The organism is Kineococcus gynurae, from assembly GCF_042433995.1.
Taxonomy (GTDB): Bacteria; Actinomycetota; Actinomycetes; order Actinomycetales; family Kineococcaceae; genus Kineococcus; species Kineococcus gynurae.
The window spans coordinates 1,059,707-1,116,599 of sequence record NZ_JBHLUI010000008.1 but is presented as its reverse complement, the minus strand read 5'-3'; the positions used below and the strand labels follow the sequence as shown (position 1 = coordinate 1,116,599).

54 protein-coding genes (2 of these 54 cut by a window edge) are annotated in these 56,893 nt (G+C 75.1%); 26 read left to right on the top strand and 28 right to left on the bottom strand.

Annotated features, from left to right (window positions below):
* The 3 genes from ACFFKU_RS11575 to ACFFKU_RS11565 all read right to left on the bottom strand — a co-directional run.
* Positions 1-1,727, bottom strand: the beginning of a protein-coding gene (locus ACFFKU_RS11575; protein ID WP_380138093.1) for a DNA polymerase III subunit alpha. Its footprint begins 2,278 nt before the window's first position; the window shows 1,727 of its 4,005 coding nt (coding positions 1-1,727); its start codon is at positions 1,725-1,727; its stop codon lies beyond the left edge, outside the window.
* Between the two features lie 358 nt (positions 1,728-2,085).
* On the bottom strand, positions 2,086-2,508 hold the full coding sequence (locus ACFFKU_RS11570; protein WP_380138012.1) for an SAV_6107 family HEPN domain-containing protein: 423 nt from the start codon (positions 2,506-2,508) through the stop codon (positions 2,086-2,088).
* Positions 2,509-2,600: 92 nt separating this feature from the next.
* Positions 2,601-3,113, bottom strand: a complete 513-nt coding sequence (locus ACFFKU_RS11565) for a DUF6504 family protein (RefSeq protein WP_380138010.1) — start codon at positions 3,111-3,113, stop codon at positions 2,601-2,603.
* Positions 3,114-3,499: 386 nt separating this feature from the next.
* On the opposite strand from ACFFKU_RS11565, the gene ACFFKU_RS11560 reads away from it, so the two are divergent.
* The 6 genes from ACFFKU_RS11560 to ACFFKU_RS11535 all read left to right on the top strand — a co-directional run bounded on the left by ACFFKU_RS11560 (position 3,500) and on the right by ACFFKU_RS11535 (position 9,322).
* Positions 3,500-3,976: a hypothetical protein gene (locus ACFFKU_RS11560; protein ID WP_380138009.1), complete on the top strand. Its 477-nt coding sequence runs from the start codon at positions 3,500-3,502 to the stop codon at positions 3,974-3,976.
* A gap of 42 nt (positions 3,977-4,018) precedes the next feature.
* The gene (locus tag ACFFKU_RS11555) at positions 4,019-5,014 is read left to right on the top strand and encodes an alpha/beta fold hydrolase (protein ID WP_380138008.1); all 996 of its coding nucleotides are present in this window, start codon (positions 4,019-4,021) and stop codon (positions 5,012-5,014) included.
* Positions 5,015-5,025: 11 nt separating this feature from the next.
* Positions 5,026-5,805 carry a monooxygenase gene (locus ACFFKU_RS11550; protein WP_380138007.1) on the top strand — a complete coding sequence of 260 codons (780 nt, stop codon included), beginning with the start codon at positions 5,026-5,028 and terminating at the stop codon, positions 5,803-5,805.
* A 69-nt stretch (positions 5,806-5,874) separates the two neighbouring features.
* Positions 5,875-6,693 carry a carotenoid biosynthesis protein gene (locus ACFFKU_RS11545; RefSeq protein ID WP_380138005.1) on the top strand — a complete coding sequence of 273 codons (819 nt, stop codon included), beginning with the start codon at positions 5,875-5,877 and terminating at the stop codon, positions 6,691-6,693.
* 71 nt (positions 6,694-6,764) lie between these two features.
* Positions 6,765-7,847 (top strand): glycosyltransferase family 2 protein, encoded by a 1,083-nt coding sequence (locus ACFFKU_RS11540; RefSeq protein ID WP_490054849.1) that lies wholly within the window; start codon positions 6,765-6,767, stop codon positions 7,845-7,847.
* On the top strand, positions 7,844-9,322 hold the full coding sequence (locus tag ACFFKU_RS11535; RefSeq protein ID WP_380138003.1) for a phytoene desaturase family protein: 1,479 nt from the start codon (positions 7,844-7,846) through the stop codon (positions 9,320-9,322). The genes ACFFKU_RS11540 and ACFFKU_RS11535 overlap by 4 nt, the downstream gene beginning before the upstream one ends.
* A gap of 125 nt (positions 9,323-9,447) precedes the next feature.
* On the opposite strand, the gene ACFFKU_RS11530 is transcribed toward ACFFKU_RS11535, so the two are convergent.
* The gene (locus tag ACFFKU_RS11530; protein ID WP_380138001.1) at positions 9,448-10,176 is read right to left on the bottom strand and encodes a CDP-alcohol phosphatidyltransferase family protein; all 729 of its coding nucleotides are present in this window, start codon (positions 10,174-10,176) and stop codon (positions 9,448-9,450) included.
* Between the two features lie 243 nt (positions 10,177-10,419).
* Here ACFFKU_RS11530 and ACFFKU_RS11525 point away from each other — a divergent pair, with 243 nt between their 5' ends.
* Positions 10,420-11,553 (top strand): polyprenyl synthetase family protein, encoded by a 1,134-nt coding sequence (locus ACFFKU_RS11525; protein ID WP_380138000.1) that lies wholly within the window; start codon positions 10,420-10,422, stop codon positions 11,551-11,553.
* Positions 11,550-13,112 carry a phytoene desaturase family protein gene (gene crtI, locus ACFFKU_RS11520; protein WP_380137998.1) on the top strand — a complete coding sequence of 521 codons (1,563 nt, stop codon included), beginning with the start codon at positions 11,550-11,552 and terminating at the stop codon, positions 13,110-13,112. The genes ACFFKU_RS11525 and crtI overlap by 4 nt, the downstream gene beginning before the upstream one ends.
* A gap of 67 nt (positions 13,113-13,179) precedes the next feature.
* Here crtI and ACFFKU_RS11515 read toward each other — a convergent pair whose 3' ends face one another.
* Genes ACFFKU_RS11515 through ACFFKU_RS11500 form a run of 4 tightly spaced genes read right to left on the bottom strand, consistent with a single transcriptional unit; the run spans position 13,180 to position 17,532 of the window.
* Entirely contained in the window at positions 13,180-14,334 is a 1,155-nt protein-coding gene (locus ACFFKU_RS11515) for a bifunctional 2-methylcitrate synthase/citrate synthase (RefSeq protein ID WP_380137997.1), read from the bottom strand.
* Positions 14,335-14,388: 54 nt separating this feature from the next.
* Positions 14,389-15,300 carry a methylisocitrate lyase gene (gene prpB / locus ACFFKU_RS11510; protein WP_380137995.1) on the bottom strand — a complete coding sequence of 304 codons (912 nt, stop codon included), beginning with the start codon at positions 15,298-15,300 and terminating at the stop codon, positions 14,389-14,391.
* 1 nt (position 15,301) lies between these two features.
* Positions 15,302-16,831: an MmgE/PrpD family protein gene (locus tag ACFFKU_RS11505; protein WP_380137994.1), complete on the bottom strand. Its 1,530-nt coding sequence runs from the start codon at positions 16,829-16,831 to the stop codon at positions 15,302-15,304.
* Positions 16,828-17,532 carry a GntR family transcriptional regulator gene (locus ACFFKU_RS11500; RefSeq protein ID WP_380137992.1) on the bottom strand — a complete coding sequence of 235 codons (705 nt, stop codon included), beginning with the start codon at positions 17,530-17,532 and terminating at the stop codon, positions 16,828-16,830. Before ACFFKU_RS11500 ends, ACFFKU_RS11505 begins: the two co-directional genes overlap by 4 nt.
* A 165-nt stretch (positions 17,533-17,697) precedes the next feature.
* Here ACFFKU_RS11500 and ACFFKU_RS11495 point away from each other — a divergent pair, with 165 nt between their 5' ends.
* Complete coding sequence (locus tag ACFFKU_RS11495) at positions 17,698-18,669, top strand: phytoene/squalene synthase family protein (protein ID WP_380137990.1); 972 nt, start codon at positions 17,698-17,700, stop codon at positions 18,667-18,669.
* Here ACFFKU_RS11495 and ACFFKU_RS11490 read toward each other — a convergent pair.
* The 4 genes from ACFFKU_RS11490 to ACFFKU_RS11475 form a co-directional block, all read right to left on the bottom strand.
* Positions 18,644-19,423 carry a DUF429 domain-containing protein gene (locus ACFFKU_RS11490; RefSeq protein ID WP_380138092.1) on the bottom strand — a complete coding sequence of 260 codons (780 nt, stop codon included), beginning with the start codon at positions 19,421-19,423 and terminating at the stop codon, positions 18,644-18,646. The two genes, ACFFKU_RS11495 and ACFFKU_RS11490, sit on opposite strands and share 26 nt — an antisense overlap.
* Positions 19,420-19,809: an Rv2175c family DNA-binding protein gene (locus ACFFKU_RS11485; RefSeq protein ID WP_380137988.1), complete on the bottom strand. Its 390-nt coding sequence runs from the start codon at positions 19,807-19,809 to the stop codon at positions 19,420-19,422. The genes ACFFKU_RS11490 and ACFFKU_RS11485 overlap by 4 nt, the downstream gene beginning before the upstream one ends.
* Before the next feature lie 41 nt (positions 19,810-19,850).
* Positions 19,851-20,288, bottom strand: coding sequence for a RidA family protein (locus ACFFKU_RS11480; protein WP_380137986.1), 438 nt, complete (start codon positions 20,286-20,288; stop codon positions 19,851-19,853).
* A 99-nt stretch (positions 20,289-20,387) separates the two neighbouring features.
* Positions 20,388-20,966, bottom strand: coding sequence for a TetR/AcrR family transcriptional regulator (locus tag ACFFKU_RS11475; RefSeq protein ID WP_380137985.1), 579 nt, complete (start codon positions 20,964-20,966; stop codon positions 20,388-20,390).
* A 199-nt stretch (positions 20,967-21,165) separates the two neighbouring features.
* On the opposite strand from ACFFKU_RS11475, the gene ACFFKU_RS11470 reads away from it, so the two are divergent.
* Positions 21,166-22,377, top strand: a complete 1,212-nt coding sequence (locus tag ACFFKU_RS11470; protein WP_380137984.1) for a LysM peptidoglycan-binding domain-containing protein — start codon at positions 21,166-21,168, stop codon at positions 22,375-22,377.
* Positions 22,378-22,438: 61 nt separating this feature from the next.
* A complete protein-coding gene (gene pknB, locus ACFFKU_RS11465; protein WP_380137983.1) occupies positions 22,439-24,442 on the top strand; it encodes a Stk1 family PASTA domain-containing Ser/Thr kinase in 2,004 nt (667 codons plus the stop codon).
* A 76-nt stretch (positions 24,443-24,518) separates the two neighbouring features.
* Here pknB and ACFFKU_RS11460 read toward each other — a convergent pair whose 3' ends face one another.
* The 3 genes from ACFFKU_RS11460 to ACFFKU_RS11450 all read right to left on the bottom strand — a co-directional run bounded on the left by ACFFKU_RS11460 (position 24,519) and on the right by ACFFKU_RS11450 (position 27,835).
* Complete coding sequence (locus ACFFKU_RS11460; RefSeq protein ID WP_380137982.1) at positions 24,519-25,958, bottom strand: class II 3-deoxy-7-phosphoheptulonate synthase; 1,440 nt, start codon at positions 25,956-25,958, stop codon at positions 24,519-24,521.
* 37 nt (positions 25,959-25,995) lie between these two features.
* The gene (locus tag ACFFKU_RS11455) at positions 25,996-27,027 is read right to left on the bottom strand and encodes a 6-phosphofructokinase (RefSeq protein ID WP_380137980.1); all 1,032 of its coding nucleotides are present in this window, start codon (positions 27,025-27,027) and stop codon (positions 25,996-25,998) included.
* 94 nt (positions 27,028-27,121) lie between these two features.
* Entirely contained in the window at positions 27,122-27,835 is a 714-nt protein-coding gene (locus ACFFKU_RS11450) for a lysophospholipid acyltransferase family protein (protein WP_380137979.1), read from the bottom strand.
* A 349-nt stretch (positions 27,836-28,184) separates the two neighbouring features.
* On the opposite strand from ACFFKU_RS11450, the gene ACFFKU_RS11445 reads away from it, so the two are divergent.
* Positions 28,185-28,946 carry a hypothetical protein gene (locus ACFFKU_RS11445; RefSeq protein WP_380137978.1) on the top strand — a complete coding sequence of 254 codons (762 nt, stop codon included), beginning with the start codon at positions 28,185-28,187 and terminating at the stop codon, positions 28,944-28,946.
* 28 nt (positions 28,947-28,974) lie between these two features.
* Here the strand turns inward: ACFFKU_RS11445 and ACFFKU_RS11440 are convergent, their stop codons facing one another.
* From ACFFKU_RS11440 to ACFFKU_RS11425, 4 genes are all read right to left on the bottom strand, one after another.
* Positions 28,975-29,730, bottom strand: a complete 756-nt coding sequence (locus ACFFKU_RS11440; RefSeq protein ID WP_380137977.1) for an endonuclease/exonuclease/phosphatase family protein — start codon at positions 29,728-29,730, stop codon at positions 28,975-28,977.
* An 8-nt stretch (positions 29,731-29,738) separates the two neighbouring features.
* Entirely contained in the window at positions 29,739-30,863 is a 1,125-nt protein-coding gene (locus ACFFKU_RS11435) for an ROK family glucokinase (protein WP_380137976.1), read from the bottom strand.
* A gap of 10 nt (positions 30,864-30,873) precedes the next feature.
* Complete coding sequence (locus ACFFKU_RS11430) at positions 30,874-31,926, bottom strand: ROK family glucokinase (protein ID WP_380137975.1); 1,053 nt, start codon at positions 31,924-31,926, stop codon at positions 30,874-30,876.
* Between the two features lie 345 nt (positions 31,927-32,271).
* Positions 32,272-32,445 (bottom strand): hypothetical protein, encoded by a 174-nt coding sequence (locus ACFFKU_RS11425; protein WP_380137974.1) that lies wholly within the window; start codon positions 32,443-32,445, stop codon positions 32,272-32,274.
* Positions 32,446-33,101: 656 nt separating this feature from the next.
* Here ACFFKU_RS11425 and ACFFKU_RS11420 point away from each other — a divergent pair.
* Both ACFFKU_RS11420 and ACFFKU_RS11415 read left to right on the top strand, forming a co-directional pair.
* Positions 33,102-34,898 (top strand): AMP-dependent synthetase/ligase, encoded by a 1,797-nt coding sequence (locus tag ACFFKU_RS11420; RefSeq protein WP_380137972.1) that lies wholly within the window; start codon positions 33,102-33,104, stop codon positions 34,896-34,898.
* Entirely contained in the window at positions 34,895-36,337 is a 1,443-nt protein-coding gene (locus ACFFKU_RS11415; protein WP_380137971.1) for a hypothetical protein, read from the top strand. The genes ACFFKU_RS11420 and ACFFKU_RS11415 overlap by 4 nt, the downstream gene beginning before the upstream one ends.
* Here the strand turns inward: ACFFKU_RS11415 and ACFFKU_RS11410 are convergent.
* The 4 genes from ACFFKU_RS11410 to ACFFKU_RS11395 all read right to left on the bottom strand — a co-directional run bounded on the left by ACFFKU_RS11410 (position 36,249) and on the right by ACFFKU_RS11395 (position 40,118).
* Positions 36,249-37,427 (bottom strand): glycosyltransferase family 4 protein, encoded by a 1,179-nt coding sequence (locus tag ACFFKU_RS11410; protein WP_380137969.1) that lies wholly within the window; start codon positions 37,425-37,427, stop codon positions 36,249-36,251. The genes ACFFKU_RS11415 and ACFFKU_RS11410 overlap by 89 nt on opposite strands.
* A 112-nt stretch (positions 37,428-37,539) precedes the next feature.
* A complete protein-coding gene (locus ACFFKU_RS11405; protein WP_380137968.1) occupies positions 37,540-38,982 on the bottom strand; it encodes a hypothetical protein in 1,443 nt (480 codons plus the stop codon).
* 55 nt (positions 38,983-39,037) lie between these two features.
* Entirely contained in the window at positions 39,038-39,265 is a 228-nt protein-coding gene (locus tag ACFFKU_RS11400) for a hypothetical protein (protein WP_380137966.1), read from the bottom strand.
* Between the two features lie 229 nt (positions 39,266-39,494).
* Positions 39,495-40,118 (bottom strand): TetR/AcrR family transcriptional regulator, encoded by a 624-nt coding sequence (locus ACFFKU_RS11395; RefSeq protein ID WP_380137965.1) that lies wholly within the window; start codon positions 40,116-40,118, stop codon positions 39,495-39,497.
* A gap of 269 nt (positions 40,119-40,387) precedes the next feature.
* Here ACFFKU_RS11395 and ACFFKU_RS11390 point away from each other — a divergent pair, with 269 nt between their 5' ends.
* The 6 genes from ACFFKU_RS11390 (at position 40,388) to ACFFKU_RS11365 (ending at position 45,172) form a co-directional block, all read left to right on the top strand.
* A complete protein-coding gene (locus tag ACFFKU_RS11390) occupies positions 40,388-41,629 on the top strand; it encodes an MFS transporter (RefSeq protein ID WP_380137964.1) in 1,242 nt (413 codons plus the stop codon).
* Between the two features lie 151 nt (positions 41,630-41,780).
* On the top strand, positions 41,781-42,278 hold the full coding sequence (locus ACFFKU_RS11385; RefSeq protein ID WP_380137963.1) for a DUF4259 domain-containing protein: 498 nt from the start codon (positions 41,781-41,783) through the stop codon (positions 42,276-42,278).
* A complete protein-coding gene (locus ACFFKU_RS11380; RefSeq protein WP_380137962.1) occupies positions 42,275-43,153 on the top strand; it encodes a DUF3626 domain-containing protein in 879 nt (292 codons plus the stop codon). The genes ACFFKU_RS11385 and ACFFKU_RS11380 overlap by 4 nt, the downstream gene beginning before the upstream one ends.
* A 73-nt stretch (positions 43,154-43,226) precedes the next feature.
* A complete protein-coding gene (locus ACFFKU_RS11375; RefSeq protein WP_380137961.1) occupies positions 43,227-43,742 on the top strand; it encodes a hypothetical protein in 516 nt (171 codons plus the stop codon).
* Between the two features lie 181 nt (positions 43,743-43,923).
* Positions 43,924-44,403 carry a VOC family protein gene (locus ACFFKU_RS11370; RefSeq protein ID WP_380137960.1) on the top strand — a complete coding sequence of 160 codons (480 nt, stop codon included), beginning with the start codon at positions 43,924-43,926 and terminating at the stop codon, positions 44,401-44,403.
* A 181-nt stretch (positions 44,404-44,584) separates the two neighbouring features.
* Entirely contained in the window at positions 44,585-45,172 is a 588-nt protein-coding gene (locus ACFFKU_RS11365) for a PAS domain-containing protein (protein WP_380137958.1), read from the top strand.
* 14 nt (positions 45,173-45,186) lie between these two features.
* Here the strand turns inward: ACFFKU_RS11365 and ACFFKU_RS11360 are convergent, their stop codons facing one another.
* Entirely contained in the window at positions 45,187-46,362 is a 1,176-nt protein-coding gene (locus ACFFKU_RS11360; protein WP_380137957.1) for a hypothetical protein, read from the bottom strand.
* A gap of 120 nt (positions 46,363-46,482) precedes the next feature.
* Here ACFFKU_RS11360 and ACFFKU_RS11355 point away from each other — a divergent pair, with 120 nt between their 5' ends.
* Together ACFFKU_RS11355 and ACFFKU_RS11350 are read left to right on the top strand one after the other, a co-directional pair.
* On the top strand, positions 46,483-48,231 hold the full coding sequence (locus tag ACFFKU_RS11355) for a DEDD exonuclease domain-containing protein (protein WP_380137956.1): 1,749 nt from the start codon (positions 46,483-46,485) through the stop codon (positions 48,229-48,231).
* Between the two features lie 9 nt (positions 48,232-48,240).
* Positions 48,241-48,522 (top strand): Lrp/AsnC family transcriptional regulator, encoded by a 282-nt coding sequence (locus tag ACFFKU_RS11350; RefSeq protein WP_380137955.1) that lies wholly within the window; start codon positions 48,241-48,243, stop codon positions 48,520-48,522.
* 6 nt (positions 48,523-48,528) lie between these two features.
* Here ACFFKU_RS11350 and trpD read toward each other — a convergent pair whose 3' ends face one another.
* A complete protein-coding gene (gene trpD / locus ACFFKU_RS11345) occupies positions 48,529-49,623 on the bottom strand; it encodes an anthranilate phosphoribosyltransferase (RefSeq protein ID WP_380137953.1) in 1,095 nt (364 codons plus the stop codon).
* A gap of 495 nt (positions 49,624-50,118) precedes the next feature.
* Between trpD and ctaE the strand changes: the two genes are divergently transcribed.
* From ctaE to qcrB, 4 genes are all read left to right on the top strand, one after another.
* The gene (ctaE, locus tag ACFFKU_RS11340; protein WP_432499588.1) at positions 50,119-50,766 is read left to right on the top strand and encodes an aa3-type cytochrome oxidase subunit III; all 648 of its coding nucleotides are present in this window, start codon (positions 50,119-50,121) and stop codon (positions 50,764-50,766) included.
* Between the two features lie 99 nt (positions 50,767-50,865).
* A complete protein-coding gene (gene qcrC / locus ACFFKU_RS11335) occupies positions 50,866-51,696 on the top strand; it encodes a cytochrome bc1 complex diheme cytochrome c subunit (RefSeq protein ID WP_380137950.1) in 831 nt (276 codons plus the stop codon).
* A gap of 79 nt (positions 51,697-51,775) precedes the next feature.
* Complete coding sequence (gene qcrA, locus ACFFKU_RS11330; protein ID WP_380137949.1) at positions 51,776-52,828, top strand: cytochrome bc1 complex Rieske iron-sulfur subunit; 1,053 nt, start codon at positions 51,776-51,778, stop codon at positions 52,826-52,828.
* The gene (gene qcrB / locus ACFFKU_RS11325) at positions 52,825-54,504 is read left to right on the top strand and encodes a cytochrome bc1 complex cytochrome b subunit (protein ID WP_380137946.1); all 1,680 of its coding nucleotides are present in this window, start codon (positions 52,825-52,827) and stop codon (positions 54,502-54,504) included. The genes qcrA and qcrB overlap by 4 nt, the downstream gene beginning before the upstream one ends.
* Positions 54,505-54,664: 160 nt before the next feature.
* On the opposite strand, the gene ACFFKU_RS11320 is transcribed toward qcrB, so the two are convergent.
* The 3 genes from ACFFKU_RS11320 to ACFFKU_RS11310 all read right to left on the bottom strand — a co-directional run.
* Positions 54,665-54,832: a hypothetical protein gene (locus tag ACFFKU_RS11320; protein WP_380137945.1), complete on the bottom strand. Its 168-nt coding sequence runs from the start codon at positions 54,830-54,832 to the stop codon at positions 54,665-54,667.
* A 410-nt stretch (positions 54,833-55,242) separates the two neighbouring features.
* Positions 55,243-56,568: an Nramp family divalent metal transporter gene (locus ACFFKU_RS11315; protein ID WP_380137943.1), complete on the bottom strand. Its 1,326-nt coding sequence runs from the start codon at positions 56,566-56,568 to the stop codon at positions 55,243-55,245.
* A 121-nt stretch (positions 56,569-56,689) separates the two neighbouring features.
* Positions 56,690-56,893, bottom strand: partial view of a TAXI family TRAP transporter solute-binding subunit gene (locus ACFFKU_RS11310; RefSeq protein ID WP_380137941.1) — the 3' portion only. 693 nt of this gene lie beyond the right edge of the window; 204 of the gene's 897 nt are visible here — the last part of the coding sequence; its start codon lies beyond the right edge, outside the window; its stop codon occupies positions 56,690-56,692.

Here is a 56,893-nt window from a genome sequence, read left to right as displayed (position 1 = left end):
CGGTGCAGCAGGTCGGGGTTGGACAGCACGACCCCGCAGGGGTGCAGGGCGATGTGGCGGGGCAGGCCGTCGAGCCGTTCCACGAGGTCGAACAGCACGCCCAGGCGGGCCTCGCCCAACCCGCTGCGCCGCAGCTCAGGCAGTTCCTGCACCGCCGAGCGCGCGTCGCGGGCCCGCAGGTGCGGGAAGGCCTTGGCGATCGCGTCGATCTCGACGGGGGGCAGGCCCAGGGCGGCACCGACGTCGCGCACGGCGTGGCGGACCCGGTAGGTGTCCATCATCGAGACGCAGGTGACCCGTTCCCCGCCGAAACGCCCGAGGATCGCCTCGTAGACCTCCTCACGGCGGGCGGCCTCGACGTCGAGGTCGATGTCGGGCAGCTGACCGCGTCGGGGGTTGAGGAACCGTTCCATGAGCAGGCCGTGCTCGAGGGGTTCCACCCCGGAGATCCCGAGCAGGTGGTTGACGACGCTGCCGGCCCCCGAACCCCGGGCCGCGACCCGGACCCCGAGGTCGTCCCGGACGAGGTCGCAGACGTCGGCGACGGTGAGGAAGTAGGTCGCGAAACCCACGGTCGCGATGATGTCGAGCTCGGCGTCGAGACGCCGGAGGACCTTGGCCCGCAACCGTTCCCCGGCCCCGGAGTAGCACCGTCCCACCCCGGCCGCGGCCCGGGCGCGCAGCACCGCGTCGGCGTCCTGCCCCGGGGTCAGCCCCAGCACCGCGGGGTCGGGCAGGTGGTGGGCCCCCATGCCCAGGTCGGCGACCGGGTCGAGGCGGGCCCGCTCGGCCAGGGTCGTGGTGGCCCCGAGCAGGTCCGCGGCCAGGCCGGCGGCGCCGGCCGGGTCGGCGGCCGCGGCGACCTCGAGGGCGGTCGCGGCCAGCTCGGTCCCGGGCAGCAGGTACCCGCGGCCGGTGACCCGGTCGAGGTGACGAGAGTCCAGCGGCACCAGGCGCCGGATCGCGTCGAGCAGGTCGCTGGTGGGGGCGTCACCCGGTCCGGCCCCGCGCACCGCCTCGGTGAGCACCGCGGGGACACCGCACTCGCGGGCCAGCAGGAGCATCCGGGCGGCCTGGTCGAGGCTCCCCGGACGCTGCCGCGGGGAGTGGTGGCAGACGATCTCGACGTGCAGGGACCCCGGGGGCAGGACGTCGTACCAGTGCCGGAGGACCCGGCGGGCCAGGTCGTCGCGGCGGGCCAGCACCGCCCGTCCGACCTCGGAGTCCGGCCCGAGCAGCACTGCGAGGGCCGCCCCGCCCCCGGGGGCGGACGCGTGCCGGGCGATCAGCGACGACCGGGTGAGCGGGGTTCCGCGTTCCCCGGCGAGGTGGGTCGCGCTGACCAGTCCGCACAGCGCCGCCCAGCCGGCCCCGGCCCCGGGCCGGGCCGGACCGGCGTCACCGAGGGCGAGCAGGAGGGTCCGGGGATGACGGGGTTCGGTGGCGGCCCCCCCGCGGACCGGGCCGCGGCGGGGCGCGGGGACGACGCCGGGGTCGGCCCACCCGGGCAGCCCGGCCGCCAGCCCGCTGGGGGCGGTGGCGAGGTCGACCCCGAGCACCGGGGCGATCCCGGCGTCGGTGCAGGCCCGGACGAACTTCACCGCGCCGTAGAGACCGTCGCGATCGGTGAGGGCGAGGGTGTCCATCCCCAGGTCCACGGCCCGGGCCACCAGAGCGGCCGGGGTGGAGGTGCCGTACCGCATCGAGTAACCGGAGGCGACGTGCAGGTGCGGGACCTGCGGGGACCGTGGTCGGCGCGTGGACGGGGCGGGCGGAGACGGGACGGCCGGAGATGGGACGGCTGGGAGCGGGACGGGCGGGGTGGACATGGCGGGGTCCTGTCGTCGGACGCGTCCGCGGGGAAGGACGGCGCGACGGTGGATCTGGCTGCTGGGATCTGGCTGCTGGGATCTGGCTGCTGCGGTCTGGCTGCTGCGGTCTGGCTGCTGCGGTCTGGCTGCTGCGGTCTGGCTGCTGCGGTCTGGCTGCTGCGGTCTGACTGCTGCGGTCTGGCTGCTGCGCATCTGGCGAGGGGCCGGGCAGCCGGGCCGGACGACGCCCGGGGCGTCGGGACGGGACGGCGGGTCAGCTCGCCAGGGGGATGCGCCGGGTGAGGCCGAGGGCGGCCTCGACGGCGTGGTGGAACCGGCGGGCGTGCCCGAGGAGTTCGGTGGCACCCTGCTCGTCCACCACCGCCCGGCCGGCCTCGAGAGCGGCGCGGCGCGCGGCGGTGGCGGCGAAGACGGGGGCCCAGCCACCCAGCTCGGGATGGACGAGGGGCAGCATCTCCCAGACGCTGCGCGGGCCCGCCCGGCGACGACCGGCGGGACGGCCGTGCACGGCGACGACCGCGGCCGCGGCCCGGAGCGCGGCGAGGTGGGCGTGGACGTACCGCCCGGCCGCGTCCTCGGCCGTGACGGCGGCGCGCAGCTCGGCCTCGGACCGTTCCAGCAGGTCCAGGGCGGTCGGGGTCAACGAGGGGCGGGGCGGACTCTCCAGGGTCGGCACGACGGCTCCGTTCTCGATGGTCGTTCGTCGGTGTTCGTCGACGTCCTCGGACGTCGACGGTGCGGCCGATGTCCTCGGTGCCCCCGACGTCGTCAGTCGCTGACGCGCAGCAGCTGCCACGCGTTCTCCGTAGAGGTACCAGTCGCCTCCGACACGAACCCGGCGCCGGCCGGGGCGTCGGCGGGGGCACCGGCGGCGGCACCGGCGGGACCGGTCCGGGCGAGGACCGGGCGCGGGGCCGGGACCGGCCGGGCGAGGTCGTAGACGCCGACGTCGGCGTGCCGACCGGCCCGGGCCTCCACCCGCCAGACCTCGCGCTCGAGGTCGCCGATCTCGAGCACGGAACGGGGCGCGGGCGGGGCCAGGGTGGCGATGTCGCGGGGTCCGTCCCGCCGGGGGCCCCCGCGCGAACCCCCGCGCGAGGGACCGTCGCCGTGCACGGCCGCGACCGCCGCGTGCTCCCACCAGGCGCTGCGTTCGCGCCAGTGCTCCAGCACGGCCTGCACGACGTAGAGCCGACGCCGCCAGATGAACTGCACCGGGGCGGGACCGCCACGGTCCCCACCCTCCCAGCGCACGTGGACCGGTTCCGAGAACCGCCGCATCGTTCCGTCCCCCTTCGTTCCTCGACGAACGCTCACCGACCATGTCCCGGCCGCCGATCGGGCCGGTGCGGTGGACCGGGGGAAGACGGTCCGGACGGCACGTCCGCACCCGGGCGGGGGGAGCTTCCCCTCTCCCTCCGACCGGGCGGCGGACGGCCTCTGCGTTCGAACAGAAGTTCGAACACACATCGAAGGTACACCACCTCGCCCGATCGCGGTCAACGATGCGAGGCCCCCTGTGGACGGCGCCGACGACCCGTCCCACCCCGCGTCCAGCCCCCGCATCGCTCCCCGGACCGGCCCCCGACCGAGCTCTTCCCGCCCGGCCCCGACCCGTCCGGGGGAACAGCAGGACGGGGCCGCGCACCGGGATCTACGCTCGGTCGATGGAGCCTCTCCCCGTCCCGGCCGGGCCCGGCTCCCCCGCCGCCGCCGTCACGCCCGCCGGGGCGAGCACCGAACTGCTCGTGGTGTCCCCGGACCTGTCGGGACCGGCCTGCGGAGCCGGGGAGGACCTGCGGGCCGGGGACGTGGTCGCGGTGGTCACCTCCGCCCGCCACCCGTTGCTGCCGAGCGTGCTGGCCGCGGTCCTCGGCGTGAACGAGCTGCTGCCCGCCGGCCCCGAGGTGCACCGCCTCCTGGCCGACCTGGCCGATCGGGCCGCGGAGACCGGTGAGACCGTCCCGCTGGGGCTGCCACCGGGCATCGCGACGTTCGTCGACGTCGCCCTGGCCCCCGTCGGCACCGTGCGGGTGCGCGGTCTCGTCGCCCCCGGCGGGGACCCGGCCGACGCCGTGGCGCTGGACACCCGCTACGACGAGCTGCTCCGCCTGACCGGAGGTCATCCCGTCGAGCTCGGGTGAACGACGGGTGACCGCGAGGTGGACCGCCCGTATCGTGGAGGGATGCCCGTCGCCTCCTCCGCGCTGCACGACGCCCCGACCCGGGCCGTCCCTCCGGCACGGCCATCCGCGGACGACGCGACGCACCCCGGCCCGGACCGGCCCGAGGTGGAGCTCCGGCACGGTTTCGCCTGCCGCCACGTCGGGACCGCCGGGCCCGCCGCGCCGCTGCTGGTGCTGGTGCACGGTCTGGGCGGGGCCTCGCACGCGTGGGCCCCGGTGCTCGAGGAGCTGGCCGCCGGGCACCGCCTGCTGCTGGTCGACCTGCCCGGCCACGGCCGTTCCCCGGCCGCCGCGGGTGCCGCGGAGATGGCCCCCGCCCGGTTGGGGGCACGGTTGGCGCAGCTGTGCCGCGACCTCGGCGAGGACGTCCACCTGGTCGGGCACTCCCTCGGCGGCTGGGTGGTGCTGGAGGCCGCCGCGGCCGACGGGACGGACGGGTCGGACGGGGACGAGGGCGTGGTGCGCAGCGTCACCGCGCTGACCCCGGCCGGGCTCTGGTACCGGCCCCGCCCCCGCCCGCCGCTGCTGCCCACCGGCCAGCGCCTGGCCCGGGCCTCCGCGCGGTTGCCGGACTGGGTCACCGCCTCCGCCCCGGTCCGGCTGCTGGGGTTCGCGACCACGAGCGCCGCCCCGCTGGCGCTGCCGTTGCCGCTGCTGCGCGACGCGGTCGAGGCCATCGCCACCGCGACGGGGTACGCCGACGCCAACACCGCCATCGCGACCGGGTCCTTCACCCGGGCCGCCGACGTGACCTGCCCGGTCACGCTGGTGAGCGCCGACCGCGACGTCGTCATCCCCCGCGCCTACCTGCGCCCCGAGCTGGCCCCGCGCCAGACCCGCTTCGAACGGCTGCGCCGGTGCGGGCACGTCCCGGCCTGGGACCGCCCGGCGGACTGCCTGCGCATCATCACCGCGACCGTCCGCAGCGCCCGCCTGCGCGACGCCCGCCGGCGCGACGCCCGCCTCCGCGCGGCGGTCCGACCGCAGGCCTCGTAGGGTCGCGGGCGATGACCCGCCCCCACGGACCCCGGTCCGGCGAACGCCACGTCCCCGGACGTCCGGACCCCCGACGTCCGGCCACCGAGCGCCCCGGCCCCGAACGGCCCGCCTGCGTCAGCGTGCACGTCTGGACCGTCCCGACCCGCGCGGTCGGCGCGGCCCTGGGACGGATGGCGCTGGACCGGGTCCGGCTGACCCGCACCCCCGGGGCCCGCTTCGCCAAGCTCCTCGGCACCGGCGACGGCCGCACCTTCACGGTGCGCGACGCCGATCTGCGCCGCTGGGCGCTGCTGGTCGCCTGGAGCTCGACGGAGGCCGCGGACGCCTTCGCCGGTTCGGCCGTGCTGCGCGACTGGGACCGTTCCGCCGAGCACCGCACGGTGCTGCGCCTGGCCCCGCTGACCAGCCGGGGGCGCTGGTCAGGACGGGAGCCGTTCGGCCCGAGCGACCCGGCCGCCGCCCGCGCCCACACCGGTCCGGTCGCCTCGATCACCCGCGCCCGCCTGCGCATGCACCGCGCCCCCTCGTTCTGGCGGGCGGTCCCCCCCGTCTCCAGCGACCTGAACACCGTCCCGGGTCTGCGCTACGCCACCGGCATCGGGGAGGCTCCGGTCGGTCTGCAGGGAACCCTGTCGGTGTGGGACTCGACCCAGGCGCTGACCGGCTTCGCCCACCGTCGCCGACCCCATCTCGACGTGATGAACCGCACGCCCGAGGAGAACTGGTACGTCGAGGAGCTGTTCGCCCGCTTCGCGGTGCTCTCCGCCGAGGGTCTCGACCCCGCCTGACCCGCCCGATCCCCGGGGTCGCGACACCCTCGACGGGCCGTGTCGGAGGCGGTCCCTAGGGTTGGCACCGTGCTCCCCCGTCCCTCGCGCGGTCCCGCGCGACCGCCGGCGCGCCGGTTCCCGCGCAGCCTCCCGGGCCTGCTCACCGGCGCCGCCGTACTGGGTCAGATCGCCCACCCGTTGCTGCGCGGGGAGAACCTGCGCCGGGCCACGATCGGTTCGGTCGGGGTCTTCTGCGCCGCCGCCCTGGCCGACACCGCCCGCCGCCACGGTCCGGGCGCGGCGGCCCGCACGCTGGTCGTCGCGGGCGGGGTCGGGCTGCTGGCCGAGGTCGTCGGGACCCGCACCGGTCGTCCCTTCGGCCGCTACCGCTACGCCGGGACCCTGGGCCCGCAGGTCCTCGACGTCCCGGTCGTCGTCCCCCTGGCCTGGACGATGATGGCCGCTCCCGCGCTGCAGCTCGGCCGCACGCTGGCCCCGACCGGTCGCTGGCACTCCCCGGTCGCGGTGGGCGCGGCCGCCTGGACGCTGGCCACCTGGGACCTGTTCCTGGACCCGCAGATGACGGCCGCCGGGCACTGGGCCTTCGCCGAGCCCGACCCGCACCTGCCCGGGGTCCCGGGCATCCCGCTCAGCAACTACGCGGGGTGGGTGCTGACCTCCCTCCTGCTGTGCGCCGGTCTGCACCGGGCGGTGCCCGCCGCCCAGCCCGCCGGCTCCCGACCGGCGGCGCAGGCGGTGCCGGGCTGGCTGCTCGGGTGGACGTGGCTGGGTTCCACGCTCGCCAACGCGGCCTTCTTCGGCCGTCCCCGGGTGGCCGGCTACGGCGGGGTCGCGATGGGGCTCACGGTCGGCCCCTACCTGGCCCGGATCCGGCGGTCCGCGTGAGGGGCGTGAGGGGGACGAGGGGGACCGCGCGACGGGTCGTCGCGGGACGGTCCCCGGGCCGCCCGGCCCCGTTGGTCTGGGTCGGGTCGACGGCCGCCGTGGCCCTGACCACCCACTCCCTGCTCAACCTGCGCGCGCTGGCCCGTCCGGCGCTGGAACCGCCCCCTGTGCGGGAGAAGGTGAGCGTGCTCGTCCCGGCCCGCGACGAGGCGGCCCGGCTCACCGAGTGCCTCGAGAGCCTGCTCGACCAGGTCGACGTGGCCGACTACGAGGTGCTCGTCCTCGACGACGCCTCGACCGACGCGACGGCCGCCATCGCCCGGGGGGTCGCCGCCCGCGACGGGCGCGTCCGGGTGCTCGGCGGTGACGGTCCCCCGCCCGGCTGGCTGGGCAAGCCGCACGCCTGCGCGCAGCTGGCCGACGCGGCGGACGGGGCGGTCTACGTCTTCGTCGACGCCGACGTCCGCCTCGCCCCGCACGCGCTGGCCGCGGGGATCGACCTGCTGCGCCGGCAGGGGCTGGACCTGGTCAGTCCCTACCCCCGCCAGCTCAGCCGCACCTGGGCCGAGCGGCTGGTGCAGCCGCTGCTGCAGTGGTCCTGGGTCACGACGCTTCCGCTGCGCCGGGCGGCGACCTCGTCGCGGCCCTCGCTCTCGGCGGCCAACGGGCAGTTCCTGATCGTGGACGCCGCCGCCTACGACCGGGCCGGGGGGCACGCCGCCGTCCGGACCGAGGTCCTGGAGGACCTGGCCCTCCTGCGGGCGGTCAAGCGCAGCGGGGGCAGCGGCGGTGTGGCCGACGGCACCGAGCTCGCCACCTGCCGCATGTACGAGAACTTCGCCGAGCTGCGGGCCGGGTACGCCAAGTCGCTGCACACCGCGTTCGGGCCGGCTCCCGCCGCGGTCGCGGTGGCCGCCGGGCTGGCCGTCACCTACGTCGTGCCGGCCGTCGCCGCCCTCGGGGGGTCCCGGGTCGGTCTGCTCGGGTACGCGGCCGGGGTCGTCGGGCGTTACGCCGTCGCCGAACGGACCCAGGCCCGCTCCCTGCCGGACTCCTTGGCCCATCCGCTCTCCATCGCGCTGCTCCTGGCGTTGCTGGCCGACTCCTGGCGCGGGCGAGGACGGCACCGGTGGAAGGGACGGGCGCTCACGTGAGCCGGGTCGTGGTCGTCGGGGCGGGGCTCGGCGGGTTGTCGGCCGCCGTCCGGCTGCGCGCCGGCGGGCACGAGGTCGTCCTGCTGGAGCAGGCCGCCGAGGTCGGCGGCAAGCTGGGCTGGTTCTCCCGCGACGGGTTCTCCTTCGACACCGGCCCCTCCCTGCTGACCCTGCCCGCGGTGCAGCGCGACCTCTTCCTGAAGAGCGGTGCCCCGCTGGAGTCGGTGCTCGACGTGGTGAAGCTGGACCCGCTGGCGCACTACCGCTTCCCCGACGGGGTCGAGCTGGACCTGCCCGGTGACGGACTGCCCGCGGTCGCGGCCGCGCTCGACGACGCGCTCGGCCCCGGCCGGGGTGAGCAGTGGACCACGTTCCTGCGCCGCGCCTCGGCGATCTGGGACGTCTCGCGCGGACCGTTCCTGGAGTCGGCGCTGGAGGGCCGGCGGACCCTGCTCGCCCTGGCCCGGGACACCTCGGCCATCCGGACCGTCGCCCCGTGGGCGAGCCTGCGCACCCTGGGGCGGCGCTACCTCACCGACCCGCGCCTGCGGATGATGCTGGACCGCTACGCCACCTACTCGGGCTCGCACCCGGGGCGCGCCCCCGCGGCGCTGGCCACCGTCCCGTTCGTGGAGCAGGCCTTCGGCGGGTGGTACGTCCGCGGTGGGCTGCGGCAGCTGGCGCTGGCCGTCGCCGACCGGGCCCGCGAGCTCGGGGTCACGGTGCGCACCGGGGCCGACGTCGTCGCGATCGAGACCGAGGGGGCGCGCGTCGACGGGGTGCGACTGGCCGACGGGGAACGGCTGCGGGCCGACGTCGTGGTCTCCGGGGTCGACGCCGCCCACCTCTACCGCCGGCTGCTCCCCCGACCCCGGTTGGCCCCGACCGCCCGGCGCCGCTCGTCCTCGGGGTTCGTGCTGCTGCTCGCCCTGTCCGGGCGCACCCCGGGGCTGCGCCACCACACGGTCTGCTTCCCCGACGACTACGACGCCGAGTTCGACGACCTGTCCGCGGGGCGTCCCGTGGCCGACCCCACGATCTACGTGTCGGCCCCGGACGATCCGGCGTTGCGTCCGGACGAGGACAGCGAGGCCTGGTTCGTCCTGGTGAACGCACCCGTGCACGACCCGGGGGGTCGCCCCCCGGGCGGGACGGACTGGCGGGCACCGGGTCTGGCCGAGGACTACGCCCGACGGGTGCTGGACGTCATGGCCGCCCGCGGGCTGGACGTCCGGGACCGGTTGCGCTGGTACGAGATCCGCACCCCGGCCGACCTCGCCGAGCAGACCCGCAGCGACGGCGGGGCCATCTACGGCAGCTCCAGCGACGGGGCCCGCTCGGCCTTCCTGCGCCCGGCCAACCGGTCCCCGGTCCCCGGGTTGTTCCTGGTGGGGGGCAGCGCGCACCCGGGCGGCGGACTGCCGCTGGTCGGGCTCTCGGCCTCGATCGTGGCGGACCTGATCGGACCCGCCTGAGCCGACCCGCCCGAGCCGACCCGCCTGATCCGACCCGGCGGAGCCGACCCGGCGGAGCCTGACCCTGCCGGTTCCGGGCGACGGCGCCGCAGGGGCCGACAGGAGGTCCCCCGGCGCGGGAGGCGTCAGGCCCGCGCCGAGGCCCGGTCGGCGGCGTCCTCCGCGCGCAGCCGCCGACCGAGCGTCAGGCCCAGCTGGAGCACGGCGACCGCACCGAGCCCGGCCCAGATCCCCGCCCCGAGCAGCCCCCAGGGCAGGTCCGGGCCGATCACGACGGCGATCGGGAACGCGGCCGCGATCGCGAGCCGGACGGGGCGTTCGGCGACCGTGACCACGCCGACCTCGGCCAGGCCCAGGCCGCCGGCCCGGGCCCGGGCGTACTCTTGGAGCTGGGCGAGCCCGACCGCGACCAGGACCACCCAGGCCGGGGCGCCGACCCCCCAGAGCACCGCCGCGCAGGCGAGGTCGCCGATCCGGTCGCCCACGGCGTCGAGCAGGGCGCCGGAGCGGCTCACGCGGTCGCGCAGGACCGCGACCGCCCCGTCGAGGTTGTCCAGGACACCCCCCACGGCGACGAGCACCCCGGCCAGGGCCGGCCGCGACGGGGCCAGCAGCGCGGCCGCGACGAGCAGGGCGACCCCGGCCAGCGTGACCAGGGCCGGGGGCGTCCCGACCCGGACCAGGGGGCGGGCCAGGGCGTGGACCCCACCCAGCCAGCCCCGCACCAGCCCGCGCGGTTCGGGAGCCCCGTGCAGGGCGGCCCACCGGCGCAGGTACTCGGCACGGTCGGGAACCCCAGCGCGTGGTCCGGGCGGGCCGGGGCGTCCGGGCCGCCGGGCGGGGGTGGGGGTCACCCGCGCAGGCTACGGCGAGACACCGCGCCGACCCCGGCGCGGGGCGGGCCCGTCCGCCACCGTCGCCGGCCAGCCACCGCCGCGGCGCGGCACGGCGGCACGGCGGCACGGGCAGCGCGGCACGGGTCCGTGACGGGCCGGTGACGCGCCGGTGAGCAGGACGTGAGCATCCCCACACGGGTCGGACCCGGATCGCCCGGCGGAGCGGTGGCTCGACGATCGGGGCCCACCTAGAGTGCGGCTGTGCCAGCCTTCCCCCCGTCCGCCCCCACCGCCGAGGACGGTCTCGCCGTCTTCACCGGTGCCGGCGACCTCACCGCCCGACTGCGGCAGGACGTCCAGTCGGAACTGACCCGCTTCCTCGCCCGCCAGCGCGCCGTGCTGGCCGAGGTGAGCCCGGAGACGGGACCGATGCTCGACGCGGTCGAGTCGTTGCTCTCGGGCGGCAAACGGCTGCGCCCGGCGTTCTGCTTCTGGGGCTTCCTCGGCGCCGGGGGCCTGCCCGGGCCGGAGATCACGACGGCCGCCGCCGCGCTGGAGCTGTTCCAGGCCGCGGCGCTGCTGCACGACGACGTGATGGACGACTCCGACACCCGTCGCGGTCTGCCGGCGGCGCACCGTCGGTTCGCGGCCCTACACGCCGAGCTGAGGTGGAGCGGGTCGGCGGAGCGGTTCGGGCTGGCCGGCGCGATCCTGGCCGGCGACCTGTGCCTGTCCTGGAGCGACGAGATGTTCGTGGCGAGCGGCTTCGACGAGCCCGCCCTGGCCCGCGGTCGGGCGGTGTTCTCGACCATGCGGACCCAGCTCATGGGAGGGCAGTACCTCGACATGCTCGAGCAGGCCTCGTCCGCGCTGCGCGGTCGCGAGGGCGCGGTCGAACGCGCCCGCCGGGTCGTGCGGTTCAAGTCGGCGAAGTACTCGGTGGAGCACCCGTTGCTGCTGGGCGCCGCCCTGGCCGGGGCTCCCGCCGCCCTGCAGGAGACCTACACGCGGTTCGGGCTGGCCCTGGGTGAGGCCTTCCAGCTGCGCGACGACGTCCTGGGCGTCTTCGGTGACCCGGGCCAGACCGGCAAGCCCGCCGGGGACGACCTGCGCGAGGGCAAGCGCACGGTGCTCGTGGCCCTCGCGCTGGCCGCGGCCGACCCGGCCCAGGTCGAGCTGGTCGAGTCCCGCCTCGGCGACCCGCAGCTCGACGCCGAGGGCGTCGTGGCCCTGCAGACCGTGCTCACCGACACCGGCGCCGTGGCGGGGGTGGAACGCCTCATCGACGACCTGGTCGAGGAGGCGTGCACCGCCCTGGAGAAGTCCAGCCTCGACGAGACCGCGCGGACCGCGCTGAACACGCTCGTCGTCGCGGCCACGGCGCGGCTGTCGTGAGCCGGTTCGGGCGGGCCCTGGACCTGCTGCCGGGACGGGTGCGGCACGTCGAGGGACCGAGCGACGAGGTCGTCGTCGTCGGCGCCGGCCTGGCCGGGCTCTCGGCGGCCATGCGGTTGGCCGGGGCGGGGCGCAGCGTCACCGTGCTGGAGCGCGAACCCCTCCCGGGCGGGCGCGCCGGACTGATCGTGTCCGGGGCCGAGGGCGGGGGCGAGTACCGCTTCGACACCGGTCCCACCGTCCTGACCATGCCGGACCTCATCGCCGACTGCTTCGACGCGGTCGGGGAGGACATGCACGACTGGCTGGACCTCGAACCGGTCGACCCGCTCTACCGGGGCCGCTTCGCCGACGGGTCCTCGCTGGACATCAGCGCCGACGTCGACGTGACCGCCGAGAACATCGCCGCGCTGGCCGGGTCCGGCGAGGCGGAGGGGTACCGCCGGTTCGTCGAGCACGTCGGTCGGCTCTACCGCTACGAGATCCGCGACTTCATCGACTCCAACATCGACACCCCGTTGGACCTGGTCCGGCCGAACCTCGCCCGGCTCGTGGCCGCGGGCGGGTTCGGCAAGCTCGCGCCGCACGTCTCGCGGTACCTCCGAGACGAGCGGGTCCAGAAGATGTTCTCGTTCCAGTCGCTCTACGCGGGGCTCTCGCCCTACGACGCGCTGGCCCTGTACGCGGTCATCGCCTACATGGACTCCGTCGCCGGGGTGTTCTTCCCGCGCGGGGGCATGCACGCGCTGCCGACGGCGATGGCGGCGGCGGCCGAGAAGCACGGGGTGCGCTTCGAGTACGGCGCCGAGGTCGAGCGGGTGGAACGCACCGGCTCGCGTGCGACGGCCGTGGTCACCACCGACGGGCGCCGGTTCCCCGCCGACGCCGTGGTGCTGAATCCCGACCTCCCGGTGGCCCACCGCGACCTGCTGGGCCGCGACCCGTGGACCGTCCGGCGCCTCACCTACTCCCCCAGCTGCTACCTGATGCTGGCCGGATCGTCCTACGACGCACCGGATCCCGTGCACCACACCATCTCCTTCGGTAAGGCGTGGAAGGAGGTGTTCGCCGAACTCCTGGACGGGCGGGTGATGAGCGACCCCTCGGTCCTCATCTCACGCCCCACGGTGTCCGACCCCTCGCTCGCCCCGGACGGCAAGCACATCTACTACGTGCTGTTCCCGACCCCGGCGCTGTCGGCCGGGAACCGCCGGATCGACTGGGACCGGCTCGCCCCGCGCTACCGCGAGCACGTCCTCGAGGTGCTCGCCGAGCGGGGTTTCCCCGGCTTCGGCGACGCCATCGAGGTCGAGCACGTGACCACCCCGGCCGACTGGGAACGTCGTGGGATGGCCGACGGGGCGCCGTTCGCGTCGTCGCACTCGTTCCGCCAGACCGGACCGTTCCGGCCCGGGAACCTCTGGGGCGAGAACGTCGTGTTCACCGGCTCGGGCACGCAGCCGGGCGTCGGGGTCCCCATGGTCCTCATCTCCGGACGACTGGCCGCCGAACGGGTCACGGGCAAGGACCGGGCCTACACCTCCCGCGCCTGGCGCTGACCGCCGCACCGACCCCGCCCGGCCCCCGCCCGGACCGCGCCGGGGTCGGCCGGGGCCGGGCGGCTGGTCAGCGGTCCAGGTGCCGCTCGGCGGGCCCCGAGTACGCCGACAACGGGCGGATCAGGGAGTTCGCCGCCCGCTGCTCGCGGACGTGCGCGGTCCACCCGACCACCCGGGCCGCGACGAAGATCGGCGTGAACAGCGCCGTGTCGAACCCCATGAGGTGGTAGGCCGGGCCGGAGGGGTAGTCCAGGTTGGGCAGCACCGACGTGCGCCCGGCCACCGCCGCCTGCAGCTCGTCGTAGAGGGTGACGACGTCCTCGCGACCCGTGTCGGCGGCGAGACGCCGCAGGGCCGCCTCCATGCTCGGCACCCGGGAGTCGCCGGAGCGGTAGACCCGGTGGCCGAAACCCATGATCTTGTGGTGGGCGGCGAACTCGCGGTCCACCCAGGCCCGCGCCCGCTCCCCCGAACCCGGGCCGGGGCCGATCTCGGCGAACACGTCCCACACCTTCTCGTTCGCCCCGCCGTGCAGCGGCCCGGCCAGGGCGCCCACCGCCGCGGTGACCGCGGCGTGCAGGTCGGACAGGGTCGAGGTGACGACCCGGGCGGTGAAGGTCGAGGCGTTGAAGGAGTGCTCCGCGTAGAGGATCAGCGAGATCCGGAAGGCGTCGGCCACCGCCGCCGACGGGGTCTCGCCGAACGTCTGGTGCAGGAAGTCGGCCGCGTGGTCCAGGGCCGGGTCCGGGTCGACCGGGTCCTCCCCGCGGCGGCGGCGCTGGGTGAAGGCCACCACCGCGGGCAGCTGCGCGAACAGCCGTTCCGCCTTGCGCAGCTCGGCGGCGGGCGAGTCGTCGCCGGCGTCGGGGTCGAGGGTGCCGAGGACGCTGACCGCCGTCCGGACGACGGCCATCGGGTGGGCCGCGAGCGGGAGTTCCTCGACCACCCGACGGACCCGGTCGTCGAGGCGGCGGGCCGCGGCGGTGCGCTCGCGCAACCCGTCCAGCTCACCGGGGCCCGGGAGTTCTCCGTGCCACAGCAGCCAGGCGACCTCCTCGAAGGAGCAGTGCTCGGCCAGTTCCTGCACGGGGTAGCCGCGGTACAGCAACGAGTTCGTCGCGGGGTTCACCTTGGACACGGCGGTGGTGTCGGCCACCACCCCGGCGAGACCCCGATGCACCTCGGGTTCCTGGGGTTCGACGTTTCCTGCGGGGCTGGCCATCGGGACGCTCCTTCGCGGTCGGCGGCGGTTTTCGGGCTCTTCCTCGGCGGGCGCTCAGCCCGGCCGGTTCCCCTCCAGGGAGAACGTCCAGACGCCGGCGTCGAAGTCGCCGTAGGCCTCGTAGTCGAGCAGGTCGTAGAGCTCGGCGCGGGTCTGCATCCGCGGGACCTCCCCGGCCAGGGTTCCCTGCGCGGCCAACGCGTCCAGGGCCCGGTCGGCGGCCCCCATGGCCAGGCGCAGCAGGGACACCGGGTGGATCACGATGCGGACCCCGACGTCGCGCAGCTGCTCGTGGGTGAACAGGTCGCTGCGGCCGAACTCGGTCATGTTGGCCAGCACGGGGACGTCGACCGCCGCGACGACGCGGGCGAACTCGTCGAGATCGCTCATCGCCTCGGGGAACAGCGCGTCGGCCCCGGCGTCGACGAGCGCCTGCGACCGGCGCAGCGCGGCGTCGAACCCCTCGACCCCGCGGATGTCGGTGCGGGCGATCACGAGCAGGTTCGGGTCGTGCCGGGCGCGCACGGCCGCGGAGATCCGCTGCACCGCCGTGGCCTCGTCGACGACGCTCTTGCCCTCCAGGTGCCCGCACCGCTTCGGGTTCACCTGGTCCTCGACGTGCAGACCGGCGACACCGGCGTGCTCGAGCGTCTGCACCGTCCGCGCCAGGTTCAGCGGCTCGCCGAACCCGGTGTCGGCGTCGACGACCACCGGCAGGTCGGTCTGGGCGACGACGGCGGCGGTGCGGGCGGCGACCTCGGTGGCGGTGGTGAGGCCGATGTCGGGCAGGCCGAGATCGGCCGACAGGACCGCCCCGGACACGTAGACGCCCTCGAAGCCCTTGCGCTGGATCAGCTTCGCCGAGAGCGGGTTGAAGGCGCCGGGGAAGCGGAGCAGGTCCGTCCCGGCCAGCGCCGCCCGCAGGCGGACCCGTCGTTCGGCGGGCGTGACGGCGGAGGTCAGCATCTCAGAACAACCCCTCGGGTGCGGCGACGGAGGCGAGCAGGGCCTCGGGGGCGACGATCTGCAACCGGCGGACCGCGTCCGCGTCCAGGTCGGGCAGCCGGTGGGCGAGGTCGGTGAACCGGGCGACCTCCTCGGCCGCGAGGACGTCCTCGGCCAGGACCGCGAGTTTCCGGTCGTAGTCGGGTCGCGCGAAGGGTCGCGCCCCCTGCGGGTGCGCGTCGGCGACGGCGATCTCGGCCACGACCCGGCCGCCGTCGGTCAGCTCGATCTCGACCCGGCCCCCGAAGGCCCGGGCGGTCGGGTCCGGGTCGTGGTAGCGCCGCGTCCATCCCTCGTCCTCGGCCGTGGACACGGTGCGCCACAGCGCGACCGTGTCGGGACGGGCCGCCCGGTCGGGGGCGTAGGAGTTCACGTGGTGCCAGGTCCCGTCCTGCAGGGCGACGGTGAAGATGTAGGGCACCGAGTGGTCGAGGGTCTCCCGGCTGGCCCGCGGGTCGTACTTCTGCGGGTCGTTGGCGCCGGAGCCGATCACGTGGTGGGTGTGGTGGGACGTGTGCAGGACGACCGAGCGGATCGCCCCGGGTTCCCGCAGTTCCGGGTGCTCGACGTGCAACCGGCGGGCGAGGTCGATGATCGCCTGAGCCTGGTACTCCGCGGAGTGCTCCTTGGTGTAGGTGTCCAGGATCGCGCGGCGGGGTTCGCCGGGTTCGGGCAGCGGCACCGCGTAGCGCGCGCCGGGCCCGTCGAGCAGCCAGGCGATCACCCCGTCCTCGCCCTCCCAGATCGGCGCGGGCGACGTCTGCCCGCGCATCGCCCGGTCGACGGCCTCGATGGCGACCTTGCCCGCGAACGCCGGGGCGAACGCCTTCCACGTCGAGATGGCCCCCTTGCGGGACTGCCGGGTCGCGGTGGTGGTGTGCAGGGCCTGCCCGATCGCCTGGTGGACGGTCTCGCGGTCGAGGCCGAGCATCGCCCCGAGCCCGGCGGCGACGGCCGGGCCGAGGTGGGCCACGTGGTCGATCTTGTGCCGGTGCAGGCTGATCGCGCGGACGAGGTCGACCTGGACCTCGTAGGCGGTGACGATCCCGCGCAGCAGGGCGGCCCCGTCGCAGCCGCGGTGCTGGGCCACCGCGAGCAGGGCCGGGATCGAGTCGCCGGGGTGGGAGTAGTCGGCGGCCAGGAAGGTGTCGTGGAAGTCGAGCTCGCGCACCGCCACCCCCCCGGCCCAGGCCGCCCACTCCGGGGAGACCGGGGTGGCGGTGCCGACGACCGGGGCGCCGGCCCCGCCCCGCGAGGGCGGGTGGGCCAGCGCCTGGGCCCGGGCCGCGACGACCGGGGCCCGCAGCAGCGAGGCCGCGGCGACGGCGGCGTTGTCGACGACCCGGTTGCCGACCATCTCGGCCACCGCGGGTTCGACGAGCTGCTCCAGCGGGGCCGGGTCGGTGGCCAGCCCGGCCAGCGCCCAGGCCAGCTCCCCCTCCCGGGGAAGGTCCTCGTCGCTGCGGTGCACCCGCACCTCGTGGGTCTTCACGGTCTCCTCCTGGCGGTCTCGTGACGGTCCTCGGGCCGGCCCGGCAGCACGGCGAGGAAGTGCCGACGGCTGCGGTGCAGGTGGACGTGGGTGGCGTGGACGGCGAGCAGCTCGTCGCCGGCGGCGACCGCCTCGGCGATGAGCTGGTGCTCCCCGGCGGCCGCGACGAGACGGGCCGGGTCGTGGCGGGCCAGCCGGCGGATCCGGGCCAGGTGGGTCCGCACCCCGCCCAACGCGGCCACCAGGTGCGGGCTGCCGACCGCGGCGTCGACGGCGGCGTCGAAGTCGGCGACCAGGCGGTAGTAGCGGTCCAGCCGTTCCTCGGCGTCCTCGGGTGCCCCGTCGGGCCCCGTCGCCGCGAGCCGCGCGGGGGCGGCCGCGAACCCCTCGGCCAGGGCCGCGAAGACCCGGGGGTCACCGCGCCGTGCCGCCAACCGGGCGGCCTGCTCCTCCAGGGCCTCGCGCAGCTCGTAGAGCGCGGTCACGTCGGCCGGGCTGAGCGGGGCGACCACGAGGCCGCGACCGCCGACGGGGGCGGCCAGCCCCTCGCTGCTGAGCCGCAGGAACGCCTCCCGGACCGGGGTCCGCGAGACCCCCAGGCGCGCGGCCTGCTCCACCTCGGCCAGGACGGCCCCGGGGGGCAGGACGCCGTCGAGGACGTCGGTGCGCAACCGCTCGTAGGCCCGCTCGCTCGCGCGCACCCGACCTCCCCGTTGGACCGTCGTCGCGACCCGGCTGGGCCGTGAGCGCCCTACTGTATGCACAGCTTCCGCCAGGAGGCCAGGGAGGAGGTCGTGACGCCGGTTCTGCATGCACGGGGCCCCGGCTGTCGGTGATCAGTCGGGCGCGGCAGGATGACGCCCACGATGAGCACCCGTGACCTCGACGCCGCCGCCCGTACCGACGCCGCCCTCGCCGACCCGGCCCTGCGCGCCGCCTTCGAGGAGTGCCGACGGCTGCACGCCGCCCACGGCAAGACCTACTACCTGGCGACCCTGCTGCTGCCCGCGGAGAAGCGGCCCTACGTGTGGGCCCTCTACGGGTTCGCCCGCTACGCCGACGAGTTCGTGGACTCCCTCACCGACCCGGACCCGGCCGAGCTGGTCCGCTGGGGCGACACCTTCCTCGACGGGCTGCGTTCCGCCGACGGTCTCGACCCCCGCACCGACCCGGTCGGGGCGGCGATGGTCGCGACGATGCGGCGCTGGGACATCCCGATCGCGCACGTCGAGGCGTTCCTCGCCTCGATGCGGATGGACATCACCGAGACCGACTACGCCACCTACGCCGACCTGGAGCGCTACGTCTACGGCTCGGCCGCGGTCATCGGGTTGGAGATGTTGCCCATCCTGGAACCGGTCTCCCCCGCCGCCGTCCGCCCGGCCCAGGCGCTGGGCGAGGCCTTCCAGCTGTCCAACTTCATCCGCGACGTCGGCGAGGACCTCGACCGGGGCCGGGTCTACCTGCCGCTGGAGGACCTCGACCGCTTCGGCGTCACCAAGGACGACCTGCTCGCCGCCCGGCGCGGCGAGGGGATCCCCGAGAAGGTGAAGGACCTGCTGCGCTTCGAGATCGAGCGCACCCGCGTCCTCTACGACGAGGCCGTGCCCGGGCTGACGATGGTCCACCCCACCAGCCGGGACTGCCTGCGCACCGCCTACGAGCTGTACGGCGGGATCCTCGGCGCGGTCGAACGGGCCGACTACGACGTCTTCACGCAGCGGGTCACGGTCTCGATGCCGCGACGGCTGGCGGTCGCGCTGCCGGGACTGGCCCGGGCGCGGGCCGCCCGCACCGGGGAGCGGCGCTGGATCAGGGCGTCGGCGCCAACCCGCTGAGCGGCGTCGACGGCAGCCGCACCCAGCCCTCGCGACCGGCCCGCGCCCGGTGCTCCGGCGGGCAGGCGTGGGCCCGGCCGAGCGCGACCGCCCGGGCGGCGAGCGCGGCGAGGATCGCGTCGAAGGCGTTGTCGTCGGCCCGGGCCAGCGCGGCGGCCGCGGGCGGCAACCGCAGCCAGGGGGCGGCGGCGAGCAGCGCGGGCAGCAGGTCGGCGCGGACCAGCGACCCGGCCGACCCCTTGTACCCGCGGTGCGGCAGACCCCAAAGCTTGAGGCAGGCGGCCGGGTAGACCTCGACCACCCGTCCCTCGCCGCCGCGGTCGACGGATTCCCCCGCGGCGGCGAGGCCGGCCAGCAGCCCGGCGGCCCGGACGGCCGTGAGCCCGATCCGGTCGGTGGACACGCTCAACGGGGTGAGCCCCGTGCGGGCGTGGACGTCGCGGTCGGTCTCGCGCAGCGCGAGACGGCGGCGCAGCGCCCGGGACTCGGCCTCGGTCCCGGGGGCGGCGACCGCCCCGGTCGCGTGCGCGGTGACGAAGGCCAGGAACTCCTCGGGCCAGCCGATCGGGGAGTCCAGACCGAGCCGGTCCACGCGGCGGGCGACGTCGAGGATCGCCATGTCGCCGACCCCGAGGAGCAGCTCCTCGACCACGACCGTCCGCCCGCGCTCGACCAGGACGGCGAGCGCCGTGCGGACCGGCTCGGTAGCGAGGTCGACGCCCGCGACGACGGGGCGGGTCGGGCCCGCGCTCAGAAGGAGAGCGCCTGGGCCCGGCGTCGGACCTCGGTCTTGCGGTTCGCGGCGAGCGCCGCGATCGGCGTGCCGGGCAGCGTGTCGTCGGGGGTGAAGAGCCAGGCGATGGCCTCGGCGTCGGTGAAGCGGGAGTCGGCCAGGACGGAGAGGGTGCCGCGCAGGTGGTTCAGCGGACCCTCCGGCGTGCAGAACGCCGCCGGGATGCTGACGACCTTGCGCTCCCCGCGCCGGACGGCGACGAGCTGCCGCTCCTGCAGGAGCTGACGCACCGCGCGCAGCGGCAGGTTCATCAGTTCCGCGGCGTCGGGGACGGTCAACCACTCCCCGACCTGCTCGAGGTCGTCCCCCGCCTCGCCGGCGATCTCTGCTCTCAACGGTGCCACCACGCCTCCAGGGTAGGCGTTCCCGGGCCGGGCAGGGTCCGCGGTCAGGCGGCGGCGACCGCCTCGATCTCGACGAGCAGCCCGGGGGCGGCGAGGGCGGCGACGACCAGCAGGGTCGTGGCGGGCGGGTCCGCGGGCAGCGCCGCCGCGGCGGCCTCGGCGAACGGGCCGACGTGGGCGGGGTCGGTCAGGTAGACGCGGTACTGCACGACGTCGGCGACGCCCATCCCGCCGGCCTCCAGGACCGCCCGCACGCCGGCGGTGGCGAGCTGCGTCTGGGCGGTGATGCCGTCGCCGGGGACGCCGTGGGCGTCGACGCCGACCTGACCGGAGACGTGCAGCCACCGGGTGGCGCCGGTGACGGCCACGCCCTGCGCGTAGAACGGCGACGCATTCGTCGGGTCGGGCTCGACCCGGGCCCGGGCGAAGGGGGTCGGGCCGGCGGCGCCGGTCGGGTCGACGGGGTCGGTGGAGGTGCTCATGGCGGTGCCTTTCCTGGGCTGTGTCGGGGGCGGGGGCGGGGGCAGAACGGCACAGGGGGACCTTGTGCCCGTTCTCGGGCGCAGGGACCCCCCGTGCCGTCAGGGGGACGGGCGCAGCGTGCGGAGCCGGGTGAAGGTGGCGCGCACCGCGTCACGGTGGGCGTCGGTGAGCAGACCGGCCCGGGAGAGCACGAGCAGGCCCTGGTAGAGGAGGCCGAGCGCGGCCACCTCGGTCTCGACGTCGGCGCGGGCGGTGGTCGCGAGCTCGCGGACCAGGACCTCGCGGACGTGCCGGGCGACCAGGTCCATGCCGACCCGGGCCCCGCGGCCGGGCCCCTCGGCCCGCAGCTCGGTGGCGGTGTTGGTGACGAGGCAGCCGTGGCCGTCGGCCAGCGGCAGCTCGAACAGGGACAGGAGCAGCTGCTCCAGGTCCTCCAGCGCGGCGCCCGGACCGGCGTGCCGGTCCAGGCGCGGGGACACGAACGCGGTGACGTAGCGCTCGAGGGCGGCCGCGAAGAGCCCGGCCTTGTCCTCGAAGGCCCGGTAGAGGCTGCTCGGCCGCAGGCCGGTCGCCGCTTCGAGATCGGCGACCGAGGTCGCCGTGTACCCCTGACGTCGGAAGAGGTCCCAGGCCGCGTCGAGCACCTGGTCCTCGTCGAATGCGCGGGGTCGGGCCACGCCTCGATTGTGGAGCGATCGTTCCCGAATAGCAAGGGGCGATTCCCCGGCCCCGCCTCCCACACGAACGCCCGGTGATGTCACAGGCTGAGCCCAGCCGGTCGCGTCCGGCGATCACGACCGCGACCACGACCTCACGACGACACCCACGACGACACCCACGACGACGACGATGACCACGACGGAGGACCGAGCCGCCATGGCCGACGACACCACCCCTGCCACCGGTCGCGACGACGCCGACCCCGCCGTGGCCTCCGGCGACGGGTCGCGCTCCGCGCGCGGGTCCGACCCGACCACCCCGGTGAACCCGGCGGTCTCCGCCCGGGCCTCGCGGCTGCTGGCGGCCGCCCTCGTCGGCGCCGCGGCCCCCGCGGCGGTCGTCGGCGCCGCGGGCCCGGCCGCCGCGGCCCCGGGCACCAGCGTCACGGTCCGTGCCGGGGACACCGTCGGCGGGATCGCCGCCCGGACCGGCAGCTCGGTCGGCGCCATCGTCGAGGCCAACGGCCTCGGCCGCGACGCCCGGATCACCGCCGGGCAGACCCTGCAGGTCCCCGGCGACGCGCCGGCCCCCGCGCCGACCACGACGTACACCGTGCGTCCCGGGGACACGCTCTCCCACATCGCGGTGGCGACCGGCAGCACCGTCGGCGCCCTGCGCGACGCGAACGGGCTGCCCGCGAACGGGTTCATCCGGGCCGGCCAGGAGTTGACGGTCCCCGGCGGGGCCGGGGCGGGCACCCCGTCCGCCGCGACCCCCGACCGCGGTGCGACGTACACCGTCCGCGCCGGCGACACCCTCTCGGCCATCGCCGCGGCCCAGGGCACGACGGTCGCCGACCTGGTCCGGGCCAACGGGCTCGACGCCAGCTCGTTCATCGTCATCGGCCAGGAGCTCTCGCTGGGTCCCGGCGCCCGACCGCGCTCGGCGGCGCCCGCGCGGGGTCCGGCGACCGAGCAGGCCTCCTCGCTGCCCGCCGCGGTCGAGGCCAACCGCGAACGCCTGTCCCGCGGGTCGGTCCCCTCCCGCGCGCAGATGCAGGAGATCATCCGGCGCGAGGCCGTCCGCCTCGGCGTGGACCCCTCGCTCGCCCTGGCCATCGGCTACCAGGAGTCGGGCTTCAACATGCGGGTCGTCTCGCACGCCAACGCGATCGGGGCGATGCAGGTCATCCCCACCTCCGGCGAGTGGGCCTCGGACCTGCTGAACGAACCCGTCGACCTGTTCGACCCGCACGACAACGCCCGGGCCGGGGTCGCGATCCTGCGCACGCTGGTGGCCAACAACGCCCCCGACGTCGCGATCGCGTCCTACTACCAGGGGCAGGCCTCGGTCCGCTCGCGCGGCATGTACGACGACACCCGTCGCTACGTCGCCAACGTGCAGACCCTGCAGAACCGGTTCCGGTGATCGTCGGCCCCCCGGCGCGGGACGACCGCCCCCGCCCGAGCGCGACCTAGACTCTCCCAGCGTGAGCCCCTCCCCGTCGGACCCGCTCCTCGGGCGACGATTCGACGACCGCTACCGGGTGCTGTCCCGGATCGGCCGCGGTGGCATGGGGGTCGTCTACCGCGCCGAGGACGAGCGCCTCGACCGCGAGGTCGCCCTCAAGGTGCTGCGCGCCGACCTCGCCCACGAGCCCGAGGCCCGGCAGCGCTTCGTCCGCGAGGCCAAGTCCGCGGCCCGCCTCGCCCACCCCGGCATCGTCAGCGTCCTCGACCAGGGCAGCGACGAGCAGACCGAGACCGCCTACCTGGTCATGGAGCTGGTCGGGGGCCAGACGCTCAAGGACGTCATCGCCGAGCACGGCGCGCTCACCCCGCGCGAGACCCTCGACGTCGGCGAGGCGGTCTGCGACGCGCTGGCCGAGGCCCACCGCAAGGGCGTCCTGCACCGCGACGTGAAACCGGCCAACGTGCTGGTCGGTGACGACGGACGGGTCAAGGTCGCCGACTTCGGGCTGGCCCGCGCGGCGACCGCCGCCGGCAGCACCGCGGCGAGCGCCCACGAGCTCATGGGCACGGTCGAGTACCTGGCCCCGGAACGGGTCGCCCGCGGGGTGGCCGACGCGCGCAGCGACGTCTACGGCGTCGGCGTGCTGCTGTTCGAGATGCTGACCGGTGAGCCGCCCTTCCACGGCGACGACCCGGTGCGCCTGGCCTATCGCCACGTCTACGACGAGGCGCCCGCGCCCAGCTCGCTGGTCCCGGAGCTGCCGCCGCTGCTCGACAGCGTCGTCGCCGAGGCCCTGGCCAAGGACCCCGACGACCGCCCGGCCGACGCCGGCGCCCTGCTGCTGCGGCTGCGGGCGGTCCGCGCAGCGCTCACCCCGACCGAGCTGGACACCCGTCCCGCGCGGGCCGCGACCCTGGCCGGTGCCCCCGCGGTGGGTGCGACCGTCCGGATCGACCTGGACCGCCCGGTCCGGGTCGGGGCGAGGCCGCTCGGGCTGACCGACGACCACGACGAGCCCGACCACGACGAGCCCGACCCCCTGGACGAAGCCGGCGCCGAGCGGCCCACCGGTGGCGGCGACCGCGGCGACGCGGGGGTGGTCCCCGGCTCCGGGGAGCCCGCGGGGTCCGGACGTCGCCGTGGGCGGGGGGGCCGCGCGGCGGTCGTCGTGCTGCTCGTGCTGGCCCTCGCGGGTGGTCTGTCCTGGTTCTTCCTGGCCGGGCCCGGGGCCTTCACGACGGTCCCCACGCTGGGCACCACCGACCCGGCCCAGGCGCAGACCCGGCTGGCGGCGGCCGGTTTCCAGGTGGATCGCGAGCAGGAGTTCAGCGACACCGTCGCGCAGGGACAGCTCATCGGCACCGATCCCGCGGTCGGGGACCGGGTGAAGAAGGAGGGCCAGGTCACCGTCCTGGTCAGCCGGGGCAAGCAGCGGTTCACGGTCCCCCCGGTCACCGGCCAGACGTTCCCCGAGGCGCGGGACGCGTTGCGCGAGATCGGGTTGGAGGTCGAACGGGCGCCCGACGAGTTCAGCCAGGACGTCGCCGACGGTGACGTCATCCGCACCGACCCGGTGGCCGGGCAGCTGCAGGACCACGACGCCCCCGTCACCGTGGTGGTGTCCAAGGGTCGCGAACCGGCCGAGCTGCCCCAGGTGAGCGGCGGGTCGCTGGCCGACGCCGAGCAGGCCCTGCGCGACGCCCGGCTCGAGGTCGTCGTGAAGCGAGAGTTCAACGAGGACGTGGCCAAGGACGACGTGATCTCGCAGACCCCGGACTCCGGCGACGTCTTCGTCGGCGACACCGTCACCCTGGTCGTCTCCGACGGCCCGCCGCTCGTCCCGGTGCCCACCGTGCAGGGTCAGCAGGTCGGCCCGGCCACCGAGCAGCTGCGCGCCCTCGGGTTCCAGGTCCGGGTGAACCGGGTCCTCGGCGGCATCTTCGGCACCGTGCGGGACAGCTCCCCCGCGGCCGGGACGAACGCCCCCAAGGGCTCGACGATCACCCTCACCGTCGTCTGAGCGCACCGGAGCGACGTCCGCCGGACGCGAGACGGGCCCCGACCGGTCGGTCGGGGCCCGTCCTCGTCGGTGCGGGTCAGCGCTGCTGCAGCATCTCCGCGGCCAGGAAGGCGAGCTCCAGGCTCTGCTGGTGGTTGAGCCGCGGGTCGCAGAGCGACTCGTAGCGGGTGGCCAGGCCGGCGTCGTCGATGTCGAAGGCGCCGCCGAGGCACTCGGTGACGTCGTCACCGGTCAGCTCGACGTGCAGACCGCCGGGGACCGTCCCGAGCGTGGCGTGCACCTCGAAGAAGCCGCGGACCTCCTCGACCACGTCGTCGAACCGCCGCGTCTTGTAGCCCGACTGCGACGTGATCGTGTTGCCGTGCATGGGGTCGCAGACCCAGGTGACGACCCGGCCGGAGTCGCGGACCCCGGCGACGAGGGCCGGCAGCGCCTCCCGGATCACCCCGGCCCCCATGCGGGAGATGAAGGTCAGCCGGCCCGGCTCGTTGAACGGGTCGATCCGGTCGGCCAGCGCCAGGGCGTCCGCCACCGACGTCTTCGGGCCGAGCTTGACCCCGATGGGGTTGCGCACCCGGGCGGCGAAGTCGACGTGGGCGCCGTCGAGCTGACGGGTGCGCTCCCCGATCCAGATCATGTGGGCCGAGGTGTCGTAGGGGCCGCCCTGCCGCACGTCGGCGGAGGTCGGACCGCTCAGCGGCGGTTCCTCGTCCAGGGTCCGGGTCAGCGGCCGCTCGTAGTCGAGCAGCAGCGCCTCGTGGCTGGCGAAGAACTGCACCGTGCGCAGCGCGTCGAAGTCGGCGCCGCAGGCGGCCATGAACCGCATGGCCTTGTCGACGTCCTTGGCCAGGGCGTCGTAGCGGGCGTTGGCGGTGGTGGCGGCGAACCCGCGGTTCCACTCGTGGACCTTGCGCAGGTCCGCGTAGCCACCGGTGGTGAAGGCCCGGATGAGGTTCAGCGTCGCCGAGGCCGTGTGGTAGGCCCGCAGCAGCCGCTGCGGGTCCGGGGTGCGGCCCTCGGCGGTGAAGGAGAAGTCGTTGACGGCGTCGCCGCGGTAGGCGGGCAGCGTCACGTCGCCGCGGGTCTCCAGGTTGGAGCTGCGCGGCTTGGAGAACTGCCCGGCCATCCGGCCGACCTTGATGACCGGCAGGCCGCCGCCGTAGGTGAGGACCGCCGACATCTGCAGCATGGTCTTGACCCGACGACGGATGCCGTCGGCGGTGGCCCCGGCGAAGGTCTCGGCGCAGTCCCCGCCCTGCAGCAGGAACGCCTCACCGCGCGCGGCCTGGGCCAGCTGGGCGCGGAGCTGGTCGGCCTCGCCCGCGAACACCAGGGGCGGGTAGGAGGCGAGCTCGGCGTGCACCTGGGCCAGCGCGGCGGCGTCGGGCCACTCCGGCTGCTGGGCGGCGGGCAGGTCCGGCCACGCGGTCGCGGCGGGACCGGTCACGGGGACGGTCGTCGTCGTGGGAGAACTCACCCGGGCAGTCTCCCACCTGCGCCGCCCGCTCCGGACCATCCCCGATCACCCGGGCGGGACAGGTCACCGGGGTGGCCTACCAGCGCAGGTCGGCGGTCTCGGCGATCCGTTCGGCGGGCACCGTCCGCAGGACGTCGGTGCCCTCCGCCAGCGGCACCTGCACGACCGCGCTGCCCCGCAGCGCCGCCATGGTCCCGAACTCCCCTCGGGCGATCGCCTCGATCGCCGAGAGCCCGAAGCGGGTGGCCAGGATGCGGTCGGCGGCCGTGGGGCTGCCCCCGCGCACGAGGTGGCCGAGCACGGTGACCCGGGTGGAGACCTTGGGCAGGCGGGTGGCGAGCTCACGTTCCAGCTGCTCCCCCGCCCCGCCGAGCTGCACGTGCCCGAACGCGTCCAGCGGGGCGTCGCGGACGGCGTCGGCCCCGGCGACCGCGGCCCCCTCGGAGACCACCAGCAGCGGGGCGCGGCCCTCGGCGAGGACGCGCTCGACGGTCGCGGCGACGGCGTCGAGGTCGACGGGGACCTCCGGCAGCAGGGTGACGTGGGCGCCCGCCGCGAGCCCGGTGTGCAGCGCGATCCACCCCGCGTGGCGGCCCATCACCTCGACGATCATGGCCCGGTGGTGGGAGGCCCCGGTGGTGACCAGCCGGTCGCAGCACTCGACCGCGGTCTGCACGGCGGTGTCGAACCCGAACGTGGAGTCGGTCCCCGACAGGTCGTTGTCGATCGTCTTGGGGGCCCCGACGACGGCCACCCCCGCCGCGGTCAGCCGCGTCGCGACCCCGAGGGTGTCCTCCCCGCCGATGGCGAGCAGCGCGTCGACCCCGACGTCGGCGAGCGCCGAGCGGACCTCGGCGACCCCGTGCTCGACGGAGTCCTTGAACGGGTTGGTCCGGCTGGAGCCGAGCAGGGTGCCCCCGACGTCCAGCAGGGACCGCACACCCGCCTCGTCGAGGTCGACCACGTCGCGGTCCAGGACCCCCCGCCAGCCGTCGCGGAAGCCGAGGAACTCCATGCCGTGACGCTGCGTCCCGGCCACGACCGCGGCCCGGATGACGGCGTTGAGGCCGGGGCAGTCCCCGCCCCCGGTCAGGATCCCGACGCGCACGTGCGACCTCCCTGTCGTGGGCGCCGCGGGATGATCCGCGGCGATCGCGGCAGACTCTGCCACGCCGGAGGGACGGGACGGTCGAGGACCCCGGTCAACGCTCCGGCGCGTCGCGACCCCTCCGGCGGGCCAGCTGCTGGTTGACCCCGGCGCGGGCCGCGTACTCGTCCACGTACTCCTGCCCGGACAGCGACCGGATGGCGGCCATGACCTCCTCGGTCACCGCGCGCACGACGGTCTCGTCGTCGGCCTGCGCGCTGCGGTCGGAGAAGTCCAGCGGGGCCCCGACGACGACGCCGACCCGGCGGATGCGGGGCAGCACGCGGTGCTTCGGGATGACCTTCTCGGTGCCGACCATGGCGACCGGCAGCACCGGCACCCCCGAGCGCAGCGCGATCCGGGCGACCCCGGTCCGCCCCCGGTAGAGCCGGCCGTCCGGGGAGCGCGTGCCCTCGGGGTAGATGCCGAACAGCTCGCCGTCCTCGAGCACCGCGAGGGCCCCGGCGAGCGCCGCCTCGGCCGCCCGGCCCCCCGTGCGGTCGACCGGCAGCTGCCCGATCCCCCGGAAGAACATCGCCGAGAACCGCCCCTTCACGCCCCGGCCGGTGAAGAACTCGGCCTTGGCGATGAAGGTGATGCGCCGCGGCACGACCACGGGCAGCACGACGGCGTCGATGATCGAGAGGTGGTTGCTGGCGAGGATCGCCGGACCCCGCGCCGGGACGTGGTCCAGGCCCCGGACCCAGGGCCGCAGGACGAGCTTGAGGGCCGGGTCGGCCACGAGCAGCTTGATGAGCCAGTAGAGCACCGGAGGGCCTTTCCGTGCGGTCCGGCCGAGGGGTCCCGGGGCGCTCCGGCGACCGGGCCGGTTCCCGCCCGGAGCCTAGCCGGGGCGGGTCGCGGCGGCTCCGTCGCGGGAACCCTCCCGGCGGGTCCCGCCCCGGTGGGTACCCGTCCCGGAGGGTGCCCGCGTGGATGCCCGCGTGGATGCCGGCGGGGATGGTCGCGGGTGACGCCGGGGATCTCCTGCCGGCGCACAGCACCGGGTCGGGCGGGCGCGGACCGGGTGCGGACCGGGTGCGGACCGGGTGCGGACGGCGTGCACGAGACGGCCCGGACCGCCTCGACCGGGGCGCATCCCCGTGACACGATGGGGTGTGCCTGCTGACCCGGACGACGGTTCCGGACCCCTCGACGTCGACGCGGCCTTCGCCGAGATCGTCGCCCGCTGGCACGACCCGCAGCCTTCCGCCGGCCCCGTCCGGCCCGTCCATCCCCTCGCCCCCGCCCCGACCGACGACGGCGGAGCCCCGGACGCCCGGCCCGAGCGACGCCCCGGCGGCGCGGACGAGCCCCGGTCCGACCCGGACGGCGCGGACCCGGGTGACGCGTCCGCCAGGAGGCCGACCCCACCGCAGGCCGACCCGACCGGGACCGACGCTCCCGCCGCCGCCCAGCGTCCCGAGGTGGGCCGGCCGGACCAGCCGCGTCCCGACCAGCTGCGTCCCGACCAGCTGCGTCCCGACTCGGCCTGCACGATCCGCCCGGCCCGGCCGCTCCCCCCCGCCCCGCGCGAGGACGCCCTGCCCGGTCGCCACGTGCGTCCCGAGGGCCCGCCCGCCCACGCCACGCATCGTGAGGACCGGGAGCCGCGGACCGACCGAGACGAGTTCGACTGGCTGGACGAGGGGTTCACCCCCGCCGAACCCGCTCCGCTCCCCCGCGACGTCCTGGGCTGGGCCGCCTGGGCCGCGGTCATCGGCGCCCCCCTGGTCCTGCTGGTGCTGGCCCTGACCTGGCACTCGGTGCCCTCGCTGCTCACCGCCGCCATCGCCGCGGTCTTCGTGGGCGGGTTCGCGACGCTGGTCGTGCGGTTGCCCTCCTCGCGGGACGACGACGACGACGGCGCGGTCGTCTAGACGGCAACCGATCCCGACCGAGCCCGCCTCAGCCGAGCGGCACCCGCAGGTCGGCGACCAGGACGAGGTGGTCGGTGGCCGCGACCGCGTCGGCCCCGACGTCGGGCGTCCACACCCGCTCGACCGTCACCCGCCGGTCGACCAGCACCGCGTCGATGCGGCGGCGGGGGGCGCGGGCGGGGAACGTCGGGAAGGTGGACCCGACCTGCTCGGCGGCGTCGGACAACCGCTCGCACAGGTAGCGACGGGCCGGTCCGTCGGCCTCGTTGAGGTCCCCGGCCAGGATCTCCGGCGTTCCGGCGGCCGAACCGGCCCCGGGCGGCGGGGTCGTGCAGACGCGGGTCGCGTGGTCGTGCCGTTCCGCCTCGTCCAGTCCCAGGTGGATGCTGCCGACCCGGACCGCGGCCCACGCGCCGTCGTCACCGGGCACCCGCACCTCGACCTCGGCGACCCCGCGCCGGCGGACGGGACGGCGCCCCCGCCAGAACGGGGTGGGCAGGGCCCGCACGGCGCCGGCGACGACGTCGACGCGGTCGGTCGCGAGGACCGCGGTGCCGGCACCGGCCCGGCCGAGCGCGACCGTGCGCAGCCCGAGGTCGCGGGCCAGCGCGGTCGCCCGGTGCCGGGTCCAGATCCGGGTGGGGACCTCCTGCAGGCAGAGCACGTCGGCCCCGGTCGCGGCCAGCACCCGCCGCAGGGCGGCCCGGTCGTCGGCGCACTCACGGACGTTCGCGCTGGCCAGGCGCAGGGCGACCGTCCCACCGGCGGCGGAGGTCCCGCCCACGGGACCCCTCAGCCCCAGCCGCGGGACAGGTCGGCGGACCCGACGAGACCGGCCTGGGGGCCGAGCTCGGCGCGCGCGATGCGCAGCTCGGGCCGGAACCCGCGCCCGGTCAGCGTGCGGCGGTAGGCCTCGCGGGCCGGACCGAGCAGCAGCTCGTCGGCGTCGGAGACCCCCCCGCCGATGACGACCGTGCCCGGGTCGAGGGCCGCGGCCAGGTTGGCGATGCCGATCCCGAGCCAGCGTCCGACGTCCTCGAACAGCTCGGTGGCGGCCGGGTCCCCGCCCCGGGCGGCCTCGGTGACCAGGGGGCCGGTGATGGCCTCGGGGTCACCCCCGGCCATGTCCAGCAGGCGGTGCGCGACCGGGGAGTTGGCCCGGGCGAGCTCCCGGGCCTCGCGCACCAACGCGTTGCCCGAGGCGTACTGCTCCCAGCAACCGCGGTTGCCGCACTCGCAGCGGTGACCGCCCGGCACCACGATCATGTGCCCGAACTCGCCGGCGATCCCGTAGCGGCCGCGCTGCACGCTGCCCGAGGTGACGATGCCCCCGCCGATGCCCGTCCCGAGCGTCACGCAGAGCAGGCGGCTCTCGCCCCGTCCGGCCCCGAAGCGGTACTCACCCCAGGCCGCGGCGTTGGCGTCGTTCTCGACGACGGTCCGCCGGCCCACGCGCCGCCCCAGCCGGGCGCGCACCCGTCGTTCGACGGCCTCGCGCAACGGTTCGTGGCGCCAGGCGAGGTGGGGGGCGAACAGGACGGTGGACCGTTCGGCGTCGACGAACCCGGCGGCCCCGATGCCGACGGAGACGATGTCGTGGTCGCGCGCGAACTCCTCGACGATCTCGGCGATGGTGTCCTCGACCCCCTGCGGGGAGGTGGTCGGGGTGACCCGACGCAGCTGGGCGACGACGCGCCCCTCGCCGTCGACGACGCCGGCCGCGACCTTGGTCCCACCGATGTCGATACCCACAGCGGGACCGTCCCCGATGAGGGCCCGACGGGTCTGCTGGCGCAACCGCTGGCGCAGCTCGGCCCGGCGCGGGTCCGGCGTGCGGGCGGCCCGGGCGGCCGCCTTGCGGGGGATCACCGGTTTGACGGTGGCCTTGCGGGGGGTGGCCTTGCGGGGTGTCGCCATCGTCATCCTCTCAAGCCCGGCGGGCCAGGTCAGCGGCGCCGATCATGCCTGCCTCGCCGCCGCGCTGCGCGACGCGCAGGGGCGGGGCGTCCCGATGGGTCCGGCCGGACAGGGTGGCCGCGAACCGCTCCCGGGCGGGTTCCAGGAGCAGGTCGCCCGCCGCGCAGACCCCGCCGCCGACCACGATGACCTCCGGGTCGAGCACGGCGGTGAAGGTGGCGCACGCCTCGCCCAGCCACCGCCCGAGGTCGGCCAGCAGCTCCACGCAGCCCGCGTCGCCCGCCTGGGCCAGACGCGTGATGGTCGGGCCGTCGACCTTCTCCGGGTCGCCGCCCGCGGAGTCGAGCAGGGCGGCCCCGGCCGCGGAACCGCTGCGCAGCAACTCCTTCCCGCGCCGGACCAGCGAGTTCCCGGAGACGTACTGCTCCCAGCAGCCGGTGTTGCCGCACCCGCAGGGCAGCCCGTCCGGCACGGCCCGCGCGTGGCCGACCTCGGCCGCGGCGCCCGAGGCCCCGCGCTGCAGGCGCCCGCCGGAGACGATGCCGCCGCCCAGTCCGGTCCCGAGGGTGAGCATCAGCAGGTCGTCGACCCCGGCGCCGGAGGCGTCCAGGCCCCCGCCGAAGCGGTACTCGCCCCAGGCCGCGGCGTTGGCGTCGTTCTCGACCACGACCGTCCCGTCGCCGAGCGGACCGCCGGACCGTTCACGCAACCGCGCCCGCAGGTGCTCGGCCAACGGCTCGTCGCGCCAGGCCAGGTTGGGGGCGAAGACGACGGTGGAGCGGGCCGCGTCGACGAACCCGGCGGCGGCCACCCCGACCGGGCCGATGCGGTGCGCGGCCGCCAGTTCGGCGATGGCGTCGACCACCGCGTCGGCGATCGCCCCCGGATCGGTCGCGGGGGTGTGCCGACGGGTCTCGCCGAGGATCTCCCCGCCCGGGCCGACCACCCCGGCCGCGATCTTCGTCCCGCCGATGTCGATGCCGACGGTGTGCCCGACCGGGACCTCCTCGACCGCACCCGGGCCGACCTCGGCGGCGGGCGTCGTGGCGCCGGGACCCGGCACGGGGGCGACGGCAGAGCGGGACGCAGGAGTCGGGCCGGACATGCGCTGCAGAACCCCCAGGGGACAGGACCGCGCCCGGATGCGCGAACTCCGCGCGTGAGGCTACCGCGCGTCCCGCCCCCCGCCGGACGACCGCCACCCTCCCGCCGTCACCCGCGCCGGCTCCCCCCGGTTCCTCCCCGCCCCGCCCTTACCCCCGTGATCGAAGAGGTCTTCCCTCCCGTCCCGTGGTCCCGTCCGGTCAGGCACGGGCTGTGACAGGCGGGACGAATTCCTTGATCACGGCGGGCAGGGGGCGGGCAGGGGGCGGGAAGGGGGGGCGGGTGCTGGGCGCGCGGGGGTGGGTCAGGGCAGCAGGAGTCCGAGCAGGGCCATGACGACCAGGAGCAACGCGGTCAGGGCCAGGCCCCCGCCCGCGGCGACGGCGATGCGCGCGCTGCGCGAGGCCAGCCGCGGGGGGCGGGACCGGTGCTCGCGGGCCAGGGCCGACAGGAGGGCGTCGGCCGGGTCGGGGGTCACCGGGGCTGCCGGGGCTGCCGTGGCTGCCGGCCGGGGTGCGGACCCTTGTGCGGGGGCCGCGGCGGGCGGCGCGGCGGCGGGGCCCGGGGCCGCGTGCGGGGTGGACCCGGGGCGGAAGTCCGGCGCGGGCTGCGGCGCGGAGCCGGGGGCGGTCGGGGCGTCGGGGGTGCGCAGGGCGGTGTGGCAGAGCAGGCACCACTCCTGCCGCGCGACGGCGCGGGCGCCGCACCCGGGGCACACGGGGCGGTCAGGGCGCCCGGGAGGCCCGGAACCCCTGGTCGGGGCGGGGACCGGGGCGCCCGCGGGGGGCACGGGAGTGGACGTCACGTCCGTCGACCTCCTGGACCGCTGCCGGCGCCACGGCGGCGCCTCGTCTCGTCTGGAGCGGTCGCACCGGGCCCGGGTCGTCCCCTCCGAGCCCGGCGGACCGTTCCCCGTGATGGTCGGCACGTCGAGGCCGTTCCTGTAGTCCCGTCCGTACCGCGCGTGAGGCGCTGACCCGACCGGACGGTTCACCGGAGCGGCAGCCGGGCGCCTCGCGGCTCACAGGGTATGTTCGGCGCCTGGTCGCCGGAGACGTCGCGGGCGACCTCGCCCACCGGTCGAGCCCGGCCGGGGACCGACCGATCGACGGCCCGGGCCGCGAGGAGAAGACCGTGCGCACCATCAGCGAGGCCCCGCTCGTCCCGCCGATCGACCAGGGCAACATCACCGACTGCGTGACCGCGGCCGCGAGCGAGGAACCCCGCCGGCCCGTCGTCGCCCGCAAGCAGGCCGACGGGAGCTGGGCCGACGTCAGTGCGGCGGCCTTCCTCGAGGAGGTGCGGGCGCTGGCCAAGGGTCTGCTGGCCGCCGGTCTGCGCCCCGGCGACCGGGTCGGGATCATGAGCCGCACCCGCTACGAGTGGACCCTGGTCGACGTCGCCGTCTGGTTCGCGGGCGGGGTGGGCGTGCCGGTCTACGAGACGTCCTCCCCCGAGCAGGTCCGGTGGATCCTCTCCGACTCGGGCGCGGTCGCCTGCTTCGTCGAGACCACGGCCAACGCCGCCTGCGTCGCCGAGGTGCGCGCCGACCTCGCCGCGTTGCGCGACGTGTGGACCATCGACTCCGGTGCGGTCGCGGAGCTGACGACCGCCGGGCGCGACGTCGACGACGCCGAGCTGGAGCAGGCCCGGCGCAGCGCCTCCCCGCAGGACACGGCGACGATCATCTACACGTCGGGCACCACCGGGCGGCCCAAGGGCTGCGTGCTGACCCACGCGAACTTCGTCGACCTGAGCCGCAACGCGACCGAGGCGATCCCCGAGGTGCTGCGCGGCGAAGGGGCCGCGACGCTCCTCTTCCTCCCCCTGGCGCACGTCTTCGCCCGCTTCATCCAGGTGCTCTGCCTGAGCGCGCGGGTCAAGATCGGCCACACGTCGGACCCGAAGGACCTCATCGCCGACCTCGGTGGGTACCGCCCGACCTTCATCCTGGCCGTGCCCCGGGTGTTCCAGAAGGTCTACAACGGCGCCGAGCAGAAGGCGGCGGCCGCCGGGTCGGCCAAGGCCAAGATCTTCGCCGCCGCCTCGGCCACCGCCATCGCGTGGTCGCGGGCCGAGGAGCAGGGCAAGGTCGGGGTCGGCCTGCGCGCCCGGCACGCGCTGTTCGACCGGCTCGTCTACAGCAAGCTGCGGGCCCTGCTCGGTGGTCGGGTGCAGTACGCCGTCTCGGGTGGCGCGCCCATGGGCGAGCGCCTGGCGCACTTCTTCCGCGGGGTCGGGGTGACCGTCCTCGAGGGGTACGGGCTCACCGAGACCACGGCCCCGCTGTCGGTCGGGCGACCCGGGCGGCTCAAGGTCGGCACGGTCGGCCCGCCGCTGCCCGGGACGACGCTGGCCATCGCCGACGACGGCGAGATCCTCGCCAAGGGGGTCGGCGTCTTCTCCGCCTACCTGCACCGGCCCGAGGCGACCGCGGAGGCGATCACCGACGGCTGGTTCCACACCGGTGACCTCGGTGACGTCGACGTGCAGGGCTTCGTCCGGATCACCGGGCGCAAGAAGGACATCATCGTCACCGCGAACGGCAAGAACGTCGCACCCGCCGAGCTGGAGGACCGGATCCGTGCCCACCCGCTGGTCTCGCAGGTGGTCGTGGTCGGTGACGCCCGGCACTTCATCGGCGCGCTGGTGACCCTGGACCCGGAGGCGCTGCCCTCGTGGGGGAACCTGCACGGCAAGCCCGACCTGACGCTGGAGCGAGCCCTGCACGACCCCGACGTCGAGGCCGCCGTGCAGGCGGCGGTGGACACCGCCAACCGCTCGGTGAGCCGCGCGGAGTCGATCCGCAAGTTCCGTTTCCTGCCCGACGACTTCACCATCGAGAACGGGTACCTGACCCCGTCGCAGAAGGTGAAGCGGGCTGAGGTCCTGCGCGACTTCGCCGGCGAGGTGGACGCGCTCTACACGTGAGGTCCCCGCGCCTGACCCCGCCGCTCGTCGCGCTCGTCGCGACGGCGGTGATGCTCACCCTCGGCACCTACTCTGTCGTCCGCTACCGGTGGTGGTTGGTGGCCGGGTACGTCGTGGTCGCCGCGGTCCTGGTGGTGCTGGCCCGTCGCTGGCCCGACGACCGCGAGTTCGGCGAGGACGGTGCCGGCGGGCGGGTCGGCACCGGCGACGGACCCGGGGACCGCCACCCCGGACGGCACCCGGGTCCGCACCTCGCCCGCCGCGCCGGGGCGGGCGTGCTGGTCCTCGTGGCGGTGGTCCACCTGGCCGTGCCCGCCTTCACCTACGTGGCTCCCGGACCGGCCTGGGGGGTCCGGGCGGCCGCGGCGGCCGCCGCCCTGCTGGCCGCCGGCGCGCTGCTGCTCGGCCGCGACCGCACGGTCGTCGCGCTCGCGGCGCTCGGGTCGGCGACCACCTCCGTCGTGGTGATCCTCGGCGACCCCGCCCCCCGCATCGACGTCTGGGTGATCCTGCAGCAGGCGGCCGACGGGATGCTGCGCGGGGAACCCATGTACTCCGCGACGTGGGTGGGCTCCCCCGGGATCAGCGACGCCTTCGCCTACCTGCCCTTCACCGCCGTCCTCACCGCGCCCGGCCGCTGGCTGGCCGGGGACGTGCGGTGGGCGCTGGCCCTGCTGGTGCTGCTCTGCGGGCTGGCCCTCGCCGTCCTCGGGCGCTTCCGGGTGCCGGCGGTGACCGCCGCGGCGCTGCTCCTGCTCGCCCCGGGGGGTCCCACGCTCGTCGAGCAGGCCTGGACCGAACCGACCGTCCTCGTCGGGCTGCTGCTGGCCGCGGTGCTGCTGGCCCGCAACCGCGCGTGGTGGGCCGTCGTCCCGCTGGCGGTGGCCCTGGCCTCCAAGCAGCACGTCGTCCTGCTCCTGCCGCTCCTGGCCTGCTGGCCCCGCTTCGGCTGGCGACGCACCGTCGTCGCGGCGGGTGGCGCCGGGGCCCTGATGCTGCCGTGGTTCCTCGCGACCCCTGCCGACTTCGTGCACGACACCGTGCTGACGATGCTGCGCCTGCCCCCGCTGCGTTTCGCCGACACCGTCTACATCCTCGTGCTCACCGAGACCGGGGTTCAGCTGCCGTTCTGGGTGGTGGGGCTCGCCATCCTCGCCGTCGTCGCGGTCGCCGCCCGGGCGTTGCTGCGCCGACCGGTCGGACTGGGCGGGCTGCTGCTGTGGTCGGCGACCGTGCTGATGGTCGCCAACCTGGTGAACAAGCAGGCCTTCTACAACCAGTTCTGGCTGGTGGCCGCCCTCGTCCTGGCCGCGGTCGCGGTCACCGGGGCCGGGTCGAGCCGACCGCGCCTCACGACGTCGGCGGTTCGTCGACGTCCTGCCCCGCCAGCAGCGCGGCCAGTCGACGGGTCTGCTCCGACCAGCTCCAGCTCCGGCTGACCCACTCCCGCCCACGACGCCCGAACGCGGCCGCCGTGGCCGGGTCGAGCAGCAACCGCGCCACCCGGTCGGCGACCGCGGCGACGTCGCGACCGGGGACGACCCAGCCGTTCTCGCCGTCCAGGACCGCGTCGGGGGCCCCGCCGGAGTCGCCGGCCACCACCGGCAGGCCGGTCGCGGCCGCCTCCAGGTAGCAGATGCCGAGGGCCTCCGGTTCGAGACCGCCGAGCCGGGTCCGGGTGGGCATCGCGAAGACGTCCCCGGCGGCGTAGTAGGCGGGCGTCTGCGCCCAGGGGATCGCGCCGGTGAGCACGACGTGCTCCTCCAGACCGGCCCGCCGGACCTGGCGGTGCAGCGCCGCGCGCCGGGGACCGTCGCCGACGATCAGCAGCGCGGCGTCGGGGACCCGGCGCCGGATCGCGGGCAGCGCGGCGATCAGGACGTCCTGGCCCTTGCGGGCGACCAGGCGCGAGACGCACACGACGACGGGTCGCCCGAGCAGGCCGTACCGGGCCCGGACCGCCTCGCCCCCCGCGTCGGGACGGAAGGTCCCGGCGTCGACCCCCGGGGTCAGCCGCCGCATCCGGGCCCGGGCCGCGGGGCTCAGCGGCCGCTCGATGCGCGAGCGGCACCAGGGGCCGAGGTAGGTGAGCGTGTCGACCCGTTCCCCGATGCGGTGCAACGCCTCCCGCGACCCCGGCAGGCTGGACCACCAGGTCTCGTGCCCGTGGGTCGTGGCGACCGAACGCCGCGCACCGGCCCGGTGCAGGGCGGCGGCGGCCAGCCCCAGCGGAGCGGCGGCCCCGAACCAGACCCGGTCGACGTCGTGCTCCCGGGCGGTCGCGACGAGGCGCGACGTGATCGCCGGGGTCGGGACGAGGAGGGGGGCCGGGTCGCGCACGACATGGACGCCCCGGGCCGCGAGGTCGGCGTCGACCGCGAACGAACCGCGTTGCCGGGCGGTGTGCACGACGACCGTGGCGGCCGCACCCGTCGAGGCGGCGGGCAGCCGACGGGTCACCTCGGCCACGAAGCTCTCGATCCCACCCGTGCGTGGCGGGAAGTCGTTGGTGACGACGAGCGTGCTCACGGGGCCAGCCTGCCCGACCCGGCCGCGCGTCCCGTCCCGAACCCGCCGACCCCGGCGCCGCCCCACCGACGGACGGACCCGGCGCGGGCGCCCGGGCCTACGGCTCGACGGTTCAGGTCCAGTCGGCCAGCCCGCCGCGGACCTCCGCGACCCAGCGGTCGCGCACCTCGGCGAACGAGGCCCCGAGGTGCCGTCGGGCGGCGGCGTCGACCCGGTCGGGGAGGTCGGCCGGGTCGGGGGCCGGGCCGGTGGGCCGCGCGAGGTCGCGGTAGAACGCGGTGACCGCCGGGGTGCCGACGGCGCGGGCGGCCGAGGTGACCAGCGTCCACCCGGAGGCGTAGGCGATCTGCAGCTCGGCGGGGTCGGTGGAGGCGTAGGCCGTCTCGTCCGGGACCTCCGGCGAGCGCCCGGCGGCGACCGCGTCGAGCAACGCGACGGCGAGGCGGCGGGGGTCCAGCCCGCGGTCCAGCCGGGCGACGTGGTCGGCGTAGCCCTCCACCAGCCAGACCGGCAGCGACGCGGTGGTGCCGGCCCGCGCGGCCACGTGGACCAGCTCGTGGGTGAGCGTGACCTGCTGCCCGAGCCGACTCAGGGCGCCGAAACCGCTGGGCTGCACCACGACCCGTACCCCGGCCGGTCCCCCACCGGGGAGGGTGCCGTCCAGTCCGACGGCGAGGGCGTCGAGGGCCAGGGCGCGTTCGGCGTCCACCCCGGCGAGCCGGCCGGCGGCGACCGGGGTCGAGCAGACGACGACGGCGGTCCCGTCCGGCCAGTCGGTGCCCCAGTGCCGCCGGACCCGGGCGGTCGCGTCGGGCAGGTCCTCGGCGACGTTGGCGCTGAGCTGGTCGGCCCGGTCGGTCGCCTCCGCGGTCCCGCCGTCCTCGGCGCCCACCGCGACCCGGACCACGACCCCGGTGTCCACCCGGCGGGCCTCGACGTCACCCAGCTCCCACGGCTGCGGCACCCCCGGCTCGACGGCCGGGACCAGGACCCAGTCCCCGCCCCCCTCGGCGTCCCCGCCGGCGGAGCGCACCAGCCCCACCCGCTGGGTCCCCCCGGCGGCCCGCCCCTCCCCCGTGATCCGGACGGCGGTCGCCACGGCGGCCTCGTGGGTCGGGACGGGTGTCCGCTCGCCGTCCCCCGCGGCCCCGGAGGTGTTCCCGGAAGCGGCCCCGGCCGCCGACGCGTCCACGGGTCGGACGTCGAGCAGCGTCAGGTCCACCTCGGCGAGTCCCAGGGCGGCGGCCCGGGCGTCGACGGCGGCGACGGCCTCCCGGACGGCCGCGGCGTAGACGGCCGAGGACGCCGCCGCGTCCCCCCGACGCAACCCGTCGGCGCGACGGGTGAGGAGGGCGGCGACCTGGGCCCGGGTGGGCGCGTCGGGGTCCACCTCGGCCGCCGTCGTCGCGGACGACGTCGGGCCCGACGGGGTCGTCCTGGTCTCCGGCCCCGCCCCGGTCCGGCTGCACCCGGCGAGCAGGGCGAGGGCGCCCGCGGTCAGCACCCCCCGGCGGGGCAGCCCGGAACCCACCACCGAGAGTGACGCGTCTGGCACGCGCCCATGGTGGCACCTCGTGGTCGGCCCGCGGCCGGAGTCGCGCGATCACGCGTCACCCCGCGCGCCGGGCACCGTCACGGTCCGTGCCGTCGACGGCCGGGACGAGGCGCAGCGGCGGGACCAGGCCGTTGCGGGCGAGCACGTCGACCGCCGCCCGGTCCTCGGCGTCGAGCTCGGGGAGTCGACTCCCGACCGGCTGGGGCGGCCCGAGCAGCACGGTGACGACGCAGTCACCGCAGGCTCGCGGTCCGGCGAGGCAGCTGTGGCAGTCGATGAGCATGGTTGTCCTCCCACCCGGTTGCCGGCCGTGCTCGACCGGTCCCCCGGAACCTAGGGGGGACCTCCGACACGAACTCGAACAGACGATCGACCCTCGTCCCGGTCGGCGCCGGCGGAACAGCGCCGGAGACCGGCTCGTGGTCGGTGCGCCGGGCGAGCACACGCGGTCGGCGTCCAGGCAACGCCTCGTGCGACCGACGCGGGACGGTGACGTCGGCGACGAGGCCGCCTCAGGTGAACGTCGTGATGGGGGTGATCGGCGCACGTGGCCGATCGTTTCCGTCGGGATCTGCACGGCCGACCGCGGTGACGACGGCGTGGACGGTCGTGGCGACCAGGTCGCGGTCGAGGGGCGTGCGCTCGAAGGCCCGGTGCATCGGCCAGCCCTCGATGAGCGCGTCGAGCGCGCGGCAGGTCTGCGGCGAGAAGTGCAGCTGCAGGCTCTCGCGGCTGCGTTCGACCCAGGTGCGGGTGTGCCTGGCCACGTTCGGGTTGTGGTTGGCGTAGGCGTACATCTCGAAGATGAGGGTCATGTCGCGGCGCGAAGCGTAGTCCGGTCCGCAGATCAGCTCGACCACGGCAGCCTCAGCGTCGTCGGCGGTGCGGGCTTCCGACAGGGTCTGGCGGTAGACGCGGGACATGTTCTCGGCGAACCAGGCGAAGGCGTGGCAGAGGATGTCGTCGATGCCGTCGAAGTAGTAGCTGAGCGAGCCCAGGGCGACGCCGGCCCGGGCGGCGATCTTGCGATGCGTGGTGCCGTTCACCCCGTCGGTGGCGACCACGTGCAGGGTGGCGTCCAGGATCTTGGACTGGCGGGTCGGGTCGTTGGGTGTTCCTCGTCGGGAGCCGCCCATGCCTTCCCCTTCCACCCGTGTCGACGTCGAGTGTGGACCACTGTACAGAACCGCACTGAGTGTGTACGTTTGTTCAGTCCTCACCGCTCCACGGCGCTCGCTGGCCGCGCTCCGGAGGGGGACGAGCACCTCCCCTCTCCGGACCGACCCGCTGCGTGGGGTTGTCCCCCGGCGCGACCCGTTCCCTCCGCTGCTCCTCGTCGTCCTCCCACCGTCTGGTCGCTGCATGCTCCTGCAGCGCCTTCCGCCCCTGCCCGGAGAGCCTGCCGATGTCCGACCCGACGCCCAGCGCCGTTCCGCCCTTCACGTCCGCCGGGACGCAGCTGGTCCGTGAGCCCCCCGTCCCGGTGTGGGTGGGGGCGGCATTCGTCATGTTCTTCATCCGCGCATTCCTGTTCGCCACCTGGGTCAGCCGCGGCCCTGAGGTCAGGCAGGCGCTCGACGTGAATACTGCCGTGTTCGGCTTCATCACCATGGCCTACGGGATCGGGGGCCTCGCCGCGATCGCCTTCGCCGGACGTCTGGTCCAGCGCTTCGGCTCCCGGGAGGTCGCGCTGGTCAGCTACGCCGTGGGCGCAGCGGCACTGGCCCTGCTCGGCGTCGCGGTCGCCGGCGGGCATCCATGGCTGACCTCCCTGCTCCTGGTCGTTCTGGGAGCACCCATCGCCATCGTGGACTTCGTCGGCAACTACGAGGGAGCACGTGTCGAGAAGGTCGCCCGACGCAGCGTGTTCTCGGCCATCAACGGGGCCTTCGGTCTGGGCATGCTGTCGGCCGTCGCCCTGGGCGGAGCGGTCAGCTCGGCAGCTGTCGGTGTCACGACGCACTTCGCTCTCGTCGCCGCCTTCTCGGTCGCGGCCTCCAGTGCGGCGTCCCTGTGCCTGCCGCGCCAGGCCCGTCTCGCGGTCCCGGTCGCTGAGCCGGTGCAGCGGCGCGAGCAGGCGCGGAGCGTCCTGCGGGAGAGGCGAAGCCTGCTGATCTGCCTGATCGGGTTCACGTTCATCATGGCCGAGTTGTCCGCCGGGACGTGGGTGCCGATCGCGCTGACCAGGACCGGTTTCACCGAGGCCGACGCCGCCTACGCCCTCAGCCTCTTCTGGGTCGTCGTCACCGTCGGTCGGCTCCTCGGCGGTCTCCTCGTCGACGCCGTCGGCCGGCACGGCACCGTGCTGGTCTCGGCGTCGGTGACGGCTGCGGGCGTGCTGATCTTCATGGTGGCCGGCCTGAGTGACGGCGGGGCGGTCCTCTACGTCGGGCTCGTCCTGTGGGGAGCCGGGATGGCGAGCGGTTTCCCGATGGCGGTCGCCTCGATGGGCGACGACCCGGCCCAGGCATCGGTCCGGATCAACATGATCATCACCGTCGTCTACATCTCCGGCGTCACCGTCGGACCAGCCCTGGGCGCGGTCGGTGAAGCGTTCGGCATCTACATCGCCTTCACGATTCCGGTGGTCCTGCTCGTGATCTCCGCCGCCATCAGCAGAGTCGTCCACCCGACGGCAGCGCCCTGATCGGACGTCGGGGGCCGACCGCGGTGGGCCATCCGGAGACAGGCGGGCGCTCGACCTGGACGATCTCGGCCGTGGCCCACGTCGTGACCTGGCGGCTCTGGCGTCCCGAGTGGTCCACGTCCTGACGGTCGCCCAGCCCTACGGTGTCCTCGTGGGCGCATGGGGCACCGGACCGTTCGACAACGACCGCGCCGCCGACTGGGCGGGGCAGCTCGCCGACACGCCGCCGCACGATCGTCCCGAACTCCTGCGCACGACCCTCCTGACGGTTCTGCCGGGTGGTGACCGGCCCGAGCCCGCGCGGTGGACGCCCTGGCGGTCCGCCGGACGAGCATGGTCCCGGCTGCGACGCCTGGGTCGGACGCTGCGCGACGACGAGGACTGGGGAGCGGAGGAGGTCGTCGCCGCGGCCTGCGTGGTCGCGGGTGCGTTGCCGGGCGGACCGGCCGTGGACGAGAACTACGGACCGCCGGCCGAGGTCATCACCTCGCTGGAGGTCGACGAGGAATTGCGAGCCCTGGCCCTGCGCGCGGTCCAGGAGGCCATCGGCGAAGGATCGGAGTGGCACGACCTCTGGAGCGAAGCCGGCGCGCTCGACGAGGCGACGACCGCTCTGCAACCGGTCGTCGACGCCCTCCGGCGGCCGTGACCCGGCCCGCCCGGACGACGTCCCCGGTCGCCTGTGGAACTGCGGCCGAACGCGCCCTCAGGCACGTCTCGAACCTCGCCCGAGGCGGTCCCGTCGAGCCCGCCTGGCGCATCACGCTGCACTTCCACCCCGACCGCCCCTTCGCCGGGGTTCCACTGCTGCAGGCGATGACGGCGGACGGGCGGTACCGGTCGCAGTTCGAGACCGGTACCAGCAACGGTGGGCCGACGGCCTCCCCCGGGGGTGACCGTCGGCGCTGGGAATCCCGCCTGTTCGCCGGCGCGTACGACAGCGCACCACCGCGGGACCGTCCGGTCTACGGCTCCCTGAACCACCGCCGCCGGCCCACCGGTGGGTCACCCCGTTTCGGTTCCGCCCATCTGCGACTGAACGCGGCGACCCTCGTGCGCTGCACGTTCTGCGACCCGGACAGCGTGTTCGAACCGGTCCATCTGGGCACCGCCGAGCGCCTGGATCTCCCCGAGCGGGCCGACGCCGACGCCGGCGCCGGGGATCCCCTGGACGACTACGTCGAGGCTCATGTGCACGGTGGCGTTCTCTTCTCCCGCGACGTCGAGGCCCTGGTGCTGGACCCGTGCTACCGCGGCAGCGATGTCGAGACCGACGCCCACCGTTTCGGTGGCTCCTTCGGCGTGCCGGTCGAATGGCACCCGGGTTTCTCCGCCCGGCTGCACGCCGTCGCCGAGCACCCCGCGTACCGCGGTCGTGACGTGGTCGACGCCGCGACCCGTGTCGCGGTGGGGGGTCTGCTGACCGCGCGGTGCATCGGCGACGCCGTCCGAACCGGCAGCGAGGACGAGCAGGTGCTCAAGCGGGTCTGGCACTGCACGGTCCGGTTCGGTTCACCACCCTGACCGGTGGTCTGGTCGGGGAGGTCGGCGCAGAACCCCCTACCGTCGAGGACCGGGTCGTCGTCAGGATGAACGCATGAGCACGCGAGGGGTCGTCCGGAACTGGGACGACGACGAAGGCTGGGGAGTCATCGACAGCCCCGAAACCCCCGGCGGCTGCTGGGTCCTCTGGGCGGCGGTCGCCACGACCACGCCGAACGGCTTCCGCCCCGGCCAGGAGGTCGCCTTCACCTACGAGCAGGGCGAGCAGGACGGCTACGGCTACCGCGCCCTGCGGGCGTGGCCCTGGGGCGACCGACCGGCCCAGCGTCCCGGGGTCACCGTCGTCAACGACCGCGGCGGAGCCTTCACGAGCACCCTCACCATCGGCCACGACACCCCCGCTGCCGAGGATGCGGACACGCGACCGACGAGCTCGACGACCTGGCCACCCCCGCCCGCCCCGGTGCTGGGCACGGTGACGGTCACGGTCTACGAGACCGGGCCGGGAGCCAACGAGGTCCGCATCCACAGTCTCGGCACGCTGAACGAGGAGCTGGTGGACACGGCCATCGAGGAGCTGCAGCAGGGGCGCCGACAGCTCCTCGACTGATCGACCGTGCACCGGGACTCCTTCGGCGCCGGTCGGGAGCCGCCGCGAGACCCGCCCTCGGACACTGCCCTCGGACAATGCCGGCGTCGGCCTCCCCCGGCGATCCGCGGCGGGCGGACCGGGGACGGTCCGATCCGCCGGTGACTGACGGAACAACGTCCCCGGCCTAGCGTGCACACCCATGGAGCAACGCGTCAGCCTGGTCACCCTCGGCGTCCGCGATCTGCCGCGAGCCCGGCGCTTCTACGAGCGGCTCGGCTGGCGCGGGCAGGAGGTCGAGGAGACCGTCTTCCTCCAGGCCGGCGGGCTCGTCGTCGTGCTCTGGGACCGGGACAAGCTGGCCGTCGACTGCGGCCTCGACCCCGGGGCGGACGGAGCGGAGGACGGGGCTCCCCCGTCGTTCGGCGGGATCGCCCTGGCCCACAACGTTCGTCGGCGCGAGGAGGTGGACGAGGTGCTGGCCGCGGCGCGCGACGCCGGGGCGGTCGTCACCCGCCCCGCGGCCCCGACCTTCTACGGCGGCTGGGCCGGGGTCTTCACCGACCCCGACGGTCACGCCTGGGAGATCGCGCACAACCCCGGCTTCCCCCTGGCGGCCGACGGTTCTCTCGTCCTGCCCGACCTCGGCGCGCCCGCCCGGCTCGACAGCGGCCGAGGCTGATCCGAGCCCCTGGCCCGGAGGAGCCCCTCGCGCCTCCTCGACAACGCGCAGTCGGGTCGTCACGGAGAGTCTGGCGTTCCCCAGCGGGAGACGTCTGCCCCTGACAGGATGATCACCGCATGCAGCGCCGTGCAGCGTGACCCGTCCAGCTCCCCCGCCTCCGAAAGTCAGGTCGACCGTCATGCCCGACGCGCCGGGCGCCCTGCCCCCACCCGCCCGTCCCCGACCCTTCTCCGCCCTGGACGCCGACGTCCTTCCCGGCCTGGTCGGGTACGACCAGGCGGCCCTGGACGCCGCCGGGGTGTCCCTGGTAATCGTGGACGCCCGGGTCCAGGACCTGCCGGTGTGCTGGGTCAGTCCCGCGTTCCTCCAGCTCACGGGGTACCGCGCGGGTGACGTCATCGGGCGCAACTGCCGGCTCCTGCAGACCGAGCACACCAGCACCCTCACCCGGTCCCGGATCCGCGAGGCCATCGCCCAGGGGTCGCCGCTGCGGGAGACCCTGCTGAACCGCAGGGCGGACGGGTCGATCTTCTGGAACGAACTGCTCATGACCCCGCTGCGCAACGACGCGGGCGAGGTCGACTACCTCGCCGGTTACCAGGTGGACGTCTCGGCACGGATGGCCGCGCACGCCGCCTACGAACGCTTCCTGGAGGCCGAGCGACGGGCCCGGCACCGGCAGGCACGGGGCGTGCCCCGCACCACGGAGACGTCGGTGACCCTCGACCTGAACTGGCCGGAGAGGGTCTCCCAACGCGAGTCCTGACGGAGCGGCCCGGTTCACCACCCCGCGGGAGCCCAGTCCCCGACGTGGTCACCCGGCGCGCGCCACCGGTGCGGCGCGCCCGCCCCGTGCGGGGCGAGCACGTCGGTCAGCCAGGAGGTGCGACCCGGGTCCCAACCGGCCAGCAGCGTGCGGGCCGCCCCCGCGCGCAGGCTCGCCCCGGGTGGCGCCGGTTCCCCGGGGACGGTCGTGGTCAGCAGAGCCCCGGAGACCGCGAGGTAACCGTCGAGGGTGAGGTGGACCCCGTCGTACTCCTCGGCGACCGAGGCCCAGTCGGGCAACGCCCAGGAGCCGTCCCAGCCGGTGGACCGGTACCAGTCGTGACGGCGGGAGAACGTCACCGCCCGCGGGTGCCGGGAGACCAGACCGGCCCAGTCGGCACCGTCCCGGATCTCGAGGACCCGCACGTCGTCGCGCACCGGCACCCGTCGCACCCAGGCGTCCTGCGCCCCCAGGTCGTCCTCCACCAGGACCAGACCCGCGGGGCAGGGCTCGGCCGCGCCCCCGGCCAGGGACGCGGGCAGGCTCGCGTCCGTGGCGACCAACCCGCCACCCTCCGGTGGGAAGGACCACCACTCCCCGCTCCAGTTCCGCGTGACCTCCCCGGCCCGCTCCCGGCGGGCACGAGCCTCGTCCTGCGCCTCCCCCGCGCGCAGTCGCCGCAGGGTCTCGCGGGCGCCCCGCGTCGACGGGGCCGGGCCGGGTCGACGGTCACCGGGGCGGAGCACCCACCGCACCTGCCACTGCTCGCCCGGATCGACGGGTTCCGACCACGAGCGGCACGCGGGCGCCGCCACCAACGCCTCGGCCACCGGCCGCAGGAGGTCCGCGAACTCCGGATCGGCCAGGACCGCGTCCTCCCGGTCCGGGTGCTGCCAGTACCGGGCGGCGACGACGCTGTCGGCGAGGGCGGGCAGCACCGTCCGGGGGTCCGGCACCCACCCGGCGGCGGGGTCCAGGGCCGCGACCGCGGCGGCGAGCCGGTCCCGCATCGCCGCGCGCACCGGGTCGGGCAGGGGCGCGGGGTCGTCGGGCAGGGACCAGGCCGGGTAGCCCCAGGGCGCGCCGTCCTCCGCCGGCGCCGAGGCGGTCACCACCTCCGCGAGGAGCCGGCGCCCGCGCGGTCCGCCCATCCAGGCGTCGACCCGTCCGGTCGCGCGGTCGTCAGTCATCCCGGTCCCCGGCTCGGCGCCCGTCCCTCGTCATGCCACCAGCCTGCCCGTGACCCGTGGCCACGGCGCCTCCGGCGCGGTGACCGCGTTCGTGTCGGAGGGGGTCCCTACGGTGCCCCCGTGACCGTGCGCACCACCGGACCGGGCTTCCTGCAGACCGGCTTCGACGAGCTGGGCAGGCTCCTGTCCGAGACGACCTTCGTCGTGGTCGACCTGGAGACGACGGGCGGGCCGCCGGCCGAGGCGGGGATCACCGAGATCGGGGCGGTGAAGGTGCGCGGCGGGGAGGTGCTCGGGGAGTTCCAGACCCTGGTCCGGCCCCCAGGGACCATCCCGGCCTACGTGCAGGCCCTCACCGGCATCACGACGCGCATGGTCGCCGGTGCCCCCTCGCCCGAACAGGTCCTGCCGAGCTTCCTCGAGTTCGCCCGGGGCGCGGTCCTGGTGGCCCACAACGCCTCCTACGACACCGGGTTCCTGGCCGCGGCCTGCCGGCGGGTCCAGCTGTCCTGGCCCGCCTTCGAGGTGGTCGACACCGTGGCCCTGGCCCGTCGCGTGGTGGACCGCGACGAGGCCCGCAACCACCGCCTCGGCACGCTGGCCGCCCTCTTCGGATCGGCGACCACCCCCGACCACCGCGCCCTGACCGACGCGCGCGCCACCGTCGACGTGCTGCACGCGCTGCTGGGCCGGCTCGGCAACCGCGGGGTGCACACCGTCGAGGACCTGCGCGCGCTGACCGCCACCGTGGCCCCCGCCCGGCGCGAGAAGCGGCACCTGGCGGTCGGGTTGCCCTCCGCGCCCGGGGTCTACCAGTTCCGCGACGCGGCCGACCGCGTCCTCTACGTGGGGACCTCGGTCGACGTGCGGCGACGGGTGGGGTCCTACTTCACGGCCGCGGAGACCCGGGCGCGCATGACGGAGATGGTCCGGGCCGCGACCCGGGTGGTACCCGTGGTGTGCGAGACCCCGCTGGAGGCGCGCGTGCGCGAGGTCCGGCTGATCGCCGAGCACGAACCGCCGTACAACCGCCGGTCGCGGCGCCCCGACCGGGTCGTCTGGCTGCGCCTGACCGACGAGGCCTTCCCCCGGTTGTCGATCACCCGCAGCGGGCCCGCCGGGCCGGGGGTCGGCACCCATCTCGGCCCCTTCCGCAGCTCGGCCCGGGCCGAGCTCGCCCGGGCCGCCCTGCACGAGGCGATCCCGCTGCGCCGCTGCACGCGCCGACTCGCGCGTCGCCCGCGCGCCGGGGGCGAGGCCTGCGTCCTGCTCGACCTGGGTCGGTGCGGGGCACCGTGCCTGGGGGCCGACGGTGGTGGGCAGGACGCCGAGAGCTACGCCGGACTCGTCGCCGCCACCCGCGCCGCGCTGGCGGGCGCGGCCGAGGCGCCGGTCCGCTCCGCCCTCACCCGGATGCGCCGGTTGGCCGAGCAGGAGCGCTTCGAGGAGGCCGCCGAGGCGCGGGACCGGCTCGAGGCCTACCTCCGGGCCGGGGAGCGGGCCGAGCGCCGGGCCCCGCTGACGGGTCTGGCCGAGCTGGTCGCGGCCCGCCGCAGCCGCCCCGCCCCGGGCTGGCCGCAGGGTGGGTGGGAGCTCGTGCTCATCCGGTTCGGCCGGCTCGCCGGGACGACGCTCACACCGCGCGGGGCCGACCCGATGCCCTACGTGCGCGCGCTGCAGGCCACGGGTGAGGTGGTGGCCCCGGGCCCCCCGGGCACGACGCTGCTGGAGGAGACCGACGCGCTGCTCGGCTGGCTGGAGCAGCCGGGGACCCGGCTGGTCGAGACGACCGGCGCCGAGGAGTCGCCCTGGACCTGCCCCGTGCGCGGGGCGGGCTGGGCCCGCGCGGTCGCGCTGGCCGCGCCGTAGGCTTCAGACGTGATCACCGCCATCGTGAACGTCCGCACCGACGGCAACCGCATCCCCGAGGTGGCCCAGCTCCTCGCCGAGCTGCCCGGGGTCAGCGAGGTCTACTCGGTCACCGGCGACGTCGACCTCGTCGCCATGGTCCGGGTCCGGGAGCACGAGCAGCTGGCCGACGTCATCGCCGGCGGCATCAACAAGGTCGACGGCGTGCGGGAGACGACGACCAACATCGCCTTCCGCTCCTACTCCCGTCACGACCTCGAGAGCGCCTTCTCCCTCGGCCTGGAGGGCTGAGCGCCCTCAGCCGCGGGCGCTCGCGGTCACCCAGCGGTCGAGCACGTCGGCCGCGGCCCCCGAGTCCAACGACGCCTCCGCCTGCCGGACGCCCTCGGCGAGGTGCGTGACGAGATCCTCCCGCAGCCCGCCCCCGCCCGGCGCCCGCACGCCGGCGGCGAGCAGCGCGGCCGCGGCGTTGACGACGACCGCGTCGCGCACCGGTCCCCGGCTGCCGGCCAGCAGCGAACGGGCGACCGCGGCGTTGTGGGCCGCGTCGGCCCCGCGCAGGTCGGCCAGGGTCGCGGGCGCGAGACCGAGGTCGGCCGCAGGGTCCAACCGGACCGGACCGGCGTCGAGCTCCTCGGTGATCCAGACGTCGGCGGGACCCGTCGTCGTCAACTCGTCCAGCCCGTCGTGCCCGCGGAACACGAGGGCGGCGGTGCCCCGTCGGGCCAGGACACCGGCGACCAACGGCGCGAGCCGTCGGTCGGCGACGCCGATGGCCGCCGCACCCACCCGGGCCGGGTTGGTGAGCGGCCCGAGCACGTTGAAGGCGGTCGGGATGCCGAGCCCCCGGCGGGCCCCGGCCGCGTACCGCATCGCCGGGTGGAAGACCTGGGCGAAGCAGAAGGTGATCCCCACGTCGAGGGCGAGGGCGGCGACCCGGTCCGGGCTGAGGTCGAGACGGACGCCGAGGACCTCGAGGACGTCGGCGGACCCGGAGGAGCTGGAGGCCGCCCGGTTGCCGTGCTTGACCACCCGGTGCCCGGCGCCCGCGAGCACGAGGGCCGCCATCGTCGAGATGTTGACGGTGTGCGCACCGTCGCCGCCCGTCCCCACCAGGTCGACCGTCGGTCCCGGCACCGACAGCGGGACGGCGTGCGCGAGCATCGCCTCGGCCAGCCCCTCCAGCTCGGCGACGCTCTCGCCCTTGGCCCGCAGGGCGACGAGGAACCCGGCCAGGGCCACGTCCGTGGCCTCCCCCGACATGACCTGGTCCATCGCCCACGCGGTCTGCTCACGGTCCAGGTCGCGCCCGGCCACCAGCTCCCCGATGAGCCCGGACCACCCCTTCGGGCGGACCGCGGTCGTCGGGGCCGGCTGCGCGGGGTCGCTCATGCCCGCGACCCTACTGACGTCGGATCTCCCCCGGCGCACCCCGCCACCGACGGGACCGGCCGCCGACGGGACCGGCCCCGGGGAACGGCCCCGAGGAACGGCCCCGAGGAACGGCCAAGGACGGCCCGGGGCGGGTGCGCGGGGGTCGTGTGGTCAACGTCTCGCGCGTCGTGGTGATCCGAGACGTGTCCGCCACCGGATCGTGACCTGTTCGTGACGTACTACCAGAGGTCGTACGGCTGACTCCCAGGTTGACCCGGCACGATGCCCGACAGGGCCTCCGAACACCCCCGACGACCCCGGAAAGGCCCTCCCGAGGCACCGTTCTGATCCGCAATTCAGGTATGCCTCACCTACCTTCGAGCGAGTAGGGTGGGCGGAACGACCTCCGCACGGCCTCCCGACCGCCACCGCGAGAGCTTCACGACCCCGTCTACGACACGTTGTCGGCGGGGCGGTCGGCGAAGGTGCCGGGGGGTGGGGCATGATGGCGCCGTGGCGAGTGCACAGGCTGTCCAGAGCAGCACCCCGAGTCCTGCACACGGGTCGGTCAACCGACCCAACATGGTGTCCGTCGGCGTCATCGTGTGGCTGTCCAGCGAACTGATGTTCTTCGCCGGTCTCTTCGCGATGTACTTCACGATCCGCGCCGTCGTGCCGGACATGTGGACGGAGAACACCGAGCTCCTCAACGTCCCGTTCTCCACCGCGAACACGATCGTCCTGGTCGTGTCCTCGTTCTGGTGCCAGTTCGGGGTCTTCGCGGCCGAGCGCTTCCAGCCCCGCCGCCTCGGCTCGCTCTGGCAGGTCTCCAAGTGGGGCATGCAGGAGTGGTTCGTCCTCACCTACATCTTCGGCGCCATCTTCGTCGCCGGGCAGGTCTTCGAGTACGCCGAGCTGGCCCACGAGGGGCTGACCATCGCCGAGAACGCCTACGGCTCGGTCTTCATCCTCACCACGGGCTTCCACGGGATCCACGTCTTCGGCGGTCTGGTGGCCTTCCTGATGGTCATCGGCCGTTCCTACGCCTCCAAGCGCTTCGGCCACCAGGAGGCCACCAGCGCGATCGTCGTCAGCTACTACTGGCACTTCGTCGACGTCGTCTGGATCGGGCTCTTCACGGTCATCTACATCCTTCAGTAAGACCTTCGGCACGACCTTCCGCGGCCGTCGGCACCCCTCGCCCCCGCCGCCTCGTTTCGAGCACCTCCCGAGCCTTTCGACGGAAGCGAGCACCACCCCGTGACCAGGACTCTCACCGCACTCAGTGCCCGACGACGCCACCCCGCGGCCGTCGTCGTGCTGATCGCGCTGGCGCTCCTCCTCGTCGGAGGGCTGTACGCCGCCTTCGCGCCCCGCACGGCGCAGGCGACCACCTCGGCCGCGAGCGCGCAGGACATCGAGGAGGGCAAGAAACTCTTCCTCGCCAACTGCGCCTCCTGCCACGGGCTCAACGCCCAGGGCGCCCCGGTGATCGACGGGCAGAACGCCGGCCCCTCCCTCATCGGCGTCGGCGCCGCCTCGGTCGACTTCCAGGTCGGCACCGGCCGGATGCCGCTGGCCCAGTCCGGCGCCCAGGCCCCCGAGGTCGACAAGGTCCGCTTCTCCCAGGAGCAGATCGACCTGATGGCCGCCTACATCGCCTCGCTGGCGCCCGGCCCGGCCATCCCCGACGAGGAACTGACCGACGTGTCCGGGGTGGGCGACGAGGAGATCGCTCGCGGGGCCGCGATCTTCCGGACCAACTGCGCCATGTGCCACAACTCCTCGGGCAAGGGCGGGGCCCTGACCGCCGGGAAGTACGCGCCGGACCTGACCGGGACCAGCCCGAAGCACATCATCGAGGCCATGCAGACCGGGCCGCAGTCGATGCCGGTCTTCAACGACAACACCATCAGCCCCGAGGACAAGCGCGCGATCGCCGCCTGGCTGAGCCGTGACGACGTCCGTCCCGACCCGGGCGGGTTGACCCTCGGTGCGGTGGGCCCGGTGACCGAGGGTCTGTTCGCCTGGATGGCCGGCATCGGGCTGCTGATCGGCTGCGCCGTCTGGCTGGGGATGAAGTCCTCGTGACCCCCCGCCCCCACCTCTTCGGAACGGCCCTCCGGGTCGTCCCCACCGCCACGGAACTTCGCACGAACGGGCAGGCAGCATGAGCGAGATCGAGCGCAGAGGCGACGCGCACGGGCCGGGCACGGCCCTCGCCCCGGGCCAGAGCGACGCCCTGCCCGAGAAGTTCGAGAACCCCGGTCTGCCGGCGCACCGGCACCGCATGGGCGACACCGACCCCAAGGCCGCCAAGCGCGCCGAGCGGCAGGTCGCCACCATGCTCGTGCTCTCGATGATCGGCTCCGTGCTGATCATCGTGGCCTACGTCGGCATCCAGTACGACGGCAGCTTCGAGCGGATCAGCCTCTCCACCAAGGCCATCGGCCTGGCGATGTTCCTCTCGCTGTTCTGCCTGGGCATCGGCGCGGTCCACTGGGCCAAGACCCTCATGCCCGACGACGAGCGGATCGACTACCGCCACCGTCAGCGCGGCACCGAGGCCGAGCGCGCCGAGGCCGTCGCCATCCTCAAGGAGGGCGCCGACGAGGCCGGGCTGGGTCGGCGGCCGCTGATCCGCAACACGCTGATCGGGGCCTTCGCCCTGTTCCCGATCCCGGCGGTCTTCTTCTTCCGCGACACCGGCCCCCTGCCCGGGAACAAGCTCTCGACCACGCTGTGGGAAGAGGGCATGCACCTGGTCAAGGACCCGGAGGGGGGCCGCATCCGCGCCGCCGACGTGTCCCTCGGTTCGATCGTCCACGTCCTCCCCGAGGCCATCGGTGAGCTCGAGGAGATCGAGGAGGCCGGCAGCACGGTCCTCAACGAGAAGGCCAAGGCCGCCGTCGTGCTGATCCGCCTCCAGGAGGACCGGATCACGCAGAAGTCCGCGGACTGGGGGGTCGACGGCATCGTCGCCTACTCCAAGATCTGCACGCACATGGGCTGCCCCGTGGCCCTCTACGAGCAGCAGACCCACCACCTGCTGTGCCCCTGCCACCAGTCGACCTTCGACCTCACGCAGGACTGCAAGGTGATCTTCGGCCCCGCCAAACGTCCCCTCCCTCAACTGCCGATCGTGGTGGACGATGAGGGGTACCTGATGGCGGAACGCGGCTTCGACGAAGCCGTCGGCCCGAGTTTCTGGGAGCGTGGATGAGCACCACAGTCGACAAGGCGGCGGCCGGCGTCGGGAACTTCGCCGACGACACCGCCGGGGCGAGCAAGATCGTCAACGGCTTCGCCCGCAAGATCTTCCCCGACCACTGGTCGTTCATGCTGGGTGAGATCACGCTGTACAGCTTCGTGATCCTCCTGGCCACCGGGACGTTCCTGACGTTCTTCTACGAGCCGAGCGCGGCCGAGACCACCTACACGGGGATCTACGCACCGCTGACCGGCCAGCACGTCTCCGAGGCGTACAACTCCTCGCTGCGGCTGTCCTTCGACATCCGTGGCGGTCTGCTCATGCGGCAGATCCACCACTGGGCCGCGCTGATCTTCGTCGCCGCGACCGTGGTCCACATGGCCCGCGTGTTCTTCACCGGTGCCTTCCGCAAGCCGCGCGAGATCAACTGGGTCATCGGCTCGCTGCTCGCGATCCTGGCGGTCTTCGAGGGCTTCACCGGCTACTCGCTGCCCGACGACCTGCTGTCCGGCACGGGTATCCGCATCGCCCAGGCGATCATCCTCGCGGTCCCGGTCGTGGGCTCCTACATCTCGTTCTTCCTCTTCGGGGGCGAGTTCCCGGGCCTGGACTTCATCCCGCGCTTCTTCACCATCCACGTGCTGCTGCTGCCCGCGATCATGCTCGCCCTGATCGTCGTGCACCTCATGCTCGTGGTCATCCACAAGCACACGCAGTACCCCGGCCCGGGTCGCACCGAGGACAACGTCGTCGGCTTCCCGCTCTACCCGGTGTACATGGCGAAGGCCGGCGGGTTCTTCTTCATCGTCTTCGGGGTCATCGCCCTGATCTCGTCGCTCTTCACCATCAACGCGATCTGGGTCTACGGCGCCTACGACCCCTCCCCCGTGACCGCGGGCTCGCAGCCCGACTGGTACATGGGCTGGCTCGACGGTGCGGTGCGTCTGTTCCCGGGGTGGTTCGAGTTCACGGCCTTCGGGTTCACGTTCTCGATGAACATCTTCCTGCCGACCACCGGGACGATCCTGCTGACGATGGCGGCGCTCGTCCTCTACCCGTGGATCGAGCAGGCCGCGACGGGTGACCGTCGCGAGCACCACCTGCTGGACCGTCCGCGCAACCAGCCGACCCGGACCGCGCTCGGGGTCATGGCGCTGACGTTCTACATCCTGCTGTGGATCTCGGGCGGGAACGACGTCATCGCGCACATGATGGGGCTGTCGATCAACGACATCACCCGCACCCTGCGCATCGGGGTCTTCCTGATCCCGGCCCTGGCCTTCGTGGTCACCAAGCGCATCTGCCTCGGCCTGCAGCGCAAGGACCGCGAGAAGGTGCTGCACGGCCGTGAGACGGGCCGCATCGTGCGCCTGCCGCACGGTGAGTTCATCGAGGTCCACGCCCCCCTGTCGGACTTCGAGCGCTGGAACCTTGTCCAGCACGACTCGCTCCGTCCGATGGAGATCGAGGACCGCACGGACGCCGGCAACCCCGACACCCTGTGGGGCAAGCTCCAGCGCCGCCTCTCGAAGTTCTACTTCGAGGACCGCATCGAGCCGGTGACCCCGGCCGAGCTGGCCGCCGCCCACCACCACGGTGAGCACGACGCCATCGAGGGCGCGGAGCACGCGAGCGTCGAGGACAAGAAGAACCCCGCGCTCGGGACCAGCCAGACGCTCCACGGCTGACCGACCGCACGCACGAAGGGCCCCGGGCTTCCCGCCCGGGGCCCTTCGTCGTCGGCCTTCCGGTGTCGACGTCCGGTGCCGACGTCAGGTGTCGACGTCAGGTCGCGCCCCCTAGCTGCCAGGCGTCGACGATCACCACGGGGACGTCGTCCGCTGACGGTCATTCAGCCGCCGCGGGCGTCCCGCACTCGGCCAGGTGGTCGGCGATGTCGTCGCCCGCGCGCTGCCGGACGCCCCCGACGAACGTGCAGTCCTCCGGCACCACGAGGGCTCCCGCCACCCCGGCCGTCGCCAGGGGATCCCCGTCACGGTGCGGCGCGGCGAGCACCAGCGGACCCTCACGGGTCCACGGTCGCCGGTCCGGCCCGGTCGGCCCGTCGGTCGTCGGGGACGACCCGGAGTCCGGGGGCGACGCCGGGGAGACGTCCGCTCCCATCGCGTCCGAGGATGCGCCGACGCACCCGGTCAGCGCCAGGGCGGCGGCGAGGAGGAACGGAGCTCGCAGGACGGGTGCCGGTCGGGTCATGGGGCTCCGACGCCGACGCCGGGCGGACGGTTCCCACCCACTCCTCCGTGATCAAGGAATCCCTGGGGTCCCCGGTCCTGGACCACTCCTCGGTCACGCCGAAGTGAGGGCGACGAGCACCCCAGCGGACGCGAACGGGCCCCGGGGGTCGTCCCCCGGGGCCCGGTCCGTCCGACGTCGGTCGGGCGGTGGCTCGCACCGTCCACGTCGGGTCAGAAGCGCGTCACCAGGTCGGTGACCAGCAGCGCCAGGAACAGCGCCGAGGCCGCCCCGAGCAGCCCGTTGGACACCCAGCCGGACCGTCCCTCCTTGGCGATGCGCTTGGAGTTCAGCAGCAGCATCAGCGTGATGGCCAGGAAGGGCATGAACACCGAGCCGAGGACCCCGTAGACGAGGGTCAGCCCGAACGGCTTGTCCAGGAACAGCAGGACCATCGGGGGGAAGGTCAGCCAGAGCAGGTAGCCGCGGAACCAACGACTCTTCTCCACGGCGACCTCGACCACCTCCTTCTCGGTGCGCTCGGCGGCCTCGGCGGCGGACTCCGCGTGCCGACCGTGCGGGAGACGGACGGTGCGGGTCCAGTCGGCGAAGAGCAGGCTGACGCCGTTCCACACCCCGAGCAGCGAGGACGAGGTGACCGCCAGGAAGCCGGCGAGGAAGAGGATGCGGGCCCACTCGCCGTACTGCTCGCCCAGCGCCGTGCCCAGCACCAGCAGCCCCGAGTCGGAGGCGGTGAGGTCCTGCCCGAGCAGCATCGCCGAGCCGACGATGAGCATGGCCACCACGAAGATGCCGGTCATCACGTAGCCGACCGCGTTGTCCAACCGCATCATCGAGAGCCAGCCGGTGCCCCGCCAGCCCTTGGCGAACATCCAGTAGCCGTAGGCGGCCATGGTGATCGTGCCGCCGACGCCGCCGACCAGGCCGAGCACGTAGACCGTGGACCCGTCCGGCAGGCGGGGGACGAGACCGCTGGTGATGTCACCGAGGCTCGGCATGACCAGGACGGCGATCGAGACCACCGAGACGAACTTCAGCAGCACCAGGACCGTCATGAACTTCTCGAACACGTGGTAGCGCTGCGCCCAGACCAGGGCGAGCCCCACGACCCCGGCGATCATCGCCCAGTACCGGACCGGCAGGCCGCCGAACAGGGCGTTCAGGGGCAGGCCGACCGCCGACATCGCGGTCGCCCCGTACACGAAGCCCCAGATGATGATGTAGCCGCCGAAGAACGTGGTCGCCCAGCGACCCAGCCGGCGCCACCCGTCGAGCAGGGTGGTTCCCGAGGCCAGGTGCCACCGGCCCACGCCCTCCCCCAGGGCGAGCTTGAGGATCGTCCCCAGCACCGCGGCCCAGAGCAGGACCGTCCCGAACCGCGCCCCGGCGATCATGGTGGCGACCAGGTCGCCGGCCCCCACCCCCGTGGCGGCGGCGAGCAGGCCCGGTCCGAGCTGCTTGACCTTGGGGCCGAGCTTGCCCGCGGGCGGTGGGGTGAGCTCGCTGCCCCGGTTCTCGGAGATCGACGTCGTCGTCATGTCCGCTCCTCGTCGTGCGAATCGTGGTCGGTGCACCGCAACGGTGCGACCCGCACGACGTTACGGACGTCACACCCCGACCCCGGGATTCTTGAGGTTCCCTTAGGACGATCGTCGGAGATCAGCCGTGCCGACGGCGGTAGGCGGCCGCGGCCCCCGGGTGCAGGGTCGCCGAGCCGACCGCCACGAGCGAGGGCTGGTCGAGGAACTGCGTCCCCAGCGCGGTCGAGGGGACGAGGTCGCCGGCGTCGTCGAGGAGCACGTCCACGACCTGCGCGGCCGTCGCGTCGGGGAGGTCGGCTCGGGCCAGGAGCAGGTTGGACAC

Coding starts and splice junctions, on each gene's coding strand:
- ACFFKU_RS11515 (WP_380137997.1), bottom strand. CDS start 14,334: ATGGCCAGCCCCGCAGGAAACGTCGAACCCCAGGAACCCGAGGTGCAT.
- ACFFKU_RS11370 (WP_380137960.1), top strand. CDS start 43,924: ATGGAGCAACGCGTCAGCCTGGTCACCCTCGGCGTCCGCGATCTGCCG.
- qcrB (WP_380137946.1), top strand. CDS start 52,825: ATGAGCACCACAGTCGACAAGGCGGCGGCCGGCGTCGGGAACTTCGCC.
- qcrA (WP_380137949.1), top strand. CDS start 51,776: ATGAGCGAGATCGAGCGCAGAGGCGACGCGCACGGGCCGGGCACGGCC.
- ACFFKU_RS11495 (WP_380137990.1), top strand. CDS start 17,698: ATGAGCACCCGTGACCTCGACGCCGCCGCCCGTACCGACGCCGCCCTC.
- ACFFKU_RS11375 (WP_380137961.1), top strand. CDS start 43,227: ATGAGCACGCGAGGGGTCGTCCGGAACTGGGACGACGACGAAGGCTGG.
- ACFFKU_RS11400 (WP_380137966.1), bottom strand. CDS start 39,265: ATGCTCATCGACTGCCACAGCTGCCTCGCCGGACCGCGAGCCTGCGGT.
- ACFFKU_RS11365 (WP_380137958.1), top strand. CDS start 44,585: ATGCCCGACGCGCCGGGCGCCCTGCCCCCACCCGCCCGTCCCCGACCC.
- ACFFKU_RS11480 (WP_380137986.1), bottom strand. CDS start 20,288: ATGAGCACCTCCACCGACCCCGTCGACCCGACCGGCGCCGCCGGCCCG.
- ACFFKU_RS11550 (WP_380138007.1), top strand. CDS start 5,026: ATGACCCGCCCCCACGGACCCCGGTCCGGCGAACGCCACGTCCCCGGA.
- prpB (WP_380137995.1), bottom strand. CDS start 15,300: ATGCTGACCTCCGCCGTCACGCCCGCCGAACGACGGGTCCGCCTGCGG.
- ACFFKU_RS11470 (WP_380137984.1), top strand. CDS start 21,166: ATGGCCGACGACACCACCCCTGCCACCGGTCGCGACGACGCCGACCCC.
- ACFFKU_RS11555 (WP_380138008.1), top strand. CDS start 4,019: ATGCCCGTCGCCTCCTCCGCGCTGCACGACGCCCCGACCCGGGCCGTC.
- ACFFKU_RS11565 (WP_380138010.1), bottom strand. CDS start 3,113: ATGCGGCGGTTCTCGGAACCGGTCCACGTGCGCTGGGAGGGTGGGGAC.
- ACFFKU_RS11360 (WP_380137957.1), bottom strand. CDS start 46,362: ATGACTGACGACCGCGCGACCGGACGGGTCGACGCCTGGATGGGCGGA.
- ACFFKU_RS11460 (WP_380137982.1), bottom strand. CDS start 25,958: ATGGTCCGGAGCGGGCGGCGCAGGTGGGAGACTGCCCGGGTGAGTTCT.
- ACFFKU_RS11395 (WP_380137965.1), bottom strand. CDS start 40,118: ATGGGCGGCTCCCGACGAGGAACACCCAACGACCCGACCCGCCAGTCC.
- ACFFKU_RS11390 (WP_380137964.1), top strand. CDS start 40,388: ATGTCCGACCCGACGCCCAGCGCCGTTCCGCCCTTCACGTCCGCCGGG.
- ACFFKU_RS11315 (WP_380137943.1), bottom strand. CDS start 56,568: ATGACGACGACGTCGATCTCCGAGAACCGGGGCAGCGAGCTCACCCCA.
- ACFFKU_RS11435 (WP_380137976.1), bottom strand. CDS start 30,863: ATGGCGACACCCCGCAAGGCCACCCCCCGCAAGGCCACCGTCAAACCG.
- ACFFKU_RS11560 (WP_380138009.1), top strand. CDS start 3,500: ATGGAGCCTCTCCCCGTCCCGGCCGGGCCCGGCTCCCCCGCCGCCGCC.
- trpD (WP_380137953.1), bottom strand. CDS start 49,623: ATGAGCGACCCCGCGCAGCCGGCCCCGACGACCGCGGTCCGCCCGAAG.